At 72.5% G+C, this 57246-nt stretch carries 47 protein-coding genes (1 of these 47 only partly in view); 18 read left to right on the forward strand and 29 right to left on the reverse strand.

Going from position 1 to position 57246, the window contains the following annotated elements; genetic code table 11:
- Window positions 1–107 precede the first annotated feature (107 nt).
- Genes ABZ490_RS42325 through ABZ490_RS42335 form a run of 3 tightly spaced genes read right to left on the reverse strand, consistent with a single transcriptional unit; the run spans window position 108 to window position 3612 of the window.
- A complete protein-coding gene (locus ABZ490_RS42325) occupies window positions 108–1121 on the reverse strand; it encodes a VOC family protein (protein ID WP_359002998.1) in 1014 nt (337 codons plus the stop codon).
- On the reverse strand, window positions 1118–1990 hold the full coding sequence (locus tag ABZ490_RS42330; RefSeq protein ID WP_359003000.1) for an alpha/beta fold hydrolase: 873 nt from the start codon (window positions 1988–1990) through the stop codon (window positions 1118–1120). Before ABZ490_RS42330 ends, ABZ490_RS42325 begins: the two co-directional genes overlap by 4 nt.
- An 8-nt stretch (window positions 1991–1998) precedes the next feature.
- The gene (locus ABZ490_RS42335) at window positions 1999–3612 is read right to left on the reverse strand and encodes a bifunctional 3-(3-hydroxy-phenyl)propionate/3-hydroxycinnamic acid hydroxylase (protein ID WP_359003002.1); all 1614 of its coding nucleotides are present in this window, start codon (window positions 3610–3612) and stop codon (window positions 1999–2001) included.
- Between the two features lie 109 nt (window positions 3613–3721).
- On the opposite strand from ABZ490_RS42335, the gene ABZ490_RS42340 reads away from it, so the two are divergent.
- The 5 genes from ABZ490_RS42340 (at window position 3722) to ABZ490_RS42360 (ending at window position 7520) form a co-directional block, all read left to right on the forward strand.
- Window positions 3722–4390, forward strand: a complete 669-nt coding sequence (locus ABZ490_RS42340) for a TetR/AcrR family transcriptional regulator (protein WP_359003004.1) — start codon at window positions 3722–3724, stop codon at window positions 4388–4390.
- A complete protein-coding gene (locus ABZ490_RS42345) occupies window positions 4387–5436 on the forward strand; it encodes an amidohydrolase family protein (protein ID WP_359003006.1) in 1050 nt (349 codons plus the stop codon). The genes ABZ490_RS42340 and ABZ490_RS42345 overlap by 4 nt, the downstream gene beginning before the upstream one ends.
- Before the next feature lie 38 nt (window positions 5437–5474).
- On the forward strand, window positions 5475–6113 hold the full coding sequence (locus ABZ490_RS42350) for a DUF6629 family protein (protein ID WP_359003008.1): 639 nt from the start codon (window positions 5475–5477) through the stop codon (window positions 6111–6113).
- Between the two features lie 75 nt (window positions 6114–6188).
- The gene (locus ABZ490_RS42355; RefSeq protein WP_359003010.1) at window positions 6189–7151 is read left to right on the forward strand and encodes a hypothetical protein; all 963 of its coding nucleotides are present in this window, start codon (window positions 6189–6191) and stop codon (window positions 7149–7151) included.
- Window positions 7152–7196: 45 nt separating this feature from the next.
- Window positions 7197–7520: an antibiotic biosynthesis monooxygenase gene (locus ABZ490_RS42360; protein WP_359003012.1), complete on the forward strand. Its 324-nt coding sequence runs from the start codon at window positions 7197–7199 to the stop codon at window positions 7518–7520.
- A 66-nt stretch (window positions 7521–7586) separates the two neighbouring features.
- Here the strand turns inward: ABZ490_RS42360 and ABZ490_RS42365 are convergent, their stop codons facing one another.
- From ABZ490_RS42365 to ABZ490_RS42400, 8 genes are all read right to left on the reverse strand, one after another.
- Window positions 7587–9911 (reverse strand): discoidin domain-containing protein, encoded by a 2325-nt coding sequence (locus tag ABZ490_RS42365; RefSeq protein WP_359003014.1) that lies wholly within the window; start codon window positions 9909–9911, stop codon window positions 7587–7589.
- On the reverse strand, window positions 9908–10942 hold the full coding sequence (locus ABZ490_RS42370) for a hypothetical protein (RefSeq protein WP_359003016.1): 1035 nt from the start codon (window positions 10940–10942) through the stop codon (window positions 9908–9910). The genes ABZ490_RS42365 and ABZ490_RS42370 overlap by 4 nt, the downstream gene beginning before the upstream one ends.
- Entirely contained in the window at window positions 10939–12339 is a 1401-nt protein-coding gene (locus ABZ490_RS42375) for an alpha-L-fucosidase (RefSeq protein WP_359003018.1), read from the reverse strand. Before ABZ490_RS42375 ends, ABZ490_RS42370 begins: the two co-directional genes overlap by 4 nt.
- Window positions 12336–12515 carry a hypothetical protein gene (locus ABZ490_RS42380; RefSeq protein WP_359003020.1) on the reverse strand — a complete coding sequence of 60 codons (180 nt, stop codon included), beginning with the start codon at window positions 12513–12515 and terminating at the stop codon, window positions 12336–12338. Before ABZ490_RS42380 ends, ABZ490_RS42375 begins: the two co-directional genes overlap by 4 nt.
- A 37-nt stretch (window positions 12516–12552) precedes the next feature.
- A complete protein-coding gene (locus ABZ490_RS42385) occupies window positions 12553–13431 on the reverse strand; it encodes a carbohydrate ABC transporter permease (RefSeq protein ID WP_359003022.1) in 879 nt (292 codons plus the stop codon).
- Between the two features lie 10 nt (window positions 13432–13441).
- A complete protein-coding gene (locus tag ABZ490_RS42390) occupies window positions 13442–14413 on the reverse strand; it encodes a sugar ABC transporter permease (RefSeq protein ID WP_359003110.1) in 972 nt (323 codons plus the stop codon).
- Between the two features lie 10 nt (window positions 14414–14423).
- Window positions 14424–15749, reverse strand: coding sequence for a carbohydrate ABC transporter substrate-binding protein (locus ABZ490_RS42395; RefSeq protein ID WP_359003024.1), 1326 nt, complete (start codon window positions 15747–15749; stop codon window positions 14424–14426).
- 101 nt (window positions 15750–15850) lie between these two features.
- Entirely contained in the window at window positions 15851–16870 is a 1020-nt protein-coding gene (locus tag ABZ490_RS42400) for a LacI family DNA-binding transcriptional regulator (protein WP_359003026.1), read from the reverse strand.
- Between the two features lie 74 nt (window positions 16871–16944).
- Between ABZ490_RS42400 and ABZ490_RS42405 the strand changes: the two genes are divergently transcribed.
- Window positions 16945–18735, forward strand: a complete 1791-nt coding sequence (locus ABZ490_RS42405) for a glycoside hydrolase family 35 protein (RefSeq protein WP_359003028.1) — start codon at window positions 16945–16947, stop codon at window positions 18733–18735.
- Between the two features lie 128 nt (window positions 18736–18863).
- Here ABZ490_RS42405 and ABZ490_RS42410 read toward each other — a convergent pair whose 3' ends face one another.
- Together ABZ490_RS42410 and ABZ490_RS42415 are read right to left on the reverse strand one after the other, a co-directional pair.
- Window positions 18864–19319 (reverse strand): SsgA family sporulation/cell division regulator, encoded by a 456-nt coding sequence (locus ABZ490_RS42410; RefSeq protein ID WP_359003030.1) that lies wholly within the window; start codon window positions 19317–19319, stop codon window positions 18864–18866.
- Between the two features lie 121 nt (window positions 19320–19440).
- The gene (locus tag ABZ490_RS42415) at window positions 19441–20097 is read right to left on the reverse strand and encodes a polysaccharide lyase family 7 protein (protein WP_359003032.1); all 657 of its coding nucleotides are present in this window, start codon (window positions 20095–20097) and stop codon (window positions 19441–19443) included.
- 163 nt (window positions 20098–20260) lie between these two features.
- On the opposite strand from ABZ490_RS42415, the gene ABZ490_RS42420 reads away from it, so the two are divergent.
- Window positions 20261–22555: a glycoside hydrolase family 95-like protein gene (locus tag ABZ490_RS42420; RefSeq protein WP_359003034.1), complete on the forward strand. Its 2295-nt coding sequence runs from the start codon at window positions 20261–20263 to the stop codon at window positions 22553–22555.
- A 46-nt stretch (window positions 22556–22601) separates the two neighbouring features.
- Window positions 22602–24494 (forward strand): glycoside hydrolase family 97 catalytic domain-containing protein, encoded by a 1893-nt coding sequence (locus ABZ490_RS42425; RefSeq protein WP_359003036.1) that lies wholly within the window; start codon window positions 22602–22604, stop codon window positions 24492–24494.
- A 124-nt stretch (window positions 24495–24618) separates the two neighbouring features.
- Here the strand turns inward: ABZ490_RS42425 and ABZ490_RS42430 are convergent, their stop codons facing one another.
- From ABZ490_RS42430 to ABZ490_RS42450, 5 genes are all read right to left on the reverse strand, one after another.
- Window positions 24619–27099, reverse strand: coding sequence for a carbohydrate binding domain-containing protein (locus ABZ490_RS42430; protein ID WP_359003038.1), 2481 nt, complete (start codon window positions 27097–27099; stop codon window positions 24619–24621).
- 101 nt (window positions 27100–27200) lie between these two features.
- Window positions 27201–28070 (reverse strand): glycoside hydrolase family 43 protein, encoded by an 870-nt coding sequence (locus ABZ490_RS42435; protein ID WP_359003040.1) that lies wholly within the window; start codon window positions 28068–28070, stop codon window positions 27201–27203.
- Between the two features lie 83 nt (window positions 28071–28153).
- The gene (locus ABZ490_RS42440) at window positions 28154–29065 is read right to left on the reverse strand and encodes a carbohydrate ABC transporter permease (RefSeq protein ID WP_359003042.1); all 912 of its coding nucleotides are present in this window, start codon (window positions 29063–29065) and stop codon (window positions 28154–28156) included.
- 32 nt (window positions 29066–29097) lie between these two features.
- Entirely contained in the window at window positions 29098–29970 is an 873-nt protein-coding gene (locus tag ABZ490_RS42445) for a sugar ABC transporter permease (RefSeq protein WP_359003044.1), read from the reverse strand.
- Window positions 29971–31470: 1500 nt separating this feature from the next.
- On the reverse strand, window positions 31471–32739 hold the full coding sequence (locus ABZ490_RS42450) for an extracellular solute-binding protein (RefSeq protein ID WP_359003046.1): 1269 nt from the start codon (window positions 32737–32739) through the stop codon (window positions 31471–31473).
- 388 nt (window positions 32740–33127) lie between these two features.
- Between ABZ490_RS42450 and ABZ490_RS42455 the strand changes: the two genes are divergently transcribed.
- The 7 genes from ABZ490_RS42455 (at window position 33128) to ABZ490_RS42485 (ending at window position 41846) form a co-directional block, all read left to right on the forward strand.
- A complete protein-coding gene (locus tag ABZ490_RS42455) occupies window positions 33128–34141 on the forward strand; it encodes a LacI family DNA-binding transcriptional regulator (RefSeq protein ID WP_359003048.1) in 1014 nt (337 codons plus the stop codon).
- A 225-nt stretch (window positions 34142–34366) separates the two neighbouring features.
- Window positions 34367–35257, forward strand: coding sequence for an alkaline phosphatase family protein (locus tag ABZ490_RS42460; protein WP_359003050.1), 891 nt, complete (start codon window positions 34367–34369; stop codon window positions 35255–35257).
- Window positions 35258–35262: 5 nt separating this feature from the next.
- Entirely contained in the window at window positions 35263–36546 is a 1284-nt protein-coding gene (locus ABZ490_RS42465; RefSeq protein WP_359003052.1) for an MFS transporter, read from the forward strand.
- Window positions 36547–36572: 26 nt separating this feature from the next.
- Window positions 36573–37595: a TolB-like translocation protein gene (locus ABZ490_RS42470; protein WP_359003112.1), complete on the forward strand. Its 1023-nt coding sequence runs from the start codon at window positions 36573–36575 to the stop codon at window positions 37593–37595.
- 102 nt (window positions 37596–37697) lie between these two features.
- Window positions 37698–37955 carry an EF-hand domain-containing protein gene (locus tag ABZ490_RS42475; RefSeq protein WP_359003054.1) on the forward strand — a complete coding sequence of 86 codons (258 nt, stop codon included), beginning with the start codon at window positions 37698–37700 and terminating at the stop codon, window positions 37953–37955.
- A 169-nt stretch (window positions 37956–38124) separates the two neighbouring features.
- A complete protein-coding gene (locus tag ABZ490_RS42480; protein ID WP_359003056.1) occupies window positions 38125–39546 on the forward strand; it encodes an NAD(P)/FAD-dependent oxidoreductase in 1422 nt (473 codons plus the stop codon).
- A 134-nt stretch (window positions 39547–39680) separates the two neighbouring features.
- Window positions 39681–41846: a SpoIIE family protein phosphatase gene (locus ABZ490_RS42485; protein ID WP_359003057.1), complete on the forward strand. Its 2166-nt coding sequence runs from the start codon at window positions 39681–39683 to the stop codon at window positions 41844–41846.
- A gap of 32 nt (window positions 41847–41878) precedes the next feature.
- On the opposite strand, the gene ABZ490_RS42490 is transcribed toward ABZ490_RS42485, so the two are convergent.
- The 7 genes from ABZ490_RS42490 to ABZ490_RS42520 all read right to left on the reverse strand — a co-directional run bounded on the left by ABZ490_RS42490 (window position 41879) and on the right by ABZ490_RS42520 (window position 48129).
- The gene (locus ABZ490_RS42490; RefSeq protein WP_359003059.1) at window positions 41879–42541 is read right to left on the reverse strand and encodes a CoA transferase subunit B; all 663 of its coding nucleotides are present in this window, start codon (window positions 42539–42541) and stop codon (window positions 41879–41881) included.
- Window positions 42538–43287 carry a CoA transferase subunit A gene (locus ABZ490_RS42495; protein WP_359003061.1) on the reverse strand — a complete coding sequence of 250 codons (750 nt, stop codon included), beginning with the start codon at window positions 43285–43287 and terminating at the stop codon, window positions 42538–42540. Before ABZ490_RS42495 ends, ABZ490_RS42490 begins: the two co-directional genes overlap by 4 nt.
- 52 nt (window positions 43288–43339) lie before the next feature.
- Window positions 43340–44311: a fumarylacetoacetate hydrolase family protein gene (locus ABZ490_RS42500; protein WP_359003063.1), complete on the reverse strand. Its 972-nt coding sequence runs from the start codon at window positions 44309–44311 to the stop codon at window positions 43340–43342.
- A gap of 126 nt (window positions 44312–44437) precedes the next feature.
- Window positions 44438–45679 (reverse strand): cytochrome P450, encoded by a 1242-nt coding sequence (locus ABZ490_RS42505; protein WP_359003064.1) that lies wholly within the window; start codon window positions 45677–45679, stop codon window positions 44438–44440.
- Window positions 45676–46617: an SDR family NAD(P)-dependent oxidoreductase gene (locus ABZ490_RS42510; RefSeq protein ID WP_359003066.1), complete on the reverse strand. Its 942-nt coding sequence runs from the start codon at window positions 46615–46617 to the stop codon at window positions 45676–45678. Before ABZ490_RS42510 ends, ABZ490_RS42505 begins: the two co-directional genes overlap by 4 nt.
- A 76-nt stretch (window positions 46618–46693) precedes the next feature.
- Entirely contained in the window at window positions 46694–46888 is a 195-nt protein-coding gene (locus ABZ490_RS42515) for a ferredoxin (RefSeq protein WP_359003068.1), read from the reverse strand.
- A 23-nt stretch (window positions 46889–46911) separates the two neighbouring features.
- Window positions 46912–48129, reverse strand: a complete 1218-nt coding sequence (locus ABZ490_RS42520; RefSeq protein ID WP_359003070.1) for an FAD-dependent oxidoreductase — start codon at window positions 48127–48129, stop codon at window positions 46912–46914.
- Between the two features lie 154 nt (window positions 48130–48283).
- On the opposite strand from ABZ490_RS42520, the gene ABZ490_RS42525 reads away from it, so the two are divergent.
- Complete coding sequence (locus ABZ490_RS42525; protein ID WP_359003072.1) at window positions 48284–49909, forward strand: NAD(P)/FAD-dependent oxidoreductase; 1626 nt, start codon at window positions 48284–48286, stop codon at window positions 49907–49909.
- A gap of 142 nt (window positions 49910–50051) precedes the next feature.
- On the opposite strand, the gene ABZ490_RS42530 is transcribed toward ABZ490_RS42525, so the two are convergent.
- The 4 genes from ABZ490_RS42530 to ABZ490_RS42545 are packed head-to-tail and all read right to left on the reverse strand — an operon-like array spanning window position 50052 to window position 55088.
- Window positions 50052–52052, reverse strand: coding sequence for a pyruvate dehydrogenase complex E1 component subunit beta (locus ABZ490_RS42530; protein WP_359003074.1), 2001 nt, complete (start codon window positions 52050–52052; stop codon window positions 50052–50054).
- Window positions 52049–53227, reverse strand: coding sequence for an acyl-CoA dehydrogenase family protein (locus tag ABZ490_RS42535; RefSeq protein ID WP_359003076.1), 1179 nt, complete (start codon window positions 53225–53227; stop codon window positions 52049–52051). The genes ABZ490_RS42530 and ABZ490_RS42535 overlap by 4 nt, the downstream gene beginning before the upstream one ends.
- A gap of 2 nt (window positions 53228–53229) precedes the next feature.
- Complete coding sequence (locus ABZ490_RS42540) at window positions 53230–54288, reverse strand: alcohol dehydrogenase catalytic domain-containing protein (RefSeq protein ID WP_359003078.1); 1059 nt, start codon at window positions 54286–54288, stop codon at window positions 53230–53232.
- Window positions 54285–55088, reverse strand: coding sequence for an enoyl-CoA hydratase-related protein (locus tag ABZ490_RS42545; protein ID WP_359003080.1), 804 nt, complete (start codon window positions 55086–55088; stop codon window positions 54285–54287). The genes ABZ490_RS42540 and ABZ490_RS42545 overlap by 4 nt, the downstream gene beginning before the upstream one ends.
- Window positions 55089–55259: 171 nt before the next feature.
- Here ABZ490_RS42545 and ABZ490_RS42550 point away from each other — a divergent pair, with 171 nt between their 5' ends.
- On the forward strand, window positions 55260–56789 hold the full coding sequence (locus ABZ490_RS42550) for a long-chain fatty acid--CoA ligase (RefSeq protein ID WP_359003082.1): 1530 nt from the start codon (window positions 55260–55262) through the stop codon (window positions 56787–56789).
- Between the two features lie 3 nt (window positions 56790–56792).
- Window positions 56793–57246, forward strand: partial view of a 3-oxoacyl-ACP reductase family protein gene (locus ABZ490_RS42555; protein ID WP_359003084.1) — the 5' portion only. 317 nt of this gene lie beyond the right edge of the window; only the first 454 of its 771 coding nucleotides appear in the window; it begins with the start codon at window positions 56793–56795; the stop codon falls past the right edge of the window.

Below are 57246 nucleotides of genomic sequence, written 5' to 3' on the forward strand. Positions count from 1 at the left end.
CGCCGCCCTCGGCCTCGACATCACCGTCACCCCGCGAGAAGAGACCGCTTGACCTCTACCAACGCGCATCAACTCAGGCCATTTTCAAGAGAGCCCTCCACGGGGTGTCAGGCGTCGGGGAGCGGGCCGCCGCCGAGTGCGGGAACGGTGCGCTCCGGGCTGAGGAGCGAGCGGGCGCCGAGCCGGAACTGGTCGAGGGTGTCGATGATCGTCCGGCCGACCGGGGTGTGGCCCCAGACGCTGATGCCCCGGTGGGTGGAGGGCTCCCAGGTGCGCTCGTCGACGACGAGGGGGTTCCAGCCGACCTCCCACTCGAAGCCCGAGGGGGTGCGGGCGTAGTAGGAGAGTTCCTTGTCGTTGGTGTGCTGTCCGACGGACAGGGCCATGTCGAAGCCGAGTTCGTGGACGCGCTCGTAGCTGCGGGCGAGGTCGTCGAGGGAGGCGGCCTGGATGTTGAGGTGCTGGACGCGGGTGCGGACGGGGTCGACCGGCAGGCCCCGGACGGCGGCGACCGCGATCGTGTGATGGCGTTCGTTGACGCGCAGGAAGCGGATCCTGAGCCTGACGCCGCTGATCGTCTCCTCGATGGAGTCGGTGAGCCGGGCGTCGAAGACGGTGTGGAAGTAGCCGCGCGTCAGGGCGGGCCTGGCCGAGGTGAGCGCGACATGGCCCATGCCCGCGTCGCCGGTGACCCAGCCGGAGGCGAGCATCCTCAGCGGTTCGGGCGAGAGGACCGGGGTCGTGCAGATCTCCTGCGTGATGCCCTTGGGGCCGGGGAAGCGCAGCAGGCGTTCGACGCCGCGCAGGTGCGCCTCCTCCGCGTCGCCCTCGGTGACGGGGACGCCGTGGGCGCGGACGCGGGCCTCGATCCGCTCGAAGGCGGTGTGGTCGTCGACGTGCCAGCCGACGGCGACGACGTCCTCGGCGGGGCCGCGCCGCAGCAGGAAGCGGCAGGCGTGGTCGTCGAGGCGGAAGCGCAGCAGACCGGTGCCGAGGTCGTCGTGGTGCATGCCGATGGCGTCGGTGCCGAAGCGGCGCCAGTCGGCGAAGCGTTCGGTCTCGACGACGAGGTGGCCGAGGCGGACCGCGCCGAAGACGGAGGCGGTGTCGTACGGGGTCATCGGCGGCCTGCCAGGAAGTCGGCGCAGAGCCGGTTGAACAGCTCGGCGCGCTCGAACTGCACCCAGTGGCCGGTGTTGGCGACCTCGTACAGATCGCAGTTGGGCATACGGCGGGCCAGCATCCGTCCGCCGGAGGGGCGGTTGACCTTGTCCGCGGCGCCCCACAGCACGAGGGTGGGCACGGGCAGCCGGGACAGCCGGTCGTCGCGGGTGAAGTCCATCCTCCACAGGGTGCGCAGCGCGTACGGGCCGGACGGCCGGCGCAGCGGCGGGGCCGCGATCACCTCCGGGTCGATGCTCGCCTCGTACCGGGCGTCGATCACGGAGTCGGGGACGTCCGCGGCGTTGAAGACGAGGTGGTTGCGGATGAACCGCTCCAGTCTCGGCCGTGACGGGCCGTCCCCGGAGTAGTAGCCGAGCAGACTGCTGAGGCCGGGGGTGGGCAGGGCCCGGGTGGTGCCGATGCCGCCGGGGCCCATCAGGACCATGCGGTCGACGCGGTCGGGGGTGTCCAGGGCGAGCCGTAGCGCGCAGGCCCCGCCGTAGGAGTTGCCGACCAGGTGGGCCTTGTCCAGGCCGAGCGCGTCGAGCAGTCCCCGGATGCCGGCGGCGAGGTCGCCGAAGGGGTCGGTCCCGTCCACGCCCTTGCTGCTGCGGCCGTAGCCGGGCAGGTCGGGCACGATGACCCGGTGGTCCTTCGCCAGGTCGGCGATGTTGCGGGTGTAGTTGGAGACGCCGGAGGCGCCGGGGCCGCCGCCGTGCAGCAGCAGGACGGGCGGGCCGTCGCCGGTCTCCGCGACGAAGATCCGCCGGCCGCCGACGGAGAGCAGCGACTCCTGCATCGGCGGCGGGGCGATGGGGGTGGGCATGGGGGTCCTCACGGGGTGGTCGGGACGGCCCGGTGGGCGGTCGGGGCGAAGCCGGCCGGGGGCGGCGGGAGCGGGGCGCCCGGGCCGGCGGCGGCGTAGACGTAGGCGTCGGGGCGCAGGGCGAGGGTGGCGGCCCGGTGGGCGGTGAGCCAGGGCAGCAGGACGCCGTCGCGGTCGACGACCGCTCCCTCGGCGGGAGGTGATCCGGCCGGGAGGACGGCCAGCGAGGCCACTCCGGAGCGGTCCCAGGCGGGCTGCGGGCGGGGCGGGCCGAGGTGCAGCAGCAGCCAGCGGCCGTCGAGCACGTCGTCCAACCGGACCCGGCCCCCGTCGGCGCCGGTCACCCAGGGCTGGGGGATCTGGCGCCCGGAGGCCCTGGTGCGCGGACCGGCGAGGAATCCCTTCGCGTAGCGGGCGACGGGGATCCAGTGGGCGTCGACCAGACGGGAGCCGACGCCCGCCACCCGGCGTACCGCGCGCAGGGCGGTGTCGCGGGCCCGCGCCACGGGGACCCGGCGTTCGGTGATGATCCGCCCGACGAGCACAGCCCGCCGGGTGACCTCCTTGACGTGCGGCTTGCGTTCGGTCTCGTAGGAGTCGAGGACGGTGTCGGGCAGTTCGCCGCGCAGCACGGCGGCGAGTTTCCAGCACAGGTTGGCCGCGTCGCGGACGCCCGCGGCCATGCCCTGGCCGATCCACGGCGGCATCGCGTGGGCGGCGTCGCCCGCGAGGAAGACCCGGCCCACCCGGAAGCGGGCGGCGAAGCGGACGTGGTGGCTGTAGACGGTGGCCCGCAGGATCCTGATCTGGTCGCGGCCGATCCCGTACCGGGCGACCATCGCGTGGATCGCGTCGTCGGTGGTGAGCCGGCGCTCGTCGTCGCCGGGCAGCACCGGGAACTCCCAGCGGTGGTGGCCGAGCGGGGTGGGGCAGTCCACCGCCGGGCGGGCCGGGTCGCACCGGAAGCGCAGCCGGTCGTGGTCGGGCCAGGGCCGGAGCATCTCGGTGTCGACGACGACCCAGCGGTCCTCGTACGTCCGTCCCTCGTAGCCCACGTTGAGCTGGGCGCGGGTGAGGCTGGAGCCGCCGTCGGCCGCGATCACGTACGTCGCGCGCAGCCGTCGTACGGAGTCGTCGGCCGTCCCGAGCACCGTGAGGTCCACTCCGGTGGCGTCCTGGCTCAGCCGCAGGCACTCGTGGCGCAGCAGGATCTCCACGTTCGGGTAGCGGTCGACGCCCTCGCGCAGGACCTGCTCCAGGGCCGGCTGGTAGAGGAACATCTGCGGCGGATGGCCGTGGCCGCGCGGGGCGGGGCGCGCGCTGAGGAAGGTGCGGCCGCCCGCGTCGACGAAGTCGAGGGGGCGCTCGGCCAGCATGTCCCGCTTGAGCCGGTCGGCCAGGCCGATCCGCTGCCAGATGCGGATGACCTCCTCGTCGGTGGAGATGGCCCGCGCCCGGGAGTAGATCCCGGCGTCCCGCTCCAGCACGACCACGCGGAGCCCCATGCCGCCGAGCAGGTTCGCCGCGGTGACGCCGGTCGGCCCGTAGCCGATCACCGCCACGTCGTACACACGGTCGTCGGCACTTTCCCCGGCACTGTCCTCGGCTCTGATCGCGCTCACCGGGCCACCTCACGCTCTTGCTGTAGCAGTCATTCCAATTGGAGTAGCCGCTACGGTAAGGTGGGTGCACCGAGGGGTCAAGTGGCGGAACGACGGAAGGGCGCAGGCCATGAGCAGGGCGGAGTCGACGCGCAGGAAGCGCGCGAACGGCGTGGAGTCGCGGCAGCGCATCCTGGACGCGACGATCGAGATCGCCGGCGAGCGCGGCTACGAGGGCACCTCGATCGCCGCGGTCAGCGCCAAGTGCGGACTGCCCGCCAGTTCGATCTACTGGCACTTCACGGACAAGGACGATCTGATCGCGGCGGTCATCGAGCGCAGTTTCGAGACCTGGCTCGCGGCCGTCGTCCTGCCCGGCGAGGAGGCCGGCACCCCGCAGGAGCGGGTCGCCCTGATGGCGGAGAACGTGGCGAGGTCACTGGTGGACGCGCCGGACTTCCTCCGCCTCGGTCTGATGCTCGCCCTGGAGCGGCGGCCCACCGAGCCACGCGGCCGGACCGTCTTCCTCCAGGTCCGGGAGATCGCCGGACGCAAGATCGCCGAGGTGGTGGGGACCCTGGTGCCCGACCTGGACGAGGAGGCCGTGCGCACCCTCACCACGTACGCCGTCGCCGGCGCCGACGGGCTGTTCATCCAGCGGGAGATCCACGGGGACACGGTCGACCTGCCGGCGCTGTTCCGGCTGCACGCACGGCTGCTCTTCGAGACGGCCCTGCGCCTGGCGCCGGACAGCCCAGAGAACCCAGAGAGCCGAGAGAGCCGAGAGCACACCCCATGACGACCGCACCCCGCCGTATCGACGTCCACCAGCACCTCGTCCCGGACCTCTACCGCGACGCCCTCGCCCGGGCGGGCATCACCGAGGCGGGCGGCCGTGCCCTGCCCGACTGGAGCCCCGAGGCCGCGCTGGAGCTGATGGACCTGCTCCGGACCGAGACCGCGATCCTGTCCGTCTCCACCCCCGGCACCGGCTTCCTGAGCGACCCCGCCGAGGCCGCCGGCCTGGCGCGCCACCTCAACGACCACTGCGCCGAGGTCACCGCCGCGCACCCCGGCCGGTTCGGCTGGTTCGCCACCCTGCCGATGCCCGACGTCGACACCTCGGCCCGCGAGGCCGAGCGGGCCCTCGGTGAGCTGGGCGCCGACGGGGTCACCCTGCTCGCCAACAACCAGGGCGTCTACCTGGGCACCGAGGGCCAGGACGCCCTGTGGCGGGTCCTGGACGCGCACCGCGCCGTCGTCCTCGTGCACCCCGCCGAGCTGCCCGGCCCCGCCGTCGACGGCATCCCCCCGTTCGCCGCCGACTTCCTCCTCGACACCACCCGCGCCGCCTATCTCCTCGTACGGGACGGTGTCCCCCGGCGCCACCCGAACATCCGCTTCATCCTCGGTCACGCCGGCGGTTTCGTGCCGTACGCCTCCCACCGCATGGCCGTCGCCCTCGCGGCCGAGACCGGACGCAGCCCCCTCGACACCCTCGACGACCTGCGCGGCTTCTACTACGACACCGCGCTCTCGGCCAGCCCCGCCGCGCTGCCCACGCTGCTCGCCTTCGCCCGTCCCGGACATGTGCTGTTCGGCAGCGACTGGCCCTTCGCCCCCACCCCGGCCGGCCAGTACTTCGCGAACGGCCTCGACGACGGCGTGGACCCCGGCACACTCGCCGCGATCAACCGCGCCAACGCCGAGGCCCTCTTCCCCCGCCTGGCCGCACACCCGCCCGCCCAGGCCCCGGCCCGGCCGCTGCCGGCCCGGCTGCGGCACTCCGCCCGGCGCGCCGGAGCCCGCCTGTTCTACCGGATGGTCCAGCCGGGAACCCGCTGAGAAGCACGTACCCCGAAGTCCGGCCCTAGGGTGGCCTGATGTGCTGGAGTGCGACGGCCGATCTCGTGGCGGGGACCGCCGTCGCGGCCGTCGGGGTGGCCTCGGTGGCGCGGGTGCGCGCGCGGCGGGATCTGCCGCTCGCCGCACTGCCGCTCCTGCTCGGGGCCCATCAGATCGTCGAGGCGGCCGTGTGGCACCGGGGCGGGGGCGGCGGGGCCGCCACCGTCGTCTGGGCCGTCGTCGCCCTGCCGGTGCTGGCGGTGTGGGTGCCCGGCGCGGTGTGGTGCGCGGCCGCGCCGCCCGCCCGTCGCCGGCTGACCGTGCCGCTCGCGGTGGGGACCGCGACCGCCACGGCCCTCGGGTACGGGCTGGCCACCGGCCCGGTGACGGCCGAGATCCACGGCCGAACCGTCGGCTATACCTTCGGCCTCCCCCACCCGGCCGTCCTCGTCGCGGGCTATCTGCTGGCCACCGTGGGCTCCCTGCTGCTGTCCGGCGACCGCCGGCTGACCCTGCTGGGCGCGCTCGCCGCCGTGGGGGCGCCGGTGTGCTGGGCGCTGTGGCGGCTGGAGTTCGTCTCGACGTGGTGTGCGCTGGCGGCCGTGTGCTCGGTGGTGCTGTTCGACTGGGTCCGCACCCGGCCGCCCGCCGGGACACCGCCCCGCCGGGTCGCCTGAGCCCGGCCCCGGAGAGCCGGCCGGGGCGGGTCTCCCGGCGTGCGCGGCGCCGCGGCCCGGTGGAGGCTGGGCGGCATGGCGGGCAGGCGCGGGCGCGGTGGTGAGGCCACGGAGGACGTGGAGGCCGTGGAGGCCGTGCTCGACGGGCTCTACACCACCCCGCCGTCCGGTTTCGTGGCGCGCCGTGAGGAGCTGGCGATGGCCGCCAGGACGGCGGGACGGACGGCGGACGCCCGCCGGATCCACGGGGCCCGCAGGCCCACCCTCGCCGCCTGGGCCGCGAATCTGCTCCTGCGGTCGCGGCCGGAGGAGAGCCACCGGTTCCTGGAGCTGGGGCAGGCGCTGCGCAGGGCCCACCGGGACCTGGACCCGGCCGCGGTCAGGGAGTTGTCCGACCAGCGCCGCAGGATCGTCGCCGCGCTGACCCGCCGGACGGCCGACCTCGCGCTCGACGCCGGGCAGCGGCTGTCGGCCGCCGTGCTGACCGAGGTCACCGCCACCTTGCAGGCCGTGCTCGCCGACGCCGACGCCGCGGACCGGTGGGCCACGGGCCGTCTGGACAGCGCCCTCGTCCCGCCGTCGGGGTTCCCGGCGGGGGCCGCCCCGGAGGCCGCGGTCCGTCACGGTCCGCCCCACTCTCGTCGTACGGACCCTCGTCGTACGCACTCCCCACGTACGGACTCTCCTCGTGCGGACGAACTCGCCCGGCGGCGCAGGGAGCGCCTCGACCGGGCCCGTGCTGCGGCCGACGCCGCCGCGCGGGAGCGGGACGAGCGGCGCGCGGAGCACACCGACGCCGAGGCGGCCGTACAGCGGGCGCGGGACGACCACGGGCGGGCCCGGCGTGAGGCGGAGGACGCGGAGGAGGCGCTGCGGCGCGCCCAGGAGGCGCTTCGGTCGGCGGCCGAGGACGAGCGGCGGGCCGAGGAGCGGTACCGCGCCACCGGCGACGCGCTGGCCCGTGCGGAACGGGACGCCCGGCGGGCCGACCGGGAGGCGGAACGGCTCACACCGGCTCCCCAGGACGACCGCGACTAGGGGGTCGTCCGCTCCCCCGGTCGCGCCGGGAGGCAGGATGGGGGCATGAGCGTAGTCAAGATCAACGTACTGACCGTCCCAGCCGAGCAGCGGGAGACCCTCGAGAAGCGGTTCGCGGCGCGGGCGCACGCCGTGGAGAACTCGGACGGGTTCGAGTGGTTCGAGCTGCTCCGCCCGGTCGAGGGCACCGACACCTACCTCGTCTACACGCGCTGGCGGGACGAGGAGTCGTTCCAGGCGTGGATGGAGGGCTCGATGAAGTCCGCGCACCGGGGCGGCGCCGAGGGCGAGCAGGCCAGGCCCGCCGCCTCGGCCGCGACCCTGTGGTCCTTCGAGGTGGTGCAGCAGGCGGCCCCGAAGGGCGCCTAGGCCCCAGCCGGTCGTGCCGGTGGGCGGACGGGGTGGCGTCCCGTGCCGTCCGCCCACCGGTCGCCGTCATCCGTCGTGGACGGCGATCTCGGTCATCGTCGGGGTGTACTGCTCCGTGGCGATCTTCCCGGTGAGCGCCACCCGCAGCCGGGAGGTCGTGACACTGCCGAAGCCGGTCACGGTGAGGTCATGGCCGATGCCGGTGTCCCGGCTCGCGAACGTCACCCAGGCCCCCGTGGCGGGATCCCAGCGCTGCAGCGCGAAGGTCCGCACCCTCGGGTTGGTGCCGGAGTCGGTGTACTCGTCCAGAGAGACCTCGTCGAAGGTGGTGGCGGTGCCGAAGTCGATGTCGAGGGTGACCGGGTAGGCCGCGTCGTCGGCCGCCGCCCAGCGGGTGGTGAGGCTGCCGTCGGTGAGCTTGTCGGCGGTGAGGGTGCCGTTCGCCCCGGGGTGGGTGGAGCTGGCGGTGACCGGCTTGCCGAGCGCGAGGTCGACGCGCTGGTCCGTCTCCTCCTCGACGGGGTCGTCGTCGACGGGGTTCTCCACCCGGGTGCCGACGGCCCGCTCGGCGATGCCGATGTCCGGGGCCGTGCCGTAGTAGAGGTGGGTGCCGAGGAAGTCCTCGGTGCCCAGGTGCGGGTTGTACCGGCCGGCGTCGATCAGCGGCGAGTCGTCGCGGAGCGCGAAGTGCGCCGCCGCCTCCCGGATCCGGTCCACGCCCAGTCCGGTGAGGTAGTCGTCGGGGTCGCCGGCGAAGCGCGGGTCGGCCCGCAGTCCTCTCGGGTCGGCGGGCTCCTGGGCGGAGTGGGTCCCGCTCGCCTCGTAGTAGTCGTTGTTCGAGAACACCGCCTGGCGCAGCGCGCCCGTGCGCCGGTACCAGGGGGTCGCGGTCGTCGTCGAGGTGTTGTGGAAGACGTTGTTGAGGAAGTAGACGCGGCTCAGGAACGTCTCGTCGTGGACCTGGCCGAGGTCCGCGCCGTCGTAGACGAAGGTGTTGTTGGTGAAGTACGTCGGTGAGTAGTTAGTCGACAGCATGTTCTTCACCAGGACGCCGTTGTCGTTGACGCTGAGGTTGTAACGGGCCACGGAGTTCGAGCTGTTGCCCATGTAGGCCATCCAGCCCGCCGCGTTGTCGTGCGAGTAGTTGAACTGGTACGTGACGTTGAAGTTGGTGTACTCCAGGTCGAAGGGCGTGCCGTCGTACTCGTTGTCCGGGCCGCCGTAGACCTCGTTGTACTGCATCACCGAGTCGGCGCCCGCCCACAGATAGAGCGCGCAGGACACCGCGTCGTAGCGTTCCAGGAAGCCGTTGACCTCGTTGTACTCGACCGTCATGTTCTTGGTGTCGGCGAGCTGGATCGCGCCCTGGCCGATGCTCTCGGCGTAGTTGTGGCCGATGTACACGTCCCGGCTGTAGAGGTCGCGGGTGCGGACCCACAACTGCTCCCAGCCCTCGTGCCACTTGCCGTTCTCGTCGTACTGCCCGGCGTCCGTGCCGTCGGCGGCGAACCAGTTGAACGCGAACTGGACGGCGTGCAGTTCGACGTCCTCGAAGGTGTTGTTCTCGATCCGGACGTCCTTGAAGTAGTAGCCGCCGGTGCCGTACTGCTTGTAGTTCTTGGCGCCGAAGACCTGGAAGTCGACCGCTCCGTAGTGGATCTTCTGCCAGCTGCTGGGGCCGTCCAGGTGGTGGACGTAGACGTTCGAGACGCGGAAGTGGTCCATGACGCTGTCCGCGCCGCTCGCCAGCAGATCGGCGTTGACGGACACCATGATGCCGTCGCGGACGTACGTCCCCGAGGTGATGTCCGTGGCGAAGTCGTCGTCGTTGGACAGCTCGACGTGGTCGATGTCCCAGTACTGCTGGTTGCGCAGCACGATGGCGCCGGTCAGTCCGACGGTGGCCGGGTTCTTGGTGCCGTCGGACCGGAAGGGGCTGGGGACCTTGCCGTTGGTCGCGATGTAGGGGCGGCGGGCGTTCGGGTCGCCGTACGCCGAGATGGTGATCGGCTTGCCGGCGCTGCCGGAGCCCTTGGGCCACAGCTGCTGGTCCGGCCACTGTTCGCCGGCCTTGAGCAGGATGCGGTCGCCGGGGGCGAAGGTCGTCGCGGTGGCCTTGGCGAGGGTGCGCCAGGCGGTCGCGGGGGAGGTGCCGGCGGCGGTATCGCGGCCGAGGGTGGCGTCGAAGTAGTAGTCCCTGCCGCCGGTGGTGTTGGGGCTGTTGCCGGGCCAGGCGGTCCGCAGGGCGGCCCGGGCGGGGGTGTCGCGCGGGGTGGTGGTGGCGTGCGCCGCCGGGACGAGCGCTCCGACGAGCAGGGCGGCGAGCAGGGCGACGAAGCCCGCGTACAGAGTCCGGGGGCGGCGGGGTGGTCCGGTGTCGACCGGTCTCATGACTGCACTTCCTCCGCGTTGATGGCGTCCACCGCCGAGGTGTCGACATCGATGTCGCTCCTCTCGACACGGCGCTGGAGGTACTGGTCGAACTTCTCCTCGACGAGCGAGAGCCGGATCCGCCGGGCGTACGCGGCGAACGCCTTGTCCTCGTCGACCTTCTTGCCGTCGAGCTCGTAGTAGGTGATCTCGCCGGTGCCCCGGACGGGGGCCGAGATCCCGCCCGGCGCGAGCCCGCCGAGCACGGCCGCGAGGTCCTGGTCGTGGGCGTTCAGGCCGCCCGAGGCGCCCGGTTCGTACGTCCCCGTCGTCAGCCGCGCGCCGGGGGCCGTGTCGGCGACGGCGGCGAGGCTCCCGGCCGTGCGCACCGTCCGGCGCAGCCCCTCGGCGGTGGTCGCCCCGCCCACCGGCACGACGAGCCGGGAGTACGTGTACGTGGTGGCGTTGGCGCTCCAGGCGTCGCGGTCGGCGTCGAAGGCGTGCCGGACCTCGGCGTCGGTGACCTTCAGGGGCGCGTCGGCGCCCTGGGCGAGCCGCTGTTCGAGGGCCGTGGTGAGTGCGGTGAGGCGGTGCGTGTAGTACTCCTCGGCGGTGAACCGCCCGACGCCGTACACGGTGCGGCCCGCCGCCATGGCCTGGGCCCGGGAGTGGTTCTCGTCGTCCAGGCCGGCGAGGAAGGCCCGGTGGTCGACGGAGTCGACGAGCCCCTGTTCCCGGGCCAGGACGAGGAGGGTCTTGTCGTGCCGGATCTCCTCCAGCGCCCGGTCCTCCAGCCGCCGCAGGGCGCTCTTGCCGTCGACCTCGGCGTTCCAGTCCGGGGTGCCCACCAGGCTGTAGCGGGTGCGCAGTTCGTTCTGCACCGTCGGCGCCAACCGGCGCATGTGGAAGAGGAGTTCGTCCCGGGTCACCGGGTGCCCGGCGACGGTGGCCACGCCGTCGGAGGAACCGTGGCCGAGCGTGACGACCAGGGTGACCACCAGCGCGGCGAGGAACACACAGGCGCCGGTGATCCACACGACCGGGCGCCTCACGAGGCCGCTCCGATCGCCGCGACCCGGTCGAGGACGGGCGTGTCCCGCCGCTCCGGTATCTCCACGGTCACCGCGTCCACCTCCACCGGCGCGAAGGTGAGGATGCGCCGGTGGCCGACCGCGCGCGCCTCGGCGAGGGTCGTCCAGCGGCCGTCCCGCCGCCGCCCCCGGACCACGAGGTGCTCGATGCGCTGGCCCTGGGCGATGTCCTCGCCCACGACGACCGCCTCGACGTACCGGGGTGCCGCGAACGACAGGGTGACGGCGGGGAGCGGATCCGTCGCGTCGGGCCGCCAGCGGGCCGTGGGTCCGTCCGCCGTGCCGGACGACACGGTGACGGTCGCCTCGATACGGCGGGCCGCGAAGTCCGCGATGTGTCGCCCGAGTTGCTCCAGCACGGTCACATCGGTGTCCCGGAGCAGGCCGTCCCGGGCGGGCGGGACGTTGAGCAGGAAGCAGGAGTTGCCGCCGACGGCACGGAGGTAGATGCCGAACAGCTCTTCCGCGGAGCGGACCCGGGAGTCCTCGGCCGGGTGGTGGAACCAGCCGGGGCGGATCGAGGTGTTGACCTCGGCCGGGTACCAGACCGGGTCGTCCTCGTGTCCGGCGAGCGCGGCCCGGCTGCCGAGGTCGCGGTCGTCGCTGCGGACCAGCCGGGCGAAGGTGCCGTCGTCGGCGTGCTGGGAGCGGTCGGCGGTGCGTTCGGCGTCCTGGAGGGCGCGCGGGACGACGCTCCACTCGTCGGGGCGGGTCTCGCCCGCCTCGTTGCCGCACCAGCGGACGTCCGGGCCGCACACGCTGATCACCGCGTCCGGCTGGAGCTCGCGGACGACCGCGTAGTACCGGTCCCAGTCGTAGAGCTGCCGCTTGCCGTTCGGGCCCTCTCCGTTGGCGCCGTCGAGCCACACCGAGAACAACGGCCCGTAGCGGGTGAGGAGTTCGGTGAGCTGGGCGACGTAGAAGTCGTCGTACGCCGTGCCGGAGCCGTAGGTGGCCTCGGTGCGGTCCCAGGGCGAGAGGTAGATCCCGAACCGCAGGCCGTGCCGGCGCGCCGCCCGGGCGACCTCCGCGACCACGTCGCCCTGTCCGCCGCGCCAGGGCGAGGAGGCCACGGTGTGGTCGGTGACGTCGCTCGGCCAGAGGCAGAAGCCGTCGTGGTGCTTGCAGGTGAGGATGACCCCGGTCATCCCGGCGGCCTTGAGGGCCCGGATCCAGGAGTCGGCGTCGAGGGCGGACGGGTCGAAGAGGGCCGGGTCGTCATGGCCCTCGCCCCACTCCCGGTCCGTCATCGTGTTCATCCCGAAGTGCAGGAAGCCGTAGAACTCCATGGCCTGCCAGGCGAGTTGGCGTGGGCTGGGCCGGACGGCGGCCAGGGCGCGGCCGGTCGGCGCGCTCATCGGAACCGCCGGTTGTAGAGGGCGAGGAGGGTCAGCAGACCGGCCAGTCCGGCGAGCATCACCAGGAGGTGGCCCCACCCGACGGTGGTGCGGGCGGTGACGACGAGCGCGACACAGGCCGCCGCGACGAGCGTACGGGCGGCGACCAGGAGCGCCGTACGCGTCGATTCCTTCATGTCGGTGTTCCTTCCGCTGGGGGCGCGCGGGCCGGGGTCAGCCCTTCACCCCGCCGGAGGCGATGCCCTCGACGAGACGGCGCTGGACGAGCGCGTAGACGAGGAGGACCGGCACGATCACGAGGACCATGCCGGCGTAGAGGCGTCCGTAGTCGGCCGCGGCCTTCTGCGCGGTGAACAGGTTGAGCAGACCGACCTGGAGCGTCCTGTTCTCGCCCGGGAGCAGGGTGAGCGAGAGGATGAAGTCGTTCCAGTAGGCGAGGAAGTCGAACAGGACGACGGTGGTGACGGCCGGGCGGGCCATCGGGAGCATGATCCGGGTCATGATCCGCAGGCGGGAGGCGCCGTCCAGCGCGGCGGCCTCCTCGTACTCGACCGGGATCGACCGGAAGTACGCGGTGAGGAGGTAGACGGTGAAGGGGATCGAGGTGGCCGCGTGGACGAGGGACAGCATCGCCGGGTTGTCGAGGAAGAAGCCGCCGGGGAAGACGTCGATCAGCGCGCGGTCCCAGTCGACGAGCATCAGGAAGATCGGTACGACGATGTAGTTGACGTTGACGAAGAGGCCGGCCATCAGCACGGTCTCGACGAGCCGGCGGCCGCGGAACGTGTAGCGGGCGACGACGTACGCCGCCGGTACGGAGACGGCGAGGACGAGGACCAGGCCGAGCAGGGTGACGAGCACGGAGGTCAGGAAGTACCGGCCCATGTGGGCGCCGAGGAACGCGTCGCCGTAGTTGCGCAGGTGCAGGCTCTCCGGCAGGGTCCACGGGCTGCCGAAGAACTCGCTCTTCCGCTTGAGGGAGGCGAGCAGCACCCAGCCGACCGGCACCGCGACGGCGAGCGCGAGGGCGGCGACGAGGGCGTGGGTGAGCAGCCGGGCGGCGCGGGGGCGGTGGGCGGCTGGCGTGGTCATGGGAGGGTCCTCAGAACTGGAGGGGCTCGCGGCGGGTCGCCCGGCTCACCAGGAGCGACACGAGGAACGAGAACACGAAGACGACGACGCCGATCGCCATGCCGTAGCCGTACGACGAGTTCGTGTACGCCTGCTTGTACATGTAGTCGAGCAGCACCTCGGAGGAGCCGTCGGGGCCGCCGCCGGTCATCGCCCGGACGAGGACGAAGCTGAGGTTGACGGAGCTCATGATGAAGAAGGTCAGGGTGGTGCGCAGGCTCTGCCAGATCAGCGGCAGCGTCAGCGCGAAGAACTGGCGGACGGCGGAGGCCCCGTCGAGGGCGCTCGCCTCGTAGAGCTCCTCGGGGATGCCCGCCATGGCGGCCATGTAGAGCACCATGTAGTAGCCGAGCGACTGCCAGACCATGGCGATCGCGACGGAGTAGAGCACGATCTGCTGGTCGCCGAGCCAGATCTGCTGCCAGCCGTCCAGCGAGAGCAGCCGGAGGGCGCCGTTGAGCAGGCCGTTCCGCTGGTCGTAGACGGCGGAGAAGATCGCCGCGATGACGACCACCGAGAGCACGTTGGGGATGTAGAGGACGAAGCGGTAGAGGTTCCGGCCGCGCAGCCGCTGCCGGGTCATGACCGCGGCGAGGAACAGTCCGGAGACCGTCGTCACGACGGTCACCACGACGAGCAGCGCGACCGTGTTCTGGAAGGCCCGCACGAACTGGTCGTCGTCCAGGAGGCGCCGGAAGTTGTCCCAGCCCACGAACCGTTTCTGCGGGGAGAAGCCGCTCCAGGTGTAGAAGGACATCCGGAACACGTTCACGGTCGGGACCGCCATGAAGACCGTGAACAGGACCAGCGCGGGCAGCAGACAGGCCCAGACGAAGCCGGTGTTCCCGCGGCCCCGGGCCGCCGCCCGCCAGGGAGGTGCGGGCGGCGGGGTCCGCTTGCCCGGTGGGCGGTCCGTGGCGCCGGGGGGTGGGGTGGAGAGCATGGTCACCGTGTCAGTCGCCCGCCGCGCGCAGCTTCTCGCTGGCCTCGTTCAGCGCGGCCTGCCACGTGTCCTCGGTGGTGTCGCCGCTGATGACGCTGTTCGCGGTGTCGAAGAGGGTGGCCTTGATGTCGACGCCCGCGACGGGTGCGGTGCTCGCGAACCCGCCGACCAGCGCGGACACGTCCGGGTCCGCGTACACCTGGTAGAAGGCGGCGTTCTCGCCGGTCAGGCTGCTCGCGATGCCCTCGATGGGCTGGACGGCGTTCGACCTGGCGAAGATCTTCGCGGCCTCGTCGGAGTAGAGGTAGGCGAGGAAGTCCTTCGCCGCGTCCTTGTGCCGCGCCGCCGTCGGGATCCACACCGATTCGACCGAGGTGGTGATGTACCGCTTGCCGCCCGCCGTGACCGCCGGCAGCGGGGTCAGTGCCCACCGGAAGCCCTTCGTGCGCGGCGCGTCCGCCATCTCGCCGACGATCCAGGTGCCGTTGGGCATGAACAGCGCCTTGTCGTCGAGGACGAGTTGCTGGTTCTTGGTGAAGTCCTGCTCGTTGGCGTACCCGACGGTGGCCGGCGCGGCATAGCCGAGCAGCCGGGTGGTGAGGTCGAGGGCCTTGCGGGCGTTCGCGGTCTTCCAGACGTCCTTCTTGTACGTCATGACGTCCGTGTAGAACCGCTCGCCGCCGATGTCGGCGAGGAGCGCGAAGAAGTACGAGTCGAGGTAGCCGGCCGTCGGGTACGTGAACAGGGGGATGCCCTGCTTCCTGGCGGTGTCGCCGAGGGCGAACATCTCGTCCCAGGTGGCCGGGACCTTCCAGCCCTTCTTCCGGAACAGGGCCTCGTTGTGGAAGAGGCCGGTCGGGGCGTAGTACATCGGCAGCAGATACGTCCTGCCGTCGCCGTAGGGGTCGGTGTTGAGGTTGCCGACGATGCCCTGGGTGAGCTTCTCGCCGACGGTCTTCGACTCGCCGGGGACCTTCTCCTTCAGGACCGGGGTGAGGTCCTCCAGGGCCTTGTCCTTGACGAGGGTCTCGGTGAGGGCGGCCTTGCGGCCCTGGCCGAGGACCACGACGTCCGGATAGCGGCCCGCCTTCATGTTCGGGGTGATCTCGTCCTCGATGCTCTTCGAGATCTTCAGCCGCACGTCGATGTCGGGGTGGGCGGTCTCGTACGCCTCGACGACCCGGGTGTACATGTCCCGGCCGTAGCCGCCCTCGAGAGCGGCGACCTCCAGGGTCGTCCTTCCGGAGTCCGTGCCGCTCCCGTCCCCGGCCGAGCAGCCGGTGAGCAGTCCGAGCACCGTGATCGCGGCGCCCGCGAGGACGAGCGATCTCCTCATGGGGGTCCTCCCTGTTACGGTGGCACCGATAACATGAGGCCATACGGTGGCATCGATCAGGGGGCGGCGCAAGGGGCCGAAGCGAGGCGGTCGCGGGCCTCTCAGGAGCGGCGCGGCGGTGCCGTGGAGGCGCGCACCGACAGGGACACCGTGGCCGCCGGCTCCTCGGCGCCGGCCTCGTCGCCGCCGAGCAGCAGGGCGACGGCCGCGGCGCCGTAGTGGTAGAAGTCCTGGCGGACGGTCGTCAGGGGCGGGGCGCAGTAGGCGGCGAGCGCGATGTCGTCGACGCTGACGATGGACACGTCCTCGGGCACCGAACGGCCGCGCTCGCGCAGGGCCCGGATGACGCCGAAGGCCATCTCGTCGCCGGCCACGAAGACCGCGGTGACCTCGGGGATCATGGCGATGACCTGCCCCAGCCGGTGCCCCGAGTCCGGGGACCAGTCGCCCTCCAGGGGCGGCGGCGCCTCGATGCCGGCCTCGGCCAGGCACTCCTGCCAGCCCTGCCGGCGGCGGCGCGCCTCGATCCATTCGTCGGGGCCGGAGATGTGCCAGACCTGGCGGTGCCCCAAGTCGAGCAGATGCCGGGTGGCGACCCGGCCCGCCTCCCGCTGGTCGATGCCGAGCACCCGGGCGCCCGCCGTGCGCGAGCCGTCGAGGGTCACGGTGGGGATGTCGCGGGTGATGTCCTCCATCTTCGGCGTCACGGAGATGAGCGGGACGGCGATCACGAAACCGTCCACTCCCTGGTCGGCGAGGCGGGCCAGGGCCCGCTCCATGAGGCCGGTGTCGAGCGCGGCGATGGTCGCGATGTTCACCGCGTACCCGGCCGCGCCCGCGGCGGCCTCGACCCCCGCGGTCACCGCCGAGCGCGAGTAGTAGCCGCCGGAGGCCAGCAGGACGAGCCCGAGGGTGTGGCTGCGCCCGGAGGACAGCGCGCGGGCGGCGCTGTTGAACCGGTAGCCGGTCTGCTCCACGGCGGCCAGCACCCGCCGCCGGGTCTCCGGGTTGACGTTCGGCGAGCCGCGCAGCGCGCGGGAGACGGTCTGCGCCGACACCCCGGCGGTCCGGGCCACGTCGGCCATGCTCGGCTGTCTCGGCCGCGCGGTGCCCTCGCTCATGGCACTCCCTCCCGTGTTCTCCCCGATCCTAGCGTTCTTGTTACGTATGGCATCGATAACATACGCTCGTGCCCGTGACTGAGCTGAGCACGACCCATGCGCTCACCTGGGACGGGGGCCGTCTCTACCGGTACGGCGTCCCCCATCGCGTCCTCTCCGGGTCGCTGCACTACTTCCGGGTCCATCCCGGGCTCTGGCGGGACCGGATCCGCCGGCTCGCCGACCTCGGACTCAACACCGTCGACACCTATGTGCCGTGGAACTTCCACCAGCCCCGCGAGGACGAGGAGCCGCGCTTCGACGGCTGGCGGGACGTGGAGGGGTTCCTGCGCACGGTGGCCGAGGAGGGGCTCGACGCCGTGGTCCGGCCGGGCCCGTACATCTGCGCGGAGTGGTCCAACGGCGGTCTGCCCTGCTGGCTCACCGCGCGGGAGCCGGCCCTGCGCAGCACGGATCCCGCGTTCCTCACCCCCGTGGGCCGCTGGTTCGACCGGCTGATCCCGCGCCTCGCCGCGCTCCAGGCCTGCGCGGGCGGGCCGGTGGTGGCGGTGCAGGTGGAGAACGAGTTCGGCAGCTACGGCGACGACCTCGCGTATCTGCGCCGGCTGCGGCGGGGGCTGACCGAACGGGGCGTGCGCGAGCTGCTGTTCACCGCCGACGGCCCCACCGACCTCATGCTGGACGGGGGCACCCTGCCCGGCACCCTGACGGCCGTCACCCTGGGCTCCCGGCCCGAGGCGGCCCGGCGCCTCCTCGCGGCCCGCCGCCCCGACGAGCCCTTCGTGGTCGCCGAGTTCTGGAACGGCTGGTTCGACCACTGGGACGGCCGGCACCACGTCCGGGAGGTGGAGAGCGCGGTCGGCACCCTCCGGGGGATCCTCTCCGACGGCGGCAGCGTGAGCCTCTACATGGCCCACGGCGGCACCAACTTCGGCCTCTGGGCGGGCGCCAACGAGGAGGAGGGCCGGCTGCGGCCCGTGGTGACGAGCTACGACTGCGACGCGCCGATCGCCGAGGACGGCTCCCTCACCGCCAAGTTCTTCGCGCTGCGCGAGGCGCTCGGCGCCCGTGGCCCGGTCCGCTCGCGGGTCCGCCCGCCCCGGCTGCCGGCGGCCCGGCTGCCCCTCGTCCACCGGGCGGACCTGCTGACCGGTCTGCGGGCCGTGGCGGCACCGGTCCGCACCGGCCCGCGTCCCGCCTCGTTCGAGCGGCTCGGACTGGACGCGGGCATGGTCCGGTACACCGCGCACCCCCGGATCCCCGCCGGTGAGCACCGGCTGGTCCTGAAGGACGTACGGGACCGGGCGCTGGTCCTCGTCGACGGCGCCCTGCTCGGGGTGGCCGACCCCGGCTCCCCGGAACTGCCGCTGCGCGGCACCGGCGCGGTCGTCCGGCTGGACGTGCTGGTCGAGAACCTGGGGCGGGTGAACTACGGGCCCGGCATCGGCGGGCACAAGGGCCTGCTCGGTCCGGTCCTCGTCGACCGGCGTCTGGTCCAGGGCTGGGACAGCGTCCCGGTCGCCCTCCAGGAGTGGACCTGCGCCGAGCTGGCCGACGCGGTGGCGGCGGGTCCCGCCCGCACCGGGGCGGGGTTCGCGACGGCCGTGTTCTCCGTCGGCACCCCCGCGGACACCTTCCTCGCGCTGCCGGGATCGTGCCGCGGTCTGGTCTGGGTGAACGGCTTCCTGCTCGGCCGCTACCGGGAGACCGGCCCCCAGCTGACCCTGTACTGCCCGGCCCCGCTGCTGCGGACGGGCGACAACACGGTCACCGTGCTGGAGCTGGAACGCCTGGGCACGGCAGTGGAGTTGCGGGAAGAGGCCGAACTGGGGCCGCCCGAGGAGTACGTGGAGGAGTTCGACTGACCTCGCGTGCGACCGGCCTCACGAACCGGCCGAGGTCGAGAGCGCGCCGACCGGTTCGCCGTCGACCTGGAAGAACGCACCGACCCTCCCCCTCATGCAGGTGCCGGGCCGCTGCCCCCGTGCCGTCGTCATATCGCCCATGATCGCTGCGCCGCCACCGGCCGCCGGGCCGCGCGCTGGGCCCCGATGGTGCTCACCGTGGCGACGGGGGCCGGCTCGACCGGTGCCGGGACCCGCTCGCCGACCGTGGCCCAGCGGAGCAGGAAGCGCCGCAGGGCCGAGGTGTCGAAGCGGATCAGGGCCGCGCCCTCGGACGCGCGCAGCTCCACGGTGGTGTGCTCCGGTCCGTGCGGACGGACCCGCACACTGCCCCCGTCGGCCGGGCCGTCCAGCCCCTGTTCCAGGAGGGCGCGCGCGAGCACCCAGGTGACCTCCTCGCCGTCCAGCGAGGCGGAGGCGGGGAACACCAGCCGTACGGCATGGGGGTCGTCGGAGGTGCAGCGGAGGTTGGCCGGCACGGCCAGCTCCCGCTGGTCATGGGTGAGCAGGCAGGCGCCCACGGGCTGGTCGAGGCTGATGTACACGGCGGTCTCCGAAGGGGACGGGGCGGCGGCGGGTTTCCGCGGACTCACCCTGGAGAGCGAGAGGAGGCCGGGTCATTACGCCACTCCGGAGAAACGCCACTATGACGTGTGTCACATGGGGTCAGCGCGTCCAGTGGCGGAGGTTGCGGAAGCGGGCCTCGACGCGGCCGGAGCCGTGGTCGTAGACGCCGTTCTTGAAGTAGCGGGTGGCGGGGCCCCGGTCGGCGACGGTGAGGGCGAGGGAGTCGTCGAGGTAGACCTTGATGGTCCCGGTGCCGCTGGTCGCCTGATGGGCGATCTTCACGTTGAACCAGGTGTCGTACGCGTCCGTCCTGAGCACCGTGCCGTCGTAGCGCCGTACGGTGCCGCCGTCGGTGTCGTAGACGTTGAGCATGATGTCGGTGGCAGGGGTGCCCGAGGGGTGGACGCCGCGGAGGATCTGGACGAAGGACGCGCCGTCGGTGCCGGAGGGAAGGTAGACGTCGGCGTCCCACATGCGGTCGCCGGTGGTGTAGTCGACCTGCCAGCGCATCTCGGTGCGCGGGTCGGTGTCGCTGCCTTCCTGGAACGGCTCGTCGGTGGCGTACACCCACATGCGGTGCACTCCGCCGCTGTAGCTGTGCCGCTCGGCGAGGTCGAGGTTCCAGGGCTTGTGCCAGCCGTAGGTGAACGAGGTCTGCGTCCAGCCGTCGGTGGGGGCGGCCGCGGCCGGCGCCGCCGCGACGACCCCGCCGGCGAGCAGCCCGCCGCTCGCCCGTAAGAGGGTTCTCCGGTTCATCGAGGGTTCCTTTCCGTTGTCGGGAGCACGCCAGAAGGCAACCGCAAGACATCGGAGGAGTCAAGACACATGGGCATTGACACGTCGACAGAGGCTGCCTATGTTCCCCGATACACCCGATGAATCGCCCGTGTTGATGCCCCATCAGCTCTGGAGGACGACGATGACCTCGCAGTCGGGGAAGGACTCGGCGGTCCCCCGCCGCACCCTGATCGGCACCGCCCTCGGCGGCGCGGCGGCCGCCGCCCTGCCCGCCCCCGCCCAGGCCGCGCCGGGTGCCGCCGGGCGCCCGTGGCGGCTCCACGACACCATGACCACCGGACGCGCCTGGGCGGAGTTCCTGCGCCACCAGGACCTGCTGTGGACCAGGCTGCCCACCCGCTGGTACGAGGGCCCGTTCCTCGGGGACGGGCTGCTCGGCAGCATGGTCTACCAGGAGCCGGGCGAGAACCGGATCCGCTTCACCGTGCAGCACGGCCGGGTCCAGGACCACCGGCCCGAGTTCGGCAGCGGCTGGGGCACCTGCCGGCTGCCGGTCGGACATCTCACGCTCGCCCCGGTCGGCACCATCACCGCCGTCGACTGGCGGCTGAGCCTGTGGAACGCCGAGCTCACCGGCACGGTCACCACCACGGCCGGCACCCTCACCCTCTCCGCGTTCGTCCACGACGAGGTGCTGGCCGCCCGGGTGACGGCCGACGGCGACGAGCAGGTCCGGTGGACCTTCCACCCCGAGGAAGCCGTCAGCCCCCGCCGGATCAGCGAGGCCCCGCCCGCCGGTTACACCGCCAACCCGCCCTGGACGGTCCGGACCGCAGCCGACGGCACCGAACAGGTGCTCCAGCCCCTCAGCGGCGGCGGCGCGACGGCCACCGCCCACCGCCGCACCGGCGCCGACCTGCTGCTGAGCGTCGGCCACGGCCACCCCTCCGCCACCGCGGCCGAGACCGACTCCCTGCGCAACCTGCGACGCGCCGTCTCCTACGGCCGGCTGAGGCGCCGTCACACCCGCTGGTGGCACGCCTTCTACCCGAAGAGCTTCGTCTCGTTCCCGGACCGGCGACTGCAGAGCTTCCACTGGATCCAGCTCTACAAGGTCGCCTCCGCCAGCCGCGCGGGCGGCCCCGTCATGGCGACCTCCGGCCCCTGGCTGGAGCCCACCCCGTGGCCCGCCGTGTGGTGGAACCTCAATGTGCAGCTGGAGTACTGGCTGATCCACGGCTCCAACCACCCGGAACTCGACGCGCTCGCCACCACCCTGCGGCAGAACCAGGAACAGCTGATCGCCAATGTGCCCGCCGCCTACCGCGCGGACAGCTCGGGCGTCGGCCGCAGCTCCGACATGTTCGCCCGCCGGGAGGTGGGCCGCCCCGGCACCGGCGCCGAGACCGGCGACCTCACCTGGGCGCTGCACAACGTGTGGCTGTCCTACCGGCACTCCATGGACACGTCCCTGCTGCGCGACACGGTCTACCCGGTGCTGCGCCGGGCGATCGCCTACTACCTGCACTTCCTCACCCCGGGCAGCGACGGCAGGCTGCATCTGCCGAGCACCCTCTCCCCCGAGTACCCGGTGGTGCCCCCGCAGGACACCAACTACGACCTCGCCCTGATCCGCTGGGGCTGCCGCACCCTGCTCGACTCCGCCGAACTCCTGGGCATCGACGATCCGTCGGCACCGCGCTGGCGGGAGGTGCTGGCGAGGCTCACGCCGTACCCGGTCGACGACAACGGCTTCATGATCGGCGCCGACACCCCCTACGCGCAGTCCCACCGGCACTACTCGCACCTGCTGATGGTGTACCCGCTGTACCTGGTCAACTGGGACCAGCCGGAGAACCGGGAGCTGATCACCCGGTCGATCGCGCACTGGCACGCGCTGACCGGTGCCCACCGCGGCTACAGCTACACCGGCGCCGCATCGATGTACGCGATGGCCGGCGACGGCGACACCGCGCTCTCCCACCTGCGGAAGTTCTTCGACCCCGGCACCCGCTACCCCTGCCAGGCCAACACCCACTACACCGAGGCCGGTCCGGTGATCGAGACACCGCTGTCGGCCTCGCAGTCGCTGCACGACATGTTCTGCCAGAGCTGGGGCGGCGTGATCCGCGTCTTCCCGGCCGTCCCTTCGGCCTGGGCGGACGTCACCCTGCACGGGTTCCGCACCGAGGGCGCGTTCCTGGTCAGCGCGGTCCGCGAGGCGGGGAGCACCCGGTTCGTGCGGATCAGGAGTCTGGCGGGCGAACCGCTGAAAGTGCGGCACGGCCTCACCGGCCGGCTCACCGTGCTCCTCGACGACGGCAGCCCGGCCCGCACCCATGACCTGGGCGACGGCACGCTCGGCATCGACCTGCCCCGGGGCCGCGAGGTGCTGATCCACTCCGGCGCCCGACCCGACCTGGTCATCGCGCCCGTCGCCGCGTCGGAACCGGGCGCGCCCTGGGGACTGCCGTAACGCCCGTCCGCCCGTCCCCACCCCCCACACCACCGGGAAGGCTCCCATGGCTGTTCCGATCAGAACCGCGGTCGCCGGGCTGTGCGCCGGGCTGTTGGCCGCGCTCCTCATCCACGCCCCCGCGCAGGCCGGGCAGCGGGAGGAAGGCGTGTGGACCGTGTCCTCGGCGGGCGACGCGCCCCGGGCACGGATCTCCCTCGACGACACCACCGGCACACTGAGCCTCTCGGTGTCCCGGGAGGGCCGTACGGTCCTCGAACCGTCGCCGCTCGGCATCGTCGCCGAACAGGCGGACCTGTCCCAGGGGTTGCGCTTCCTGCACGCCAGGAACCGTACGGTGGACGAGCGGTACCGGGCGGTGTCCGGCAAGCGGCTCGACCGCAGGGTGCACATGCGGGAGACCCGGCTGTCCTTCGCCACCGAGGCGGGCGCCCGCCTCGACCTCGTCGTGCGCGCCGCCGCCGACGGCGTGGCGTACCGGTACGTCCTGCCCACCGGGTACGGCGACGTCCTCGGCGAGGCCTCCGCGTTCCGCCTCCCGGCGGACGCGGGTGCCTGGCTGAGCACCTACCGGGTCGACAACGAGGGCCAGTTCGCCGCGTACACCGCCGCGACCGCACCCACCGGTACCTACGCGGACCAGGCGCTGTTCGCCACCCCGGGCGGCTATACGCTGCTCGCCGAATCCGACCTCACCGGCTCCTACTCCGGTGCCCGGCTCGCCCACACCCAGGGCGCCGGCACCTACCGGGTCCAGCTCGCCGACGCGCGGGTGCGCACCGGGGGGCGGCTCGCCACGCCCTGGCGGGCCATGGTCACCGGTGACCTCGCCACCGTCACCCGTTCGACCTTCACCGACGACCTGGCCCCGGCGTCCGCGGTCGCCGACCGCTCCTGGATCCGGCCCGGCACCGTGCTGTGGACCTGGCTGGCCGGCGGACGCACGGCGGGACAGAGCCTCGCGGCGCAGAAGGCGTACGTCGACTACGCCGCCGAGCGGGGCTGGCCCTACGAGGCGGTCGACTCGGGCTGGTACTTCAAGAAGGACGAGTGGGACGTCACCGATCCCGACTGGCAGACCACCAGCTGGATGCCCGAACTCGTCCGCTACGCACGGGAGAAGGGTGTCGGGATCATCGTCTGGATCCACCAGCGCGACCTGGACACACCCGAGGAACGCGCGCGGTGGCTGCCCACGCTGGAGCGGTGGGGCGTCCGGGGGGTCAAGATCGACTTCATGGACTCCGAGGCGCAGTCGATGCTCCGGTGGTACGACACGATCCTCCCGGAGACCGCCGCCCACCACCTCATGGTGGACTTCCACGGCTCCACGATCCCCAAGGGCATCCAGCGCACCTGGCCGCAGGTGATGACGCTGGAGGGGGTCGGCGGCGAGGAGAAGCGCACCAACACCGCCGTCCACCTCACCACCCTGCCCTTCACCCGGAACGTCGTCGGCTCCATGGACTTCACCCCCGGCGCCTTCCAGCGGGTCGGTCTGCGCCCCAACTCCGACGCGGCCGAGGTGGGCCTGACCGTCGCCTACGAATCAGGGCTCCAGATGCTCGCGGGCACCCCCGAGTCGTACGACGAACGCCCCCTCGCCCGTGCCTTCCTGGAGCAGCTCCCGGCCGCCTGGGACGACACCCGGCTGCTCGCCGGAACCCCCGGCCGGGAGGCGGTCCTCGCCCGCCGCAGCGGGAATCGCTGGTTCCTCGGCGGGGTGTACGCGGGCGCCGCGCGCACGGTCGAGGTGCCGCTGGGCATCGGGCGGGGCCGCTGGCTGGTCGAAACGATCGGGGACGGCACCGACGGACTGGTCCGGGACACCCGGGTGCTGCGGGGTGGCGACACCTTGCGCGTGGACGTCCTCGCCAACGGCGGCTTCGCCGCCGTCGCCTGTCCGTTGCGCCCGGGGGTGAGCACCTGCTACCGCTGAGCTCGGACCGCGGCGCAGGCCCGGGTCCCGTGCCCCCGCCCGGGTGACGGTGGACCTCCTTCGAGGAGAACGCCCGTGGGCGGGCCGGATGCGCCGGCCCGCCCACCGTCCTGGGTGCCGAGGGTCAGGGCAGCTTGATCAGGGTGTAGTCGTCGCAGTACGCGGCCGCCGAGCCCGCGTTCTTGTAGCAGTAGACGCCGGCCGAGGTGGTGGACGCGCCCGTGGTGAAGAAGATCGGCTGCTGGGCGTAGGAGGTGGTGGAGGTGCGCAGATACGTTTCCGCGCCGCCGAAGCTCTTCACGCCGACCGCGACCTCCTCACCGGCGGTGGCCGCCTTGGCCCAGCCCGCCAGCAGATAGGTGCCGCTGGACGTCAGACCGCTCACCGTCTGGATCGCGCCGCTGGCACTGGCGCCCGTCTGGAGGGCGTAGGTTCCGGTGCGGGCGTTGGAGGCGACGACGGAGGACGCCGTACCGGTGCTCTGGGCCCAGGGGGTGAGGGCGCCGCTCTCGAAGCCGGGGTTGGTGAGCGCGTTGGTCGCGGAGGACAGGGGTTCCACCGCGAGGTCGTCGCAGTAGCCCGCGCCGCTGCCGCCCGCGTTCTTCCAGCAGTAGATGAGGGCCGAGGTGTTCGAGGAGCCGGTGGTGAACACCACCGCCGCCTGGGTGTACGAGGTGGTGGCGAGGTTGGTGTAGGTCTCGGTGCCGCCGAAGTTCTTCACGCCGACGGCGAGCGTCTCGCCGGCGTTCGCGACCTTCGCCCAACCGGTCAGCAGATAGGTGGTGTTGGGGCTCAGGCCGGTCAGGGTCTGGTTGGCTCCGCTGCCGCTCGCCGCGGTGGTCAGCGCGGAGGTGCCGGTGCGGGCATTGGCTCCGGTGACGGAGGAGGCGTTACCGCTGGCCTGGGTCCACGGGCTCAGGGAACCCGTCTCGAAGCCCGCGTTGGAGACCAGGTTGCCGCCGGTGCCGTTGTAGGCGCCGATGTTGGGGGCGGCCGTGGCGGAGACGGTGTTGCCGAAGGCGTCCTTGCCGCCGTTGGAGGCGATCACCGCACCGGCGCGGACCACGGGCGAGGACGGGTGCACCTGGTAGGCGTTCGCGCCGGTGGAGGAGGAGGAACTGTTGGCGTTGCCCGGGTTGCGGAACTGCGGGTCGGCCGTCACCTTCGCCGCGTCGGTGGGCTCGGAGGAGGGGTGGTTGCCGTAGAAGAGGTTGTGGGAGTAGACGGAGCCGGCGCTGGTCGTGAAGTAGCCGCCGGTGCCGTAGTTGAAGACGGCGTTGTTCTGGAAGGACAGGGTGCCGGTGACGCCGGACCCGCGCCGGGAGTACAGGATCGGGGTGTTCAGGCCGCTCTTGTTGACGTAGACGCTGTTGTTGTAGATGAGCGGGACGGCGGCCGAACTGCCGCTCTGGTTGGGGATGTTGCCCACGAAGTGGAAGACGCCGGTGCCATGGGTGGGGGTGCCGGAGGCGGGGCAGCCGGCGTTGGTGCCGTCGTTCTCGCTGATGTTGTAGCGGATCACCGTGCCGTCGCTGGGCACGGTCGAGGTGGGCTCGTTGGCAATGGTGAACGGCGGCATGACCAGCATGAAGCCACCGAGGTTCTGGTGGCTGTAGTTGTACTGGAACGTGGTGTTGTGGTTGCCCCAGTCCACGTCGTAGCCGGTGCCGTCGGCTCCGTTGACGTGGCAGTACACCTCGTTGTTCTGCACGACCGTGTTGGAGCTGCCGGACATCCAGATGCCGGCGGAGGCGCCGTTGCAGTACTGGCCGGAGGGCGGGCAGGTGCTCTTCGCGCCGCCGTAGCCCGCCTTGTTGCCGTCGATGAGGGCGCCGTCGTTCTTGACGACGAGGATGTCGTCCGCGCCGTCGTAGGTCATCGTGTTGCCGCGGATGACGGTGCCGGTGGTCAGGCCGGTGCCCTGGCCGTCCCCGTCCGGGGTGACCGCGACGGCGATGCGGTCGACGTGGTCGAAGGTGTTGTTCTCGACCACGATGTCGTCCCAGGTGGAGACGGGGGTGGTGTGGTCGGTCTGGACGCCGACGCCCGCGTTGGTGGCGTACCAGCCGCCGCCGTAGCCGGTGATGTCGTGGATGTACATGTCGTGCACCCGGATGTGGTGCAGGATGCCGCCGGAGCTGTTCTCCGTGAGGACGCCGGAGCGGTAGTTCGGGGAGGTGGCCGCGTTGGTCAGCTCCAGGCCGCCGATCTCCCAGTACTGCTGGTTGAGGAGATGGATGACCGGGCCGGTGGCGCCCTGGGCGTCGATGACCGGCTTGGCGCCGGTGCCGTACGCGCCCAGGGTGATGGGGCTGCCGGAGGAACCGGAGCCACCGGGGGTGAGCTGGCCGGTGCAGGTGGTGCCGGCGGCGAACAGGACGCTGTCGCCGGCGGCGAAGGTGGTGCCGTTGACGCCGCTGACCGAGTTCCAGGGGCTGGCCTGGGTGCCGCTGCCGTTGGAGGCGGCCGAGCAGTTCACGTAGTAGGTCGTGCCGGCGGCGAGTGCGGGGTGGGCGGGGAGGAGGAGGGCGCCCGCCAGGGTGGCGAGCAGGGTGAGGACACGGGAGGCTCCGAGGCCCGGGCGGTCCGTTCTGCGACGCTTCATCGCGACGCTCCTTGGTGGGTGAAGGGTTCTCCGCGCCGCGGGACGCGACACGGCTCTTCGGGCACCGGGCGGGGCGGGGGGAACCGGACCCCGCCCGGAGTTCACGCGTCGCCGCGGCGCGCGGGCAGGGCGGCCGGCAGGGGCGTTTCGAGGACGGAGGCGTGCCGCATGCCCGGGGGCAGGGCGAGGGGGACCGGCTCCCAGGCCACGCCGTCCCTGCTGCGGGCCGCTCCGTATCTCCCTTCGAGGAAGTGGTCGAAGATCATGACCATCTCGTCGCCGCGCCGGAAGATCGACGGGCCCTCCACCACGGAGGGGGTGACCGGTCCCACGGAGGAGGTCCACGGCCCGCCGGGGCGGTCGAAGGTGGTCAGATGGATGTCCTTGTGGGCGGTGCCGAGGTCGTTCGTGCCGCGCTCGTCCTTGTACGCCATGAGGAAGCCGCCGCCCTCCAGCTCCCGCACGGTGGCGTCGATGACCGAGTGCCCGGGGTCGAAGAAGACGTCGGGGTCCGTGAACGTACGGAAGTCCTCGGTGGTGCAGTGCCAGATGCGGTGGTTCTGGGTGTGGTGCTCGAAGTCCCGGCCCTCGGCGCTGGTGCCGGCCTCGACGACCGAGGACCAGATGAGGTGGTAGACGCCGGTCGCGGGCTCCAGGAAGAACTCCGGCGCCCAGGCGTTGTGGGCCCCGTCCACGTCGGCCATCACCGGGAGGAGTTCCTGGTCGGACCAGGTGAGCAGGTCGGCGGAGGTGGCGTGCACGATGTACGGACTCGTCCAGCCGTCCGTGGCCAGCAGATGGAACAGCCCGTCGGGGCCCACCCCGATGAACGGGTCGCGCAGTCTGCCGGTGCCGACCGTGCCCCGCAGGACGGGCTGCCCGCCGTTGACGGGCACGAACTCATGGCCGTCGTGGCTGTAGGCCAGGTGCAGCGCCTCTTCGGCGTCGGTGAAGTAGGAGACCACGTACATCGGTGGCGGGTCCTTCCGGTACGTCGGGGCATGGGGGTACCCCCGGACGGTGAGGGTGTGGAGGGGCCGGGTGCGGCGGTCGGCTACTTGACCGCGCCGGCGGACATGCCGGCGACCACCTGGCGCTGGAAGAAGACGAAGAGGAGCAGCAGCGGCAGCACACCGAGGAGGGCGGCCGGGAAGAGGGTCGTCGGCTGCACGGTGTGCGGGTCGATGAACGCGTACGCGTTCACCATGACGGTCCGCTTGCCGGGGTCCTGGAGGAAGACCAGCGGGACCAGCAGGTCGTTCCAGATCTGGAGGGAGACGAAGGTCAGCAGGGTGCTGGTGACCGGCCGCAGCAGCGGCAGGATGATCGTGAAGAACGTGCGGAACGCGCCGCAGCCGTCGAGTGCCGCCGCCTCCTCCAGGTCGGTGGGGACGGAGCGGATGAAGCTGGTGTAGAAGAACACGGCGACCGGGAGGTTGAGGGCCGTGTAGATGAGGACCACGCCCGTGTAGCTGTCCAGCAGGTTCAGGTCGCGCATCAGCAGGTACAGCGGTGCCGCCACCACGAACACCGGGATGGAGGTGCCGAGGATGAACAGCCGGTACACGGCGGTGGACCAGTGCTGGGTGATCCGGGCGAGCGGATAGGCGGCGAGCGAGCCGATCACGGTGATCGCCACGCACGAAAGGCCCGTGATGAGGAGGGTGTTGAGGGTGCTGCGCCCGTAGTGGATCTGGCTGAAGGCCGTGGCGAAGTTCCTCAGGGTCAGCGAGTGCGGGATGCCCAGCGGGGAGCGCGCCACGTCGGCGGCGGTGCGCAGCGAGGTGGCGACCGTGAAGAGGAACGGCAGGACGAACAGCACGGTGGCGAGGCAGAGCACGACGGTGCCTAGGCCGCCGGTCAGCCGGCGCAGCGGGCCGACCGGAGCCGGGCGGGCGGGGGCCGGGTGCTTGACGACGGCGGGCGGCAGGGTCTCGGCCGGCGGCGAGGTGAGGTCAGAGGTCATGGTGGCGGTCCGTCCGCTTCCGTCGGGTTCCATCAGATGCGTCGCTCGCGCAGCCGGAGCAGGGAGGAGGTGGCGCTGGACAGGACGACCACGGTCACGAGGAGGACGACCGACAGCGCGATGCCGTAGGCGAACTTCCCGCCGCCGAAGACGTTCCGGTAGACCAGCAGGGTGAGGGTGTCCGTGGCTCCGGCGGGGCCGCCGTTGGTCAGCACGAGGGGGAACTCGAAGACCTTCAGCGAACCGATCAGGCTGAGCGTCACGTTGACGGTGAGCGCCGGGGCGAGCAGCGGCCATTCGACGCTGAGGAAGCGCCGCCAGCCGCTCGCACCGTCCAGGGCCGCCGCCTCCAGGAGTTCGGCCGGCAGGCTCATGTAGCTGGCGAGGAAGATCGCGCAGGAGTAGCCGGTGAACATCCAGATGTTGACGGCGGCCACCGAGTACAGCGCGGTGGAGGTGTCGCCGAGCCAGACGTGGTTCAGGCCGTGCAGGCCGACCAGGTCGAGGAGGGCGTTGATGCCGCCGGTCGGGGCGAACAGGTACGACCAGATGAAGGCGGCCATCACGGGGGAGATCAGCGCCGGGGTGAGCAGGACGACGTTGAGCACCTTGCGGACCCGGGGGCGGCGGAACAGCATGCTCGCGAAGAGCAGCCCGAGGCCGTTCTGCACGACCACGACGACGACCGCGTAGAGCACGGTGTGCCACAGGGCGGCGGTGACGGCCGCGTCGTCGGCCATCGCCCGGTACTGCTGGGTGCCGACGAAGTGGGCGATCGGGCCGCCGAGGCTGTCGGTCATGCTCAGATAGACGCCGCGGGCCAGCGGATACAGCATGAACACGCCGTAGACGACGATGGCCGGCAGCAGGAAGGCGGCCATGGTGGCGCGCCGACGGTGGAACACGGGGGTCCTCCTCTTACCCGAATCCTCTTTACCCGGGCCGACTTGCCCGGGGCCTTCTTGCCCGGGGCCTTCTTGCCCGGGGGCCTCGGTGCCGGGGCCTTCTTGACCGAGGCCTCGGTGGGGGCCTTCTTGCCCGGAGCCTCGGTGCCCGGGGGCCTCGGTGCCCCGAGCCGCTTGCCCAGGGCCTCTTGCCCAGGGCCTCTTGCCCGGGCTCTCGATGCTCGGGCCTTTTGGCCGGTTCCTCGTGCCCGGAGCCACTAGCCCAGGGCCACTTGCCCGGACCTTCTTGTCCGGGGTCCCGGTGCCCGCAGCGACTAGGCCGGGGCCTCGGTGCCGCGGCCCGTGCCAGGTGCCCGGGACCGCTTGCCCCGAGCCTCGGCGCCGACGCCCGGCGCCCGGCGCCACTTGCCCGGAGCCTCGTGCCCAGGCCGCCTGCCCAAGGCCACTTGCCCGGAGCTTCTTGCCCGGAGCCTCGTGCCCAGGCCGCCTACCCAAGGCCACTTGCCCGGGGTCCCGGCGCCCGCAGCCACTAGGCCGGGGCCTCGGCGCCGGGGCCCGTGCCAGGTGCCCGGGACCACTTGCCCCGAGCCTCGGCACTGGCGCCGGCGCCACTAGCCCGGAGCCTCCGTGCTGGGTCCCGCTTCCCGGAACCTCGGTGCCGGCGCCCGGCGCCCGGCGCCACTGTGCCGGGGCCGCTTACCCAGAGCCTCAGTGCCAGGAGCCCGGTGCCCGCAACCACTAGCCCGGGGTCCCGGAGCCTCGGTGGCGGGTCCCGGGACCACTTGCCCCGAGCCTCGGTGCCGACGCCCGGGGTCCGACGCCCGGCGCCCGGCGCCCGGCGCAACTTGCCCGGAGCCTCAGTGCCGGGGCCCGGGACCACTTGCCCGGAGCCTCGTACCCAGGCCGCTTGCCCAAGGCCACTTGCCCGGGGTCCCGGCGCCCATAGCCCGGAGCCTCCGTGCTGGGTCCCGCTGCCCGAGACCGCTTCCCGGAGCCTCGGTGCCGGGGCCCGGCGCCCGGCGCCACTGTGCCGGGGCCGCTTACCCAGAGCCTCAGTGCCAGGAGGTCGGTGCCCGCAGCCACTAGCCCGGGGTCCCGGAGACTCGGCGCCGACGCCCGGCGCCCGGGACCGCTTGCCCCGAGCCTCGGTGCCGACCCCCGGTTTTCGAGGCCGCTTGCCCCGAGCCTCGGTGCCGACGCCCGGCACCCGGAGCCCGGCACCCGGAGCCACTTGCCCGGAGACTCGGTGTCGGCGCGCCCGGCACCCGGAGCCCGGCGCCCGGAGCCCGGAGCCCGGCGCCACTTGCCCGGAGACTCGGTGTCGGCGCCCGGTGCCCGGCGCTTGCCCTGAGACTCGGTGCCGGGGCCCGAGGTCCAGTGTCCGAGGTCGATTTGTTCTGGGGTTGCGGAAGCGGAACGTCGCACTCTGGTGGAAGAGGCCGTGGCGGGGGTGGTCAGGAGCCGTTCCTCGCGCCCCCGCCACGGCCGGCTGAGGGCGGGTTACTTGGCGGATGCCGCGGTCTGGATGTCCTTGAGGGTCTGCGCGGCGGACGCCTTGCCCAGCAGATAGGCCTGGATCTTGGAGCCGGTAGCCGTCTCGGAGGCCGCGCCGTACCAGGAGTTGGACGGGAGGATCCGGTAACGGCCGTCCTTGAAGGCGTCGGTGAAGGCCGTCGTCTCGGTGCTCTCCGGGGTCAGCCCGCCGATGAAGGGCGACTCCGCGTGCTCGGCCTCGAGGTACTTGGCCAGGTTCTGGTTCTGCGACCAGAACTTGACGTACTCACGCGCCGCGTCACCCTGCTGGGACTGGGAGTTGACGGCCCACATGGTGCCGGAGAAGAGCATGCCGTTGGGCTTGGTGCCGGCGGCGCCGCCCGGCCAGGGCGCGAAGGAGACGGGGAACCCGGCCTTCTTGACGTTGGAGACCTGCCAGGCGCCCTGGTACCAGAAGGCGCTCTTGCCGGCGCTGAAGTCCTGCGGGCCCTGGGCCCATTCGTCGACGCCGAGCTCGTTCTTCCAGCTGACGTACCCCTTGTCCTCCAGGGTCTTCAGCTGCTCCAGCGACTCCTGCCAGTCGGGGTCGAAGGAGGCATCGCCGGCCAGGAAGTCGGCGTCCCACTTCTTGTTCTTGTCGTAGACGAGGGTCGATCCGGCGGCCTGGAACACGGAGCTGCCGGTCCAGGCGGACTTGTCGGGGAGCGCGATCGGGGTGATGCCGGCCTTCTTGACCTTGGCGAGGTCGGCGAGGAACGTCGGCCAGTCGGCGGGGACTTCGGTGATGCCCGCCTTCTTCAGCAGGTCCATGTTGGCGTACAGGCCGATGCCGATCAGCTCCATCGGCATCGCGAGGGTCTTGCCGTCGGTCTGCGCGAACGGCTTGGCGTCCGGGGCTATCCGGCTCGCCCACGACTCCCCGGACAGATCGGCGAGGTAGCCGGAGGCACCCCACTTCTTCATCTTGTCCGTGTCGACCATGATGACGTCGCCGGCCTTGCCGCCCAGCAGTTCGGGCTGGAGCTTCTGGACGTAGGTGTCGTTCGCGGTGATGTACTCGAAGTCGATCTTGATCTTCGGGTTGGCCTTCTCGAACGCCTTGTTGATCTCGGCGACGTTCGCCGGCTCCGCCCCACCACCCTTCCATGCCTGCACATGGAGGGTCACCGTGCCGTCGGCGGAGGCGCCGGACGAGTCACCGCCGCACGCGGCCAGCGACATCGCCAGGGCGGCGACCGTGGTGGCGACCGCGAGACATCTCCCAGAGCGCTTCATTGCATACCTCACCCATCGTCGGTACGGACCGACTTGTCATGTCTGAAGGGGGTTGTGGAGCGTTCCGTCCGCACCGGGTGGGGTCGACCCGAGATGCGGCGAACGTTACGTGCCGATGGCCGGGAACTGTAACGCAAAACTTAGGCGACATCTATACGTAACTTTCCGTGGCCGCCCGGCCCGGGAGCCGTAGCCCCGACCGGCCGGGCGTGCCCCACGAAATGACGACACATGCCCTGTTCGCAGGGCCGAACCGGGCCACCATCAGGCCCTTCATTGACGACCCCTGCAACTTATCGTTAAAGTTTCCAGGGATATGCGGCGCGGGCGAGACGACACAGGCTCTAAAGTCTTCGCGTGCCGGGCGGCCCAGGCAGAAGGAGTGCGAGTGGCAGGGCGGGTGACCATCGCGCAGGTGGCCGAGGAGGCCGGTGTCTCCGCGATGACCGTGTCCAACGTCATGAACGGCAAGCCGGGCGCCTCCGAGGAGACCCGGCGCCGGGTCCTGGAGGTGGCCGCGCGGCTCGGCTACCGGCCGAACGTCTCGGCCCGCAACCTCAAGGCCGGCCGCAGTGGGCTCATCGGTCTCATCGCCCTGGACCTGACCAGTCAGTACGGGCTGGAGATCCTGCGCGGTGTCGCCGACGAGCTGGCCGACGCGGAGCAGGAACTGCTGGTGAACGCCTCGTACCACGACGCGGCTCGGGAGAAGGACCGGATCGAGTTCCTGGGCCGCGGCCTCGTCGACGGCGTCCTGCTGATCGCGCCCGTCCTGGAGAACGACACGGTCGAGCTGCTGCGCCGGCAGAAGCTGCCGTGCGTCATCATCGACCCGCGCCGCCTGGACGTGCCGCTGCCCCGGCTGAGCGTGGACAACTACCACGGGATGCGCCAGGGCACCCAGCACCTGATCGACCTGGGGCACACCAGGATCGGCTACCTCCGCGGCGAGGAGGACCTGGAGAGCACCTCCATCCGCTTCCAGGGCTTCGAGGACGCGATGCGGCTCGCGGGACTGAAGGTCGAGGAGCAGCTGGTCGCCTCCTGCGACTTCTCCTACGCCAGCGGCTTCCGCGCCGCCTCCCGGCTGATCGCCGAACACCGCCCCACGGCCATCGTCGCCGGGGCCGACCTGATGGCCCTGGGCGCCGTCGACGCCGCGCGGGCCCGTGGGCTCACCGTGCCCTCCGACTTCTCCGTCGTCGGCTTCGACGATCTGCCGCAGGCGGCGCAGAGCTTCCCCGGTCTGACCACCGTGCGCCAGCCGCTGCACGACATGGGCCAGAAGGCGGCCCGTGCGCTGCTCTCGCTGATCGAGGGCCAGCGGCTGCTCATGGAGCACATGGAGGTCGGCACCCAGCTCGTGATCCGCAACTCGACGGCACCGCCGCGCCACGGCTGACCCGCCCGCTCCGGGCCCCGGAGCGTAGGCTGAAGAGGTCGGGCAGTCCTCCGCGACGCGGCCCGCCCCCCCCTTGATTTTGCTGTGCATTACCTATGACTGACCCGACCTTTGCCTGCCGGGGTCCGCCGTTCGTCTGGCCTTCACGCGGGGCAGGCACGGGGCCCCTAGGGTTGCGGCGCCGCTCCCCCCGAACGTCCGTCGCTTCTGTCCCGGAGGACAGTCATGGCCGCCGTCAAGGCTCCCCAGCGCAACCGACGTCCCCTCGCCGCACTCGCCGGCGCCGTCGCCCTCACCGCCGCCTCGATCGGTGTCTGGGCCACCACGGCCACCACCGCCCAGGCCGCGGCGCTCCCGGCCCCCGACCATGTGGTGGTCGTGGTCATGGAGAACCACGCCTACTCGCAGGTCATCGGCAGCTCCAGCGCCCCCTACCTCAACAACACGATCAAGGCGGGCGGGGCGAACCTCACCCAGTCCTACGGTCTGACCCACCCCAGCGAGCCGAACTACTACATGCTCTTCTCGGGCTCCAACCAGGGCCGCACCGACGACAGTTGCGTCTCCGTGGGCTCGCTCTCCGCCCCGAACCTGGCGTCCGAGCTGATCGCCGCGGGCAAGACCTGGGCGAGCTACAACGAGTCGCTGCCGAGCCAGGGGTCGACGACCTGCAGCAGCGGCAGGTACGCGCAGAAGCACAACCCGTGGTTCGGGTTCTCCAACGTGCCGACCAGCACCGCGAAGACCTTCGCGCAGTTCCCGACGGACTACACGACCCTGCCGAAGGTGTCCTTCGTCGTGCCGAACCTGTGCAGCGACATGCACGACTGCTCGGTCTCCACCGGCGACACCTGGATCCAGAACAACCTGGGCGCGTACGCCACCTGGGCCAAGACCCACAACAGCGTCCTCGCCGTGACCTTCGACGAGGACAACAAGCTCTCCGGCAACCGCATCCCCACCCTGTTCTACGGGGAGCACGTGACCGCCGGCAGCTCCAGCGCCACCACCTACAACCACTACAACGTGCTGCGCACGATCGAGGACCTGGCCGGGCTGTCCGCGCACGCGGGCAACGCCGCCTCGGCCTCCGACATCACCGGCATCTGGAACTGACGCCGGTGTACCTCGCGGACTCCCGCGGCACCGGGCCCGCCGTCGCCCAGGACATCCGTCCCGGGCGGCGGCCGGCCGCCGTACCGTCCACCGTGCTGGCCCTCGGCGCGGTCAGTCTGATCACGGACGTCTCCTCCGAGATGGTCACCGCCGTCCTGCCGCTCTACGTCGTCGCGGGCCTCGGTCTGTCGCCGCTCGGCTTCGGGCTCCTCGACGGGATCAACAACGGGGTCGGGGCGCTCGTACGGCTGGCGGGCGGGCATCTGGCCGACCGAGGGGGCCGCCGGCACAAGGCGGTCGCGGGCCTCGGCTACGGTCTGTCGGCGCTGTGCAAGCCGCTGCTGCTGTTCGCCCACACCCTGCCGGTGATCAGTGGTGTGCTCGCGGCCGACCGCACCGGCAAGGGGCTGCGCACCGCGCCCCGGGACGCGATGATCTCGCTGGCCACCGAGCCCGAGCGGCGGGGGCGCGCCTTCGGGGTGCACCGGGCCATGGACACCACCGGCGCGCTGCTCGGCCCCCTCGTCGCCTTCGCCGTACTGCGCGCCACCGTCGACGGCTACGACGCGGTGTTCGCCGTCAGCGGCTGTGTGGCCGCGCTCGGGGTCCTGGTGCTGGTGCTGTTCGTGCCCGCCCGCATCACCCCCGCGGGTGCCGTACGACCGCCCGCGACGGCGCGGCCGACGCTGCCGGAGGCGTTCGCGCTGCTGCGCCGCCCCGCGCTGCGCCGGCTGACCGGGTGCGCGGCGCTGCTCGGTCTGACCACGGTCAGCGACTCCTTCCTCTATCTGCTGCTCCAGCGCGAAGGACGGCTGCCCGCCGATCTGTTCCCGCTGCTGCCGCTGGGCACCGCCGCCGCCTTCCTGCTGCTCGCCGTCCCGCTCGGGGCGCTCGCCGACCGGGTCGACCGCCGCCGGCTCTTCCTCGCCGGTCACGGGGCCCTGCTGCTCGGCTACGCCCTGGTGCTCTCCCCGTGGCGGGGCGTCCCGGCCGTGATCGCCGTGCTCGTCCTGCACGGCACCTTCTACGCCGCCACCGACGGGGTCCTCGCCGCCGCCACCGCCGGTGCCGTCCCGGACCGGCACCAGGGCGCGGGGCAGGCCCTGGTGGGCACCGGTCAGGCGCTGGCCCGGTTCACCTGCTCGCTGGCCTTCGGCGCGGCCTGGACCCTGTGGGGCGGGCGGACCGCGCTGGCGGCCACCGCCTGCGCCCTGGCCGTCAGCGCGCTGGTCGCCGCGTACGTCCTGCGTCCCGCCGCGTTCGTATCCGACGAGGTGATGTCCGCATGACCGGGACCGACGTGACCGGGACCGGCATGACCAGGGCCCGCCGGCTGGTGATCCTGCTGGTGGCGGTCCTGCTGCTGGGCAGCGTGGGGGCCGGGGCGGTGCTGTACGCGGCGCACCGGTCGGGCATGCGCGACGAGCAGCAGGCCGACGGTCCGACCGTGCGGGCCGGCAGCGTCTCGCTGCGGCCGACGTCCGGCCGCCGGCTGCTGGTGCGCAACCTGGCCTGGGGGCCGCACCGCGACGAGATCGCCACCGTACCCGCCGACGATCCGCAGGGGCCGCGCACCGTGTCGGGCGTCAAGTGCCTGCGCTTCCACGCGGCGGCGGGCACCGGCATCTGCCTCCAGGCCGTGCACGGGGCGCTGCGGGACACCTACCGGGCGGTGGTGCTCGACGCGCGTCTGCACGAGCTGCGCCACTTCGCGGTGCCGGGCATCCCCACCCGGACCCGGGTCTCCCCCTCCGGGCATCTGGTCGCCTGGACGGTCTTCGTGAGCGGAGACTCGTACGCCGGTACGAACTTCTCCACCCGCACGGCGATCGTCGACACCCGCACCTGGACGGTCGACGACAATCTGGAGACCTTCCGCATCGTCGAGGACGGGCACGTCCTCCACGCGGCCGACACCAACATCTGGGGCGTCACCTTCGCCGACGACCACCGCTTCTACGCCACGCTGGCGACCGGCGGGAAGACGTATCTGGTCCGGGGTGATGTCACGGCCCGCACGCTGACCACCGTGCACGGCAACGTCGAATGCCCGTCCCTGTCGCCCGACGGGACCAGGATCGCGTACAAGAAGCGGGTGAAGGGGGCCTCGCCGGACGCGCCCTGGCGGCTGTACGTGCTCGATCTGCGGACCATGAAGGAGACCCCGACCGCCGAGAGCCGCACCATCGACGACCAGGCGCTGTGGGCCGACGACGACACGCTCGTCTACGCCCTCCCCGGCGACTACGGCTCCGACCTGTGGACCGTGCCCGCGGACGGCGGCGGCAGGGCCCGCCGGCTGATGGACTCCGCCGTCGCCCCGGCCTACCTGGGATGACCGCGTTCTCGGCGGGGCCTGATGGAACCGGAGTGGTGAAACGGGCGTTTTCCCCTGTGAACGGGGTGGACCCGCCGGCCGATCCAGAGGAACGAGGGCGACGTGACGAGTGACAAGGCCCGAAGACTGTTCGAGGCGCTCGACCTCGACCAGGACGGGACCCTGACCCGGGCCGAGGTGATCACCGCCCTGCGGACCAGGGGGCCGTCGCTCGCCGCGTCGGGGGTGCTGCCGCTCTGGGGCCTGGGGGACGCCGACGCCTCCTCCGCCCTGTTCGACGCGGCCGACCAGAACGGGGACGCGGTGCTGACCCTGGAGGAGTTCGCGGCGGTCGTGGACCGGCGCTTCGGCTGGAACTGAACCCCGGGACGGCCGTCAGCCGTTGGCGAAGCCGGACCGCCGGTCGTCCGGGCGGCACGCCAGGCAGGCGTGGAGTCGGGCCGTTCCGCGCATCGCGCCGTACGGGCCGGGCCCCTAGTGTCGGAATCCGGGGACGCGGCAGGCGACACGCCCTCGGCGGAGGAGGCGTATGAGCACGGCCGTCGTGGTGGGCAGCGGCCCGAACGGTCTCGCGGCCGCCGTGTACCTCGCCCGGGAAGGCGTGGAGGTCACCGTGCTGGAGGCCGCCGGCACCCTCGGCGGCGGCACCCGCACCAGCGAGCTGACCCCGGGCCTGCTGCACGACCACTGCTCCGCGATCCACCCCATGGCCGTCGGCTCGCCGTTCCTGCGCGGGCTCGACCTCGGCCGCCACGGACTGACCTGGTGCCTGCCGGACATCGACTGCGTGCATCCGCTGGACTCCGGCGCGGCCGGGGTCCTGCACCGGTCGGTGGAGGAGACCGCCGCAGGTCTCGGCGAAGGGGACGGGCGGCGGTGGCGGCGGACGTTCGGGCCGCTCACGGAGGCCTTCGACGACCTCGCCGAGGACCTCATGCGGCCGCTCACCCGGCTGCCGGACCATCCGCTGCGCCTGGCCGGGTTCGGGCCGCGGGCCCTGCTGCCCGCCGCCGCGGTGGCCCGGCTGTGGCGGACGGAGACCGCCCGCGCGCTCTTCGCCGGGGTGGCCGCGCACGCGTTCCGCCCCTTCCACCGGCCGGCCAGCGCCGCGGTCGGTCTGACGATCATCGCCGCCGGACACCGTCACGGCTGGCCCGTGGCGGCGGGCGGCTCCCGGGCGATCACCGACGCGCTCGCCGCCCGGCTCACGGAGCTGGGCGGCCGGACCGAGACGGGGGTGCGGGTGCGCTCCCGGGCCGATCTGCCCCCGGCCGACCTGGTCCTGTTCGACCTCGCGCCGCGCGCGGTCGCCGACGTCCTCGGCGATCTGCTGCCCGCGCGGGTGGCCCGGGCGTACCGCCGCTACCGCCACGGCCCCGGCGCCTTCAAGGTCGACTTCGCGGTCCAGGAGGGCGTGCCCTGGACCAGTGAGGCCGCCCGCCGGGCCGGCACCGTCCACCTCGGCGGCGGCTACGCCGAGGTCGCGGCGGGCGAACGCGCGCTCCAGGCCGGGCGGCTGCCCGAGCGGCCCTTCGTCCTCGTCGGCCAGCAGTACCTGGCCGACCCGAGCCGTTCGCGGGGCGACGTCCACCCGGTCTGGACGTACGCGCACGTCCCGCACGGCTACGCCGGTGACGCCACGGAAGCCGTCGTCGCGCAGATCGAGCGGTTCGCCCCCGGATTCCGCGAGCGGATCCTCGACCGCTCCGTCCGCACCCCGGCCGGCTTCGAGGCGTACAACCCGAACTACGTCGGCGGTGACGTCGTCGCCGGGGCGAACACCGCCCTCCAGCTCGTGCTGCGCCCCCGTGCCGCGCTCGACCCCTACAGCACCGGGGTGCCCGGCATGTACATCTGCTCCGCGGCGACCCCGCCGGGGGCCGGCGCGCACGGCATGTGCGGGGCCAACGCGGCGGAGTCGGCGCTGCGCGCACTCCGCCGCAGGTCCTGACGCGATCCAGGAAGGGGCCGGTCTCTCACCCCGCACGGGGCCGGTCGGCCGCCACGGGCGCGGGCGCGGGGGGCACGTACTCCGGGTTAGTGTGGAGATCAACCGATTCGCCGGACATGCGAGGTGGTCTGCGCATGCACAGGCTCCGTACGACAGGAGCCGGGACGGCCGCCGCCGAGCGGGCGGCGCCGGCGGGGACCGGATGGCCGGCACCGGGGGACGAGGAGACGGAGACACTCACGCGGACGCTGCACCTGGCCCTCCGGCAGGCGACGACCTGTCTGGGCGGCCTCGGTTCCCTGCTGCACCGCCGCGATCCCGGCACCGGGAGGCTGAGCCTGACGGCGAGCGACGGGCTGCCCGCGGCGGGCGTCGCGGCCTGGGCGGAGCTGGACGAGGAGCGGGACCCGGCGCCGGTACGGGCCGTGCGGGACGGCGCCTTCGCGTGGGTGCCCGGGGACGCCCTGGGCATCGGGGCGGACGGCACGGCGGCGGTGCCGCTGCTCGGCCCCGACGGGCCGGTCGGGGTGCTGTCCGTGCTCACGGCGGGGCCCGGCGAGCCGGACGGGACACAGCGGTCGTTCCTGCGCGCGGTGGCGGCCTGGGCCGGGGCGCACCTGGTGAACGCGCCCGGCGTGCCGGCCGGGTCCGAGCGGACCGTGCGCATGAACGAGCTGACCGTCGCGCTCGCCGAGGCCGTCACCTCGCAGGACGTCGTCCGGACCGTCGCCCGGCACGTCGTGCCCCCGTTCGGCGCCGACGGACTGCTGGTCGACGTGCTGGAGAGCGGCCGGGTGCACGTGGTGGACTCCGCCGGTTACCCGGACTCCTTCCTCCGGCTGCTCAACGGGATGCCGTACGCCGAGCATCCCGTGATCACCGACATGCTGCGGACCCACACCCCGCTGTTCTTCGAGTCGCCCGAGGAGTTCCTGCGGGCGTATCCGATCCTCCGGGAGATGGTCGAGGCGTCCCCGATGCATTCCTGGGCGTTCCTGCCGATGGTCGCCTCCGGGCGCAACATCGGCGGCCTCACCCTGTCCTTCCACCGGCGGCGCTCCTTCAGCGACGAGGAGCGCACGCTGCTCACCACGCTGAGCGGCCTGGTCGGCCAGGCGCTGGAGCGGGCCCGGCTCTACGACGCGGAGCACACCCGGGCCCAGGAACTCCAGCGCGGGCTGCTGCCCAGGACACTCCCCCGGCTGCCGGCCGTGAGCGCCGCCGCCCGCTATCTGCCCGCGGGCCGGGGCGAGAGCGTGGGCGGGGACTGGTACGACCTGATCCCGCTGTCCGCCAACCGGGCCGCCATCGTGATCGGCGACGTCATGGGGCACGGCATCAGCGAGGCCGCCACCATGGGCCGGCTGCGCACCGCGGTGCGCACCCTCGCCGACCTGGACATGGCCCCGGACGAGCTGCTCGGGCATCTCAACGACGTGGTCAGCGAACTCGGCGACGACTTCTACGCGACCTGTCTGTACGCCGTGTTCGACCCGGTCACCCGGCTGTGCTCGTTCTCGCTGGCCGGTCACCCCCCGCCGGTCGTCGTGCACCCCGACGGCACTGTTCACTTCCCCGAGCTGGCCGGCGATCCGCCGCTCGGTGCCGCCGATCCGCCCTTCGAGATCCATGAGCTGCGGCTGCCCGAGGACTGTCTGCTGGTCCTGTGGACCGACGGCCTCGTGGAGTCCCCCGGCCGGGACTTCGACGAGGGGCTGGACCAGCTCAAGCGGGTCCTGGCCGACGCGGCGGCCGCTGACCCCCGGTTCCGTCCGGGGCGCCCGGAGCACGGCGCACCGCGACTGGACGACCTGTGCGATCTGGTCACCTCGGCACTGCTGCCCGACCGCGACCGGACCACCGACGACGCGGCCCTCCTCATCGCCCACACCCATGGCACGTCGGCCGAGGACATCGCCGCCTTCGACCTCCCCTACGATCCCCGGGCGGCAGGCCAGGCCCGCGCGCACATCCGGGGACAGCTCGCCGCCTGGGGCCTGGACGACCTCGTCGTCAGCACCGAACTCCTGGTCAGCGAACTCGTGGGCAACGCCGTGCGGCACGCCCGGGGCCCCCTCGGGCTGCGTCTGCTGCGCTCCCGCTCGCTGATCTGCGAGGTCTACGACGGCAGCCTGACCACCCCGCGCATCCGCCGCACCACGTACACCGACGAGGGCGGCCGCGGTCTGCAGCTCGTCTCCGCGCTCTCCCGGCGCTGGGGGGCGCGCTATCTCCGGGACGGCAAGTGCATCTGGACCGAGCAGGAGCTGGAGGAGAACCCGGCCGAGCGGAGCGGATAGCGGAGGCCGGGGCGGGTGGCGGCCCGTCGTCGTCAGCAGGCGGCGGCGGTCGCGTCGGTCAGCAGCGGCGCGGCCGTCCGCGCCGTGATCTCCTCGTACGTCACCCCCGGCGCGGTCTCGACCAGGGCGAGGCCCGCCGGGGTGATGTCGAGGACGCCGAGGTCGGTGATGACGCGGTGGACGCAGCGCTCGCCGGTGAGGGGGAGCGTGCACTCCTCGACGATCTTCGGGGTGCCGTCCTTTGCGGTGTGTTCCATGAGGACGACGACCCGCCGGGCGCCGTGCACCAGGTCCATCGCCCCGCCCATGCCCTTGACCGTCTTCCCGGGGATCATCCAGTTGGCGAGGTCGCCGTGCGCCGACACCTGCATGGCGCCGAGCACGGCGGTGTCGATGTGGCCGCCCCGGATCATGCCGAAGGACAGGGCGGAGTCGAAGAAGGAGGCCCCGGGCAGGACGGTGACGGTCTCCTTGCCGGCGTTGATGAGATCGGGGTCGACCTCGTCCTCGGCCGGGTAGGGGCCGGTGCCCAGGATGCCGTTCTCGGAGTGCAGGACGACCTGGACGCCGGGCGGGAGGTGCCCGGGGATCAGGGTGGGCAGGCCGATGCCGAGGTTGACGTAGGTGCCGTCGGCGAGTTCGGCGGCGGCGCGGGCGGCCATCTGGTCACGGGTCCAGCCCGGGGATGCACTCATGCGCGAACCGTCCTCTTCTCCATCTGCTTGTCGGCGGCCTGGGCGGCCGTCAGCCGTACGACGCGTTGGACGAAGATCCCCGGCAGCTGGACGTCCTCGGGGCGCAGCTCGTCCGGCTCCACCAGTTCCTCGACCTCGGCGACGGTGATCCGGCCGGCCATGGCGGCGAGGGGGTTGAAGTTGGCGGCGGCCCTGCGGAAGACGAGGTTGCCGTGGCGGTCGCCGCGCCGGGCCCGGACGAGGGCGAAGTCGGTGGTGATGCCGTGCTCCAGGACGTACGGGCGGCCGTGGAAGTCGCGGGTCTCCTTGGCCGGGGAGGCGAGGGCGACCGAGCCGTCGGCGGCGTACCGCCAGGGCAGCCCGCCCCGGGCGACCTGGGTGCCCACGCCCGCCGGGGTGTAGAAGGCGGGGATGCCGGCGCCGCCCGCCCGCAGCCGCTCGGCGAGCGTGCCCTGCGGGACCAGCTCCACCTCCAGTTCGCCGGAGAGGTACTGGCGGGCGAACTCCTTGTTCTCGCCGACGTAACTGCCCGTCACCCGGGTGATCCGGCCGTCGGCGAGCAGGACGCCGCGGCCGTCCACGCCGCAGTTGTTCGACACGACCCGCAGGCCGCTCGTGCCGCGGGCGTGCAGGGCCCGGACGAGCACCTCGGGGACGCCGCTGAGGCCGAAGCCGCCGACGGCCAGGGACGCTCCGTCGGGGATGTCGGCGACCGCCTCGGCGGCGCTCGCGCAGACCTTGTTCATGTGCCGGTCCTCTCCAGCGGGACGGCGGCCGCGCCGTCGTGCCTCGTGCCGCTCACGGCCGTTCCCGGGTGCGGCGGCGGGCGGACGGCAGCGGTCGCGGCTCCACGCCCACGACGACGGTGTTGGAGACGGTGCCGACGCCCTCGACGGTGAGCGTCACGGTGTCGCCGGGCACGAGCGGCGGCGGGTCCTGCCGGCCGCGGACGCCCCACAGCTCGGCGAGGCAGCCGCCGTTGCCGCAGGTGCCCGAGCCGAGGACGTCACCGGGGCGCACCCAGGTGCCGCGTGAGGCGTAGGCGACCATCTCCTCGAAGGTCCAGCTCATGTGGGACAGCAGGTCCGTGCCGACGGTCTCGCCGTTGACGGCGGCGGTCAGGGCGAGCCGCAGGAAGCCCTCGGCGTCCCGGTACGGCTCCAGCTCGTCGGCGGTGACCAGGTACGGCCCGAGGGTGGTCGCGGTGTCCTTGCCCTTGCAGGGGCCGAGGCGGACCTGCATCTCGCGGGACTGGAGATCGCGCGCGGACCAGTCGTTGAAGACCGTGTAGCCGAGGATGTGGTCGCGGGCCTCGGCGGGGGTGAGGTCGCGTCCGGCGCGGCCGACGACGGCGGCGACCTCCAGTTCGAAGTCGAGCACGGCGCTGCCCGGCGGGACCGGGACGTCGTCGTGGGCGCCGATCATCGCGTAGGGGTTGGTGAAGTAGAAGGTCGGGGCGTCGTACCAGGCGTCGGGCACTCCCCCGGCGCCGTCCACGGAGCGCCGTACGCCCTCGACGTGCTCCTCGAAGGTGACGAAGTCCCGCACCGTGGGCGGCTCCAGCGGGGGCAGCAGCCGCACCTCGGAGACATGCGGGCCCGCGGGTGCGCCGAGGGCGGCGGCGCCGGCGCGGAGCAGCGCGTCGAGACCGTCACCGGAGCCGATCAGTGCGGTGAGCGACGGTGTGCCGGGCACCGGGAAGAGGGTCCCGTCCTCCGCGACGACGGCGGCCCGGCGCTGGTGCCGGTGTTCATAGGTGGCGAAACGCATGGACGGCTCCGGGGTGGTTTCCTTGGCGTCGCCCCATCTCACGCCACCCCGCCCGATCTGGGAAATCGATTCTCGTTATGCCGCGCATCCACGAACCGGATGAGCGTGGCCCAGCGGTCCTGACGGCTACCAGGCGACGGGCAGTTCGTAGATGCCGTAGGCCTGGGAGTCCTCCTTGAACCTCAGCTCCGACACGTCGACCGCCGCCCGCAGGGTCGGGATGCGGCGGAACAGGGTGCTGAAGACCACGTGGAGTTCGATCCGGGCGAGCTGCTGGCCGATGCACTGGTGGGGTCCCCAGCTGAACGCCATGTGGTGCGAGGCCTTGCGGGTGAGGTCGAGGGTGGCCGGCTCGGGGAAGGCCTCGGGGTCCCAGTTGGCCGCGGGCAGGGAGGCGATCACCCCCTCGCCGGCCCGGATGATCTCGCCGTCGATCTCGATGTCGTCGACGACCGCGCGGCGCGCCAGCAGATGCGGGATGGTGAGGTAACGCAGCAGCTCCTCCACGGCGTTGGCCACGTACGCCGGGTCGTCCGCGTGCGCGCGCAGCGCGTCGAGCTGCCCGGGGTTCTCCAGGAGCAGGGCCGTGCCCAGGGTGATCATGTTGGCGCTGGTGTCGTGGCCGGCGACCAGGAGGATGTGTCCGAGGCCGGAGGCCTGCTCCAGGGTGAGGTCGCCCTCGGCGACCCGCTCGGCGAGGTCGGACAGGACGTCCTCACCGGGGTTCTCCGCCTTGGCCTCGATGAGCCCGGCGATGTAGGCGCGCAGCTCCCGCGTGGACGCGGCGGCCTCCTCGGGGGTCTTGAAGCGCGCGTTGGTGACACCCGCGTGCTCCTGGAAGAAGTCGTGGTCCTCGTACGGCACTCCGAGCAGCGCGCAGATCATCAGCGACGGCAGCGGGAGCGAGAGGGCCTCGTTCAGCTCGGCCGGGTTGGGGCCGGCCAGCATCCGGTCGATGAGGTCGTCCGTGATCCGCTGGATCTCCGGGCGGAGCTTCTCCATGCGGTGGCGGGTGAAGGAGCTGGTCAGCATCCGGCGCCAGCGCTGGTGTTCGGCGCCGTCGGTGTTGTTGATCGAGGGCTGCATCTCGGCGGCGTGCGCCTTCATCGCGGCCGTGGTGTGCGGGTATCCGGCCGCGCCGATGTTCGCGCTGAGCCGGGGGTCGGCGAGGAGCGTGCGCTGGGCCGCGTGGGTGGTGGCCACCCAGGGCGTGCTGCCGTCCCAGGTCTCCACCCGCACCACGGACCTGCCGGACTTCCGCAGGTCGAGCAGGGCGGGCGGCGGTGCGAAGGGGCAGGAGGCCGCCCTGGGCGAGGGGTACCTGGGCAGGTCCTCGGTCGTGTCGGTGCCGGTCGGCTGCTGGGTCATCGTCCGCTCTCCTCGTGGTTGCCGGTGAACTGGTGGCCGAGGAACGCGCCCGACCAGGCCATGAGATCCGACGGGACGTAGTAGCCCTTCTCGTCGTTGATCGCGTCCCAGTTGCGCAGGACGTCCGCGGCCGTGGCGGGGCCGTCCCGGTGGACGTAGCCCTCGGTGGAGCCGATGAAGAAGCGCGCGAAGCGGCCCGCGCCGGCCGCGTAGATCTCGCCGCTGACCGGGCAGTTCTCGTGGGCGAGCACGGCGACGATCGGCGACACCGCCTCCGAGGGCATGCCGGCCTGCCGGGCGGCCGCCTCGGCGGCCTCGTCGTCGTCGATGCCGCCCATCCGGGTCAGGGCGGCCGGGGCGACCAGGTTCACCTTGATGCCGTGCGGCTCCCCGGCGAGCCGGGCGCTGCGGGCGAGCCCGATCACCCCGCCCTTGGCGGCGGCGTACGACAGGTTGTTGTCGAGGCCGAACACCCCGGCGGACGTGGTCAGGACGACCCGGCCGTACCCCTGCTCCACGAAGTGCGGCCAGGCCGCGCGCAGGGTGGTGAACGAGCCGAGGAGGTGGACGGCGAGGTGCCGTTCGAGGTTGGCGAGGCCGACGTCGGGCAGTCCGCCCCACTTGATGATCCCCGCGTTCGCGACGAGGACGTCGACCCGGCCGAACGCGGTCAGGGCGGTGTCGATGATCGCCCGGCCGCCGGCCTCCGTGGAGACGTCGTGGGTGTCGGCGACGGCCGTGCCGCCGGCGGCGGTGATCTCGTCGGCCACCTTCTGCGCCGGTCCGGCGTCGGCTCCCTCGCCGTCGGCCGATCCGCCGAGGTCGTTGACGACGACCCGCGCGCCCAGCTCCGCGAGGAGGCGGGCGTGGGCGCGGCCGATGCCCCGGCCCGCGCCGGTGACGACGGCGACGCGTCCTTCGAAACTCAACTCGCTCATGAATGGCTCCTCATGCGTGACTCCTCATGCGTGACTCCTCATGCGTGACTCCTGTCGTGACGGGCGGCGGTGGCGGTCACGCCTCGACGCGAATGGCCAGGGCCGGGCAGACGGACACGGCGTCGAGCACCGCGCCGGTCCGTTCGGCGGGCGGGTTCGCGTCGAGCAGGACGACGATGCCGTCCTCGTCCCGCTGATCGAAGACCTCGGGGGCGGCCGCGACGCACTGTCCGGCGGCGCAGCACTTCTCCTCGTCGATGACGACCTTCATGGGTGTTCCTTCCGGGGGTGCGCTCAGTGCGCGGGGGCGGGGGCGGGGGCGGGGGCGGGCAGCGCGTCGACGACGTCCTGCCGGCGCAGCCGGGTCTGTTTGGGCATGTTCCAGCCGAGGACCCCGGTCACCGCTCCCGCGCTGGTGTAGCGGGCGACGAAGCGCCGGGCCGTCGGGTCCCCCTCGACGATCTCGACGTCCGCGTCGGCGGGCAGCAGCCCGTGGACCTGGAGCTTCGCGTCGAACTGGTCGGTCCAGAAGTAGGGCACGGGGGTGTAGGGACGGTCCTCGCCGAGGAGGGCCCCCGCCACGGCGGTGGCCTGTTCGGTGGCGTTCGTCCGGTTCTCCAGCCGGACCAGCCGGCCGTACGGCTCGTGATGGAAGCGGGCGACGTCGCCGACCGCGTAGACGCCCTCCGCCGCGCGGCAACGGGAGTCGCAGACCACTCCGTTGTCCAGGCGCAGTCCGCTGTCCGCGAGCCAGTCCGTCGCCGGGGCCGCCCCGATGGCGACGACCACGACGTCCGCCGGCAGGGTCTCCCCCGTGGCCAGGGCCACGCCGGTGACCCGGCCGCCGCTCCCGGTCAGGCCGGTCACCCCGGTGCCGAGCCGCAGGTCCACACCGTGCTCGCGGTGCAGCTCGCCGAGGAGTCCGGAGACCAGGGGGCCGACCTGGAGCGCCATGGGCGCGGCGAGCGGGCCGGTGAGGGTCACCGCGAGGCCCAGGGTGCGCGCGGTGGCGGCGATCTCGGAGCCGAGGACGCCCTCGCCGACGACGACCAGCCGGGCGCCGGGCACCAGTTCCCGTTTCAGGGCCAGCGCGTCGTCGAGACCGCGCAGCACATGGACTCCTGCGAGGTCTTCCGCGCCGGGCAGGGTGCGGGCCCGTACCCCGGTGGCGATCACCACGGCGTCCGCCGTCAGTGCGCGCCCGGACGCCGTGCGCACGGTGCGGGTTTCCGGGTCCAGGGCGACCGCCTCGTCACCGAGGACGAGTGCGGCCTTCAGGTCGGCCAGCAGCTCCGGTGTCCGCAGTGCCGCCCGCTCGGGCTCCCAGGCCCCGGACAGCACCTGCTTGGACAGCGGGGGCCGGTCGTAGGGCGCGTGGGGTTCGTCGCCGACCACGGTGATCTCACCGGCGTACCCCTTGCGCCGCAGCGACTCGACCGTGCAGAGGCCGGCCGCGGAGGCGCCGACCACCAGGACCCGGCCGGGTGCCGGAGTGCCGGCCTCGACCGTCATGCGTTGACTCCGTTGTGCCATGGCCCGAAAGTTAAATCAAACGGTCGGTACAATCAATCCCCGGCAGCGGATTGCCCGTATCCCTCGCCTCCTCTACGCTCGGCCGTATTCAATCGACCGACCGGTCGAAACAATAAATCGGCCTGGAGGGCAGATGAGCGAATCGACGACGGACACCGGTCTCCTCGACGTCGTCATCGTCGGAGCGGGCGTCACCGGCATCCATCAGCTGTACCGCGCCCGAGAGGCCGGATTCTCGGTCAGGCTGCTGGAGGCCGGCACCGGCGTCGGCGGCACCTGGTACTGGAACCGCTACCCCGAGGCCCGCTTCGACTCCGAGAGCTACACCTACGGCTACCTGTTCTCCCGGGAGCTGTGGGAGGAGTGGGAGTGGACCGAGCACTACGCCGGGCAGCCGGAGATCGAGCGCTACTTCAACCACGTCGTCGACCGCTTCGACCTGCGCAGCGACATCCTCTTCGGCACCCGGGTCAGCTCGGCGGTCTACGACGAGGACTCCGGCACCTGGACCGTGACGGCCGAGGACGGGACGGTGCTGACGACCCGCTTCCTCGTCGCGGCCACCGGTGTCCTCTCGGTGCCCTTCGTCCCCGACATCGCGGGACGCGCGGACTTCCGCGGGGACCAGCACCACACGGCCCGCTGGCCCAAGACGCCGATCGACTTCACGGGCAAGCGCGTCGCGCTCGTCGGCACCGGGTCCAGCGGTGTGCAGATCGTGCCCGCGATCGCGGACCAGGTCGCCGACCTCACGGTGTACCAGCTCAAGGCCGACTGGGTGACGCCCCTGAACAACCGGCCCATCACCGCCGAGGAACAGGCCCGTCTCAAGGCCGACTTCGAGCGGATCCGGGCCACCCTCGACGCCTCCCCCAGCGGCTTCCTGCACGAGATCAACCCGCAGAGCGGGGCGGACGTCAGCGCCGGGGAACGGCAGGAGTTCTACGAGAGGATCTGGAACAGCCCCGGCTTCACCAAGCTGACCGAGCACTACCGCGACATGACGTACAACCCCGTGATCAACGCCGAGTGGTGCGACTTCATGGCCGCCAAGATCCGCGGCATCGTCACGGACCCGGAGACGGCCGAGAAGCTGGTCCCCGAGGACGGCGGGTACGGCGCCCGGCGGCCCCCGTTCGGCACCGGCTACTTCGAGGCGTACAACAACCCGAACGTCTCGCTCGTCTCCCTGGCCGACGACCCCATCGTGCGCATCACCGAGGACGGCATCGAGACGGGCGCGGGGCCGCGCGCGTTCGACATCATCATCTGGGGCACCGGCTACGACTTCGGCACCGGCGCGCTCAACCGGCTCGGGGTGCGGGGCGCCGACGGCCTGCCGCTGAAGGAGTACTGGGCGGACGGCCCGCGCACCTACCTCGGGGTCGCGGCGGCGGGCTTCCCGAACCTCTTCTTCCCCGGCGGCCCGCACGGCGCGCTCGGCAACAACCCGCGCTACGCCGGCGACCAGGTGGAGTTCGTCCACCGGGCCCTGCTGCACGCGCGCGACCACGGCCATGACGTCATCGCGGTCAAGCCGGCCGCGGAGAAGGAGTGGACGGACCTGATGAACAGCAGCGACTCCATGTCGATCTTCCAGAAGAGCAGTTACTTCTACGGGTCCAACATCCCGGGCAAGGCCGTCAGCCAGCTGCTCAACCCCACCGGGCGCTGGAAGCTCCAGGAGCTGATCCGGGAGGTCGAGGAGAACGGCTACGCCACCTTCGACTTCTCCAAGGCGGGCGGCACCCCCGCCTGAGGCGGGGCCGCGGAGGTCGCCGTCGGTCCACCACCTGTCCTGCCAGACACGTCCGGACCGACGGCGGCGGCCCCACCGCCGATGCCCCGGAACCCTCCTCGGGTTCCGGGGCATCGGCGTGTCACCGCGGGGCGGCAGGCCCTCACACGGCCGCGATCCTGCGCACCGTCCCGGCGATCGTGTCCCGCGACGGCAGCCACAGCCGCTCCAGCGAGGGCGCGTACGGGGCCGGCACCGGCGGCGGGGCCACCCGGGCCACGGGGGCGTCCAGGTGCCAGAAGCCCTCGTCCACGGCGAGCGCCGACAGTTCGGCGCCGACGCCGAAGTCCCGTACCGCCTCGTGCGCGATGACCAGACGGTTGGTCTTGGCCAACGACGCCAGGACCGTCTCCCGGTCCAGGGGCACGATCGTGCGCAGGTCGACGACCTCGACGCTCACGCCCTCGGCGGCGAGCAGCTCGGCGGCGGCCAGGCAGTCCTGGACCATGCGGGACCAGGAGACCAGGGTGACGTCGGTCCCCTCGCGCACGACCCGTGCCCTGCCCAGCGGCAGGAGGTGGCCGTCGGCGGGGCGGGGGCCCTTGAAGCCGTACTGGAGCCGGTTCTCCACGAAGACCACCGGGTTGGGGTCCCGGATCGCGGCGCGCAGCAGGCCGTAGGTGTCGGCCGGGCTGGACGGCATCACCACGGTCAGGCCGGGGATGTGCGCGAGCAGCGCCTCCAGGCTCTGCGAGTGCTGGCTGCCGGAGGAGCGGCCCGCGCCGAACTGGGTGCGCACGACGAGGGGCAGCGAGGCCCGGCCGCCGGTCATGAACCGGAGCTTGGCCGCCTGGTTGAGCAGCATGTCCAGACAGACCCCGATGAAGTCCATGTACATGATCTCGACCACCGGGCGCATCCCGGCCATGGCCGCCCCCACCGCCGTACCGAGGATGGCGCTCTCGCTGATCGGGGTGTCGCGGACCCGGCCGGGGAAGGCCTCGGCGAGGCCCCGGGTGAGGCCGAAGACATTGCCGCCCGCGCCGACGTCGATCCCGGCGACGAACACCGACGGATCGGCCGTCAGCTCGTGCTCCAGGGCCAGGCGTACGGCGTCCATCGACCGGAAGACCTCACCCGCCGCCGGGGCGGGCTCGGGGACCGGGGTGCGCGGGGCGGAGACGAAGTCGTACAGGGTCTCCGGGGCGGGCGCGGGCAGGCCGCGGGCCCACTCCACGGCCGCCTCGATCTCCTGGTGGATCTCCTCGTCCACCGCGTCGACGAGCGCCGGCGCGACCCCGGCGGCCGTGAGGTGCCGGCGGGCGACGACCAGCGGGTCGCGCTCCTTGGCGGCGGCCACCTCCTCGGCGCTGCGGTAGCGCTCGGGGTCGCCCTCGTAGTGGCCGTGCCAGCGGTAGGTCTCCGCCTCCACCAGCACCGGGCCGCCGCCCGCGCGCAGCCGGTCCACGACGTCGGCCATCAGGCCCGCCACGGCCAGGACGTCGTTGCCGTCGACGTGCGCGTAGCCGATGCCGTAGCCCGCGGCGCGGGCGGAGAGCGGGGCGCGGTGCTGCTCGGCGGCCGGGGAGAACTCGGAGTAGTGGTTGTTCTCGCAGAGGAAGACGACCGGGAGGTCCCACACGGCGGCCAGGTTGACCGCCTCGTGGAACATGCCCTGGGCGACCGCGCCGTCCCCGAAGAACGCCACCACGACGTCACCGGCGGCACGCAGCTTGGCCGCCGTCGCCACCCCGGCGGCGATCGGGAGCCCCGCGCCGACGATGCCGTTGGCGCCGTAGACGCCGAGTCCGGGGTCCGCGATGTGCATCGAGCCGCCGCGCCCGTGACAGGTACCGGCGTCCTTGCCCATCAGCTCGGCCATCATCGCCGCCGGGTCCAGGCCCTTGGCGAGGACATGGCCGTGGCCGCGGTGGGTGGAGGTGATGCCGTCGCGGGCGGTCAGCGGCCAGCACGCGCCGACCGCACTGGCCTCCTGGCCGATCGACAGATGCAGGAAGCCGGGGATCTCGGTCGCCCGGTACAGCTCGGACGCCCGCTCCTCGAACCGCCGGATGCGACGCATCCTGCGGTACATCTCCAGCAGCCGGCCGGCGTGCGGGGAGTCGGTGGCGTCGCCCCGGGCGGGCGCCGGCGCCGCGTTCACGCGTGTCCTCGCGGTGCTCCCGCGGGCGGTGCCACGAGGGCCCGGGCGATCACGTTGCGCTGGATCTCGTTCGTGCCCTCGCCGATCTCCAGGATCTTGGCGTCGGCGTAGAAGCGGGAGATCTCCGACTCGCGGACATAGCCGTAGCCGCCGTGGATCTGCACGGCCTGGGAGGCGGCGCGGTTGGCGACCTCGGAGGCGTACAGCTTCGCCATCGCGGCCTCGGTGCCGTACGGGCGGCCCCGGTCGGCGAGCCAGGCGGCGCGGTACACCATCCAGCGGGCGGCCTCCAGTTCGGTACCCATGTCGGCGATCTTGTGGGCGACCGCCTGGAACGCCGACAGCGGCCGGCCGAACTGCTCGCGTTCGGTGGCGTGCTGCACGGCGAGGGCGAGGGCCGCCTTCGCCAGGGACAGGCTCAGCGCGGCGACGCTGATCCGGCCCTTGTCGAGCACGGACAGGAACTGCCGCAGCCCGCCGCCCTCCTCGCCGATCAGATGGCCGTCGGGGACGAAGCAGTCGGTGAAGACCAGCTCCCGGGTGTCCATGGCGTGCCAGCCGAGCTTCTTCAGCTTGCGTCCGCAGGTGTAGCCGGGGGTGTCGGTCGGGACGTAGAAGGTGGCGTACCGCTTGCGGCCGTCGTCGTCGCGGCCGGTCACGGCGAGCACGGTGACGCCCTGGCTGATGTCGGTGCCGGCGTTGGTGATGAACATCTTGGTGCCGTTGATCAGCCAGCCGCCGTCGGCGCGGCGGGCCGTGGTGGTGATGCCGGCCGCGTCGGAGCCGGCCCCGGGCTCGGTCAGGCCGAACGCGCCGATGGCCTCGCCCCGGGCCAGCGGGGCCAGCCAGCGCCGCTTCTGCTCCTCGGTGCCGTAGGCCAGCAGGGGCAGGGTGGCGATGGTGGAGTGCGCGTTCCAGGAGGAGGCCACCGACTGGTCGGCGGCGCCGAGTTCCTCCATCACCGCCACGTACGTCACGGTGTCGGCGCCCGCGCCGTCGTACTCCTCGGGCACGAGCATGCCCATCAGGCCGAGTTCGCCGAGCTTGGTGAAGACATGGGTCGGGAACTCCTCGTTCTCCGACCACGCGGCGGCGTGCGGGGTGATCTCGCGGGCCGCGAAGTCGCGCACCATCTCCTGGAGCGCCCGCGTCTCCTCGGGCAGGTCGAAATCCATGGTCACAGTCCCTTCGGGGTCAGCAGAACCTTGAGCCCGCCGCCCGTGCGGCCGGCCAGGTCGGCGAAGACCTCCACCCCGTCGGACAGCGCGAACCGCCCGGTGAGCAGGGGGGAGGCGTCCAGGCGCCCGGTGCTCATCAGATCGACGACCCGGGGGATGTCGTGCCGGTAGCCGAGCGTGCCGAGCACGGTCCGTTCGTAGAAGACCAGTTGGCCGAGGTCGAAGGAGACGTCGCCGTGTCCGACGCCGGCCAGCACGACCCGGCCGCCGCGCCGGACGGTGGCCACGGCGTCCCGGGCGAGCGCGGGCACACCGGTGGCGTCGATGACGGCGTCCGGGCCGACGCGCCCGGTCCGGACGAACACCTCGCGGCGTACGTCCGTCTCGCGCGGGTCGAAGGCCTCGGTGACACCGATCTCCAGCAGCCGCTCCCGGCGTTCCTTCAGCGGTTCGCTCACGTACAGGCCGGCGGCGCCCGCCAGTCGGGCGGCCAGGACGACGGCGAAGCCGATGGGGCCGCCGCCGACGACCAGGACGTGGTCGCCGGGGCCCACCCCGGCGCGGGTGACGGCGTGCAGGCCGACGGCGAGCGGTTCGGCGAGCGCGGCCATCTCGTCCGTGACCTGGTCCGGCAGCCGGGTCAGTCCGGCGATCGGCACGGTGACCCGCTCGGCGAACGCGCCGGGGGAGGCCAGTCCCACCGAGCCGCTCCGCGGGCAGATGTGGTAGTCGCCGCGCACGCACCAGAAGCAGGTCCCGCAGCGCCAGACCGGGTCCGCGGTGACCCGGTCGCCCACCTCGACGCCCGCCACCGGTGCGCCCAACGCGACCACCGTGCCGCTGAGTTCATGGCCGAGGGCGAGCGGCGGGCGGGCCCCGGTGAGCGGGTGCGGGCTCTCCCGGATCATGTGCGGGCCTTCCCGGTACTCGTGCAGGTCGGTGCCGCACACCCCGCACCAGGAGACCTCGACGACCGCCTCGTGCGGCCCCGGTTCCGGTGGCTCCGGGACCTCGTCGAGCCGCAGATCGCGTGCGCCGTGCCAACGCAGTGCCTTCACGTCGTCCGTCCCTTCGTGTCGTCCCCGTCGCCGGGCGGGCCGTCGCGCCGCGCACCCCGGTCGAGGAAGGCGCGGAGCCCGTCGGCGGCGTCGTCCGTGCCGAACACCCCGGTGAACAGGGAGCGTTCGAGCGCCAGGCCGGTGGAGAGGGCGGCGTCGGCGCCGTGGTCCACCGCTTCCTTGATCGCCTCCAGGGCCGCCGCGGGGCCCTCGGCGAGCCGGCGGGCGTACGTCAGGGCCGTCCCGTACACCTCGCCCGCCGGTACGACCTCGTCCACGAGGCCGAGGCGCAGCGCCTCGTCCGCGCCGACGGTGCGGCCGGTCATCAGCAGGTTCTTCGCGCGCGCGGGGCCGATGAGCCGGGTGAGCCGCTGGGTGCCGCCGGAGCCCGGCATGATCCCGAGGCGGACCTCGGGCTGGCCGAGCCGGGCGTCGGCGGCGGCCACCCGGTAGTCCGCCGCGAGGGCCAGCTCCAGCCCGCCGCCGAGCGCGTGGCCGGTGATCGCCGCGACGACCGGCACGGGCAGCCGCGCCACCTCGTCGAACGTGCGCTGGAGCGCCCGGTTCCAGCCGCGTACCTCCGCGGGCGACAGGGCGGCCAGTGCCTTGATGTCCGCGCCCGCCGCGAACAGCCGTTCGCCGCCGTACAGGACGACGGCCCGGACGTCCCGGTCGTCGGCGAGTGCGCGCACGGCGGCGCCGAGTTCCTCGCGCTGCCGGGAGTCGAACGCGTTCATCGGCGGATGGAGCAGACGCAGCGTGACCACTGCCCCCTCGCCTTCCCTGCGGATGCGTGGCACGAGGCTCTCCTGTCCCGGTGCGGTGAATCCCGGAGGCCGGGAACGGTTGTCGACGCGTACGCGGCGTCGTAAAGTGCGGTCAAGTTTTATAGACCAAGAGGTACACTAAATCTTGGGAGCGGGCAACCGACCGGTCGGGACATTCCCGACCACCGAGCCGAGAGAGTCGCCGTGCACAATTTCTCGAGCATCCTCGATTACCACTTCCGCCAGCGGCCGGACGCCGTCGCGATCGTGCAGGAGGACCGCCGGCTGACCGTCCGTGACCTGCATCGACGGGTGAACGGGCTGGCAGCGGGCCTGACGGAGCTGGGCGTCCGACGCGGGGACGTCGTCGGACTGCTGCTCCACAACCGGCCGGAGTTCCTGGAACTGGTGTATGCCGTCAACCGGATCGGTGCGGTGTTCCTGCCCTTGAACTACCGGTTGTCGGAGGAGGAATGGGCCTACATCCTCGGCCATGCGCGGGTGAAGGCCGTGGTGACCGAACCCGAGTTCCTGCGGGCCGTGGACCGGATCGCGGCGGGCCCGGCCGGCCCGGAGCGCCGCATCCTGGTGGACGGCGCGGCGCAGGACCCGTGGACCGGGTACGAGGAGCTGCTCGCCCGGCATCCGGAGGCCCGGGTCGAGCCCGTGGAGGTCGAGCCGGGTGATCTCCAGCGGCTGATGTACACCTCCGGCACGACCTCACGCCCCAAGGGCGTCTGCATCAGCTACGGCAACCTCCAGGCGAAGAACCTCGCCCACCTCGTCCACTTCGGCCTGACCTCGGCGGACACCACGCTGGTCTGCGGCCCGCTCTACCACGTGGGCGGCCTCGACATGCCGGCCCTCGCGGTCCTGCACGCGGGCGGAAGCGTCGTCCTCCAGCGCAGATTCGACGCGGCCGGCGCGCTCGCGGCGATCCAGGAGCACCGGGTGACCAACGTCTGGCTCGCGCCCGCCATGGTCAACGCGGTGCTGGAGGTCCCGGACCGGGAGGCGTACGACACCTCCTCGGTGCGGTTCGTCCTCGGCGGCGGCGAGAAGACCCCGGAGCCGGTGCTGCGGCGGATCATGCACGCCTTCCCCCACGCCTGGTTCGCCGACGCCTACGGACTCACCGAGACCGTCTCGGGCGACACCTTCCTCGACCGCGAGCACGCCCTCACCAAGCTGGGCTCGGTCGGGCGTCCGGTCCCGTTCACCCGCGTGCGGATCGTGGACGACAGCGGCCGCGAGGTCCCGGCCGGCGAGCTCGGCGAGATCACGCTGCGCGGGCCGAAGGTCTTCTCCGGCTACTGGCGCGACGAGCAGGCCACCGCCGCCGCCCTGCGGGACGGCTGGTTCCACACCGGCGACATCGGGCACCTCGACGACGACGGCTACCTCTACATCGACGACCGTAAGAAGGACATGATCGTCTCCGGCGGCGAGAACATCGCCACCCCCGAGGTGGAGCGGGTGCTGTACGAACACCCCGCCGTGCTGGAGGCGGCCGTCGTCGGCCTGCCCCACCCCCGCTGGGGCGAGGTGCCCCGCGCCTTCGTCGTGTTCCGCACCGGCGAGAGCGCCGCGCCGGACGACCTGCGCGCCTTCTGCGCGGCCCGCCTCGCCAAGTTCAAGGTGCCCGCGCGCTTCGAGGTCGTCGGCGAACTCCCCCGCACCCCCTCCGGCAAGGTCCTCAAGCGGACCCTGCGCGACCTCCCCCCGAAGGACTGAGCCATGGCCGACGTCACCACCGACCTGCGCCTCGACGGAAGGACCGCCTGGGTGACCGGCGCCGGCAAGGGCCTCGGCCGGGCCGTCGCCGTCGCCCTCTCCCAGGCCGGGGCGAACGTGGCGGTCACCGCCCGCACGGCCGCCGACCTGGAGAGCCTGGAGGCCGAACTCGCCGCGCACGGCGGCGATGTGCTCGTGCTGCCCGGCACGGTCGCCGACCCGGACGCCGTCCGCACACTCGTCGAGCGGGCCGCAGCATGGTCGGGACGGCTGGACGCCGTCGTCAACTGCGCCGGGATCAGCCCGCACTTCACCCGCAGCGAGCACCTCGGCGACGACGACTGGCGCCAGGTGCTGGACGTCAATCTCCAGGGCACCTTCTTCTGCTGCCGCGAGGCCGGAAAGGTCATGCTGGAGCAGCGCTCCGGCTCGATCGTCAACGTCTCCTCGGTGCACG

It is taken from the genome of Streptomyces sp. NPDC005811 (genome assembly GCF_040630405.1).
Lineage (GTDB): Bacteria > Actinomycetota > Actinomycetes > Streptomycetales > Streptomycetaceae > Streptomyces.

Coding starts and splice junctions, on each gene's coding strand:
- ABZ490_RS42500 (WP_359003063.1), bottom strand. CDS start 44,311: ATGCGTTTCGCCACCTATGAACACCGGCACCAGCGCCGGGCCGCCGTC.
- ABZ490_RS42325 (WP_359002998.1), bottom strand. CDS start 1,121: ATGACCCCGTACGACACCGCCTCCGTCTTCGGCGCGGTCCGCCTCGGC.
- ABZ490_RS42365 (WP_359003014.1), bottom strand. CDS start 9,911: ATGAGACCGGTCGACACCGGACCACCCCGCCGCCCCCGGACTCTGTAC.
- ABZ490_RS42360 (WP_359003012.1), top strand. CDS start 7,197: ATGAGCGTAGTCAAGATCAACGTACTGACCGTCCCAGCCGAGCAGCGG.
- ABZ490_RS42380 (WP_359003020.1), bottom strand. CDS start 12,515: ATGAAGGAATCGACGCGTACGGCGCTCCTGGTCGCCGCCCGTACGCTC.
- ABZ490_RS42510 (WP_359003066.1), bottom strand. CDS start 46,617: ATGAGCGAGTTGAGTTTCGAAGGACGCGTCGCCGTCGTCACCGGCGCG.
- ABZ490_RS42390 (WP_359003110.1), bottom strand. CDS start 14,413: ATGCTCTCCACCCCACCCCCCGGCGCCACGGACCGCCCACCGGGCAAG.
- ABZ490_RS42440 (WP_359003042.1), bottom strand. CDS start 29,065: ATGACCTCTGACCTCACCTCGCCGCCGGCCGAGACCCTGCCGCCCGCC.
- ABZ490_RS42515 (WP_359003068.1), bottom strand. CDS start 46,888: ATGAAGGTCGTCATCGACGAGGAGAAGTGCTGCGCCGCCGGACAGTGC.
- ABZ490_RS42520 (WP_359003070.1), bottom strand. CDS start 48,129: ATGACGGTCGAGGCCGGCACTCCGGCACCCGGCCGGGTCCTGGTGGTC.
- ABZ490_RS42495 (WP_359003061.1), bottom strand. CDS start 43,287: ATGAACAAGGTCTGCGCGAGCGCCGCCGAGGCGGTCGCCGACATCCCC.
- ABZ490_RS42470 (WP_359003112.1), top strand. CDS start 36,573: ATGACCAGGGCCCGCCGGCTGGTGATCCTGCTGGTGGCGGTCCTGCTG.
- ABZ490_RS42485 (WP_359003057.1), top strand. CDS start 39,681: ATGCACAGGCTCCGTACGACAGGAGCCGGGACGGCCGCCGCCGAGCGG.
- ABZ490_RS42535 (WP_359003076.1), bottom strand. CDS start 53,227: ATGGATTTCGACCTGCCCGAGGAGACGCGGGCGCTCCAGGAGATGGTG.
- ABZ490_RS42415 (WP_359003032.1), bottom strand. CDS start 20,097: ATGAACCGGAGAACCCTCTTACGGGCGAGCGGCGGGCTGCTCGCCGGC.
- ABZ490_RS42345 (WP_359003006.1), top strand. CDS start 4,387: ATGACGACCGCACCCCGCCGTATCGACGTCCACCAGCACCTCGTCCCG.
- ABZ490_RS42430 (WP_359003038.1), bottom strand. CDS start 27,099: ATGAAGCGTCGCAGAACGGACCGCCCGGGCCTCGGAGCCTCCCGTGTC.
- ABZ490_RS42460 (WP_359003050.1), top strand. CDS start 34,367: ATGGCCGCCGTCAAGGCTCCCCAGCGCAACCGACGTCCCCTCGCCGCA.
- ABZ490_RS42355 (WP_359003010.1), top strand. CDS start 6,189: ATGGCGGGCAGGCGCGGGCGCGGTGGTGAGGCCACGGAGGACGTGGAG.
- ABZ490_RS42505 (WP_359003064.1), bottom strand. CDS start 45,679: ATGACCCAGCAGCCGACCGGCACCGACACGACCGAGGACCTGCCCAGG.
- ABZ490_RS42420 (WP_359003034.1), top strand. CDS start 20,261: ATGACCTCGCAGTCGGGGAAGGACTCGGCGGTCCCCCGCCGCACCCTG.
- ABZ490_RS42425 (WP_359003036.1), top strand. CDS start 22,602: ATGGCTGTTCCGATCAGAACCGCGGTCGCCGGGCTGTGCGCCGGGCTG.
- ABZ490_RS42350 (WP_359003008.1), top strand. CDS start 5,475: ATGTGCTGGAGTGCGACGGCCGATCTCGTGGCGGGGACCGCCGTCGCG.
- ABZ490_RS42450 (WP_359003046.1), bottom strand. CDS start 32,739: ATGAAGCGCTCTGGGAGATGTCTCGCGGTCGCCACCACGGTCGCCGCC.
- ABZ490_RS42490 (WP_359003059.1), bottom strand. CDS start 42,541: ATGAGTGCATCCCCGGGCTGGACCCGTGACCAGATGGCCGCCCGCGCC.
- ABZ490_RS42385 (WP_359003022.1), bottom strand. CDS start 13,431: ATGACCACGCCAGCCGCCCACCGCCCCCGCGCCGCCCGGCTGCTCACC.
- ABZ490_RS42525 (WP_359003072.1), top strand. CDS start 48,284: ATGAGCGAATCGACGACGGACACCGGTCTCCTCGACGTCGTCATCGTC.
- ABZ490_RS42375 (WP_359003018.1), bottom strand. CDS start 12,339: ATGAGCGCGCCGACCGGCCGCGCCCTGGCCGCCGTCCGGCCCAGCCCA.
- ABZ490_RS42340 (WP_359003004.1), top strand. CDS start 3,722: ATGAGCAGGGCGGAGTCGACGCGCAGGAAGCGCGCGAACGGCGTGGAG.
- ABZ490_RS42480 (WP_359003056.1), top strand. CDS start 38,125: ATGAGCACGGCCGTCGTGGTGGGCAGCGGCCCGAACGGTCTCGCGGCC.
- ABZ490_RS42400 (WP_359003026.1), bottom strand. CDS start 16,870: ATGAGCGAGGGCACCGCGCGGCCGAGACAGCCGAGCATGGCCGACGTG.
- ABZ490_RS42435 (WP_359003040.1), bottom strand. CDS start 28,070: ATGTACGTGGTCTCCTACTTCACCGACGCCGAAGAGGCGCTGCACCTG.
- ABZ490_RS42395 (WP_359003024.1), bottom strand. CDS start 15,749: ATGAGGAGATCGCTCGTCCTCGCGGGCGCCGCGATCACGGTGCTCGGA.
- ABZ490_RS42330 (WP_359003000.1), bottom strand. CDS start 1,990: ATGCCCACCCCCATCGCCCCGCCGCCGATGCAGGAGTCGCTGCTCTCC.